Here is a 55,790-nt window from a genome sequence, read left to right on the forward strand (position 1 = left end):
AAAGATGCTGATGCATTTTAACCACCTCGTTTACATCTGAAACGTACCCATCCTTAAGTTGGGAAATATGAATCAATCCACTTTCTTTAATACCTATATCTACAAAGCAACCGAATGCAGTAATATTGTTGACTATCCCAGGGAGAATCATTCCTACCTTAACATCATTAAAAGACTTTACATTCGGGTCGAATTCAAATATTTTTGCTGATTTTCGAGGATCTATACCAGGTTTTTCCAGTTCTTTGAGTATATCTTTCAAATAAATAACTCCAATTTCTTCGGTAATGTATTTTTGTATATCAATCTTGGCAATAGCCTCCTTATTTCCGATTAATTTTTCGGAAGAAAGTCCCAAGTCTGTCGCCATTTTTTCTACTATGGGATAGGCTTCAGGATGAACGGCAGAATTATCCAACGGATTTTTACCTTCATGGATTCGTAAAAAAGCTACTGCTTGTTGATAAACCTTTTCCCCTAATCGAGGAACTTTCAATAAATCTTTACGCTGAGTAAAGGTTCCATTTTCTGAACGATAGGTAACTATGTTTTCTGCCATCTTCTCTCCTACTCCAGAAATATAAGACAACAACGCCTTTCCTGCTGTATTGAGGTTTACACCTACAGAGTTGACACAACGAACAACCACATTGTCCAATTCTTCTTTAAGCTTACTTTGGTTAACATCGTGTTGATACTGCCCTACTCCGATTGCCTTGGGTTCAATTTTCACTAATTCCGCCAAAGGGTCGGCTAAACGTCTTCCGATAGAAACCGCTCCTCGTACTGTAACATCATAATTCGGGAATTCTTCTCGTGCAATTTTAGATGCGGAATATACCGATGCTCCTGCTTCATTCACAACAAACACTTGTACAGGTCGGTCGAACCCTATTTGTTTGATGAACAATTCTGTTTCGCGAGAAGCCGTTCCGTTACCGATGGCAATAGCTTCTATTTTATAAGAATTAACTAATGACTTAATTTTCTTACTTGCAATGTGTAACTCCTTTTGAGGAGGATGCGGGAAAATAGTTTCGTTATAAAGCAAATCACCTTTCTCGTCTAAACAAACAACTTTACACCCGGTTCTAAATCCTGGGTCTATGGCTAAAATACGTTTTTCACCCAAAGGAGAAGCTAATAACAATTGCTTTAAATTTTCAGCAAAAATACTGATTGCTTTTGCATCCGCCTGTTCTTTAGCCTCTTGTAATGTTTCATTGGCAATGGAAGGAGCTAACAATCTTTTGTAACTGTCAGTGATAGTATCTTTGAGAAAATCAGCCACTTCTCCCTTGGAATTAATAATTGTTTTTTCTATAAATTCGAGAGCTTCTTCAGTATCTATTTCTACTTTCAATCGTATGAATCCCTCGTTTTCAGCCCGAAGTATTGCCAACAATCGGTGCGAAGGTGCTTTCATCAAATTCTCTTGCCAGTCGAAATACATATTGAACTTTTGAGCCTCTTGCTCGTCTTCCTTAGTTTTAATGACTTGTGAAACGATGGTAGATTTACGTTGGAACATACGCCGTAAAGTCTTTCGAATAAAAATATGTTCGCTAATCCACTCGGCTATAATATCAGATGCTCCTTGTAAAGCCTCTTTTTCATCGGAAACATCTTTAGTAATATATTTTGAAGCCGCATGTTGTAAATCACTCACTCGTTGAGACATAATAATTTTAGCCAAGGGTTCTAATCCTTTCTCTTTTGCTAAATCAGCTCGTGTTTTCTTCCGTTTCTTATAAGGTAAGTACAAATCTTCCAATTCGGTGATAACAAAACAACTGGCTATTTTATTTTTGAGTTCATCCGTAAGTTTGCCTTGTTGCTCAACGGCACTAAGGATAGTTTCCTTTCGTTTAATAATATTCTCATAATCAGTTTGTGATTTAGCAATTTGCTCAATACTCAGTTCATCCAAATTCTGAGTTTTATCCTTTCGATAACGAGCAATAAAAGGAATGGTACACCCTTCCGCAAGTAGTTGCAAAGTATTTTGAATTTGGTTAGCTTGTAAAGTTGCATTTTGATTTTGAATGTACTGAATGTTTGTCATCGTGATAAAATATGTTTAATGAACTGAAGTATATCATAAAAACGAAAAAGGCTACCCTTTTATGGATAGCCTCGTTCTGAGCCGATAGAGGGATTCGAACCCACGACCCCGAGATTACAAATCACGTGCTCTGGCCAACTGAGCTATATCGGCGATTTTGCGGTTGCAAAGGTAAAACTTTTTTTTAAATCTGCAAATCTTTTTGAAAAAAAATTACAATTGATTTAACTTTACAATAAACTCACCCGCTTTTTGTTCAAACTCTTTTCTAACTTGCTTTAAGTGAACTGCTCTGTTCTCCACTTTCTTATCAGAAATTTTATCCATTACTCCGTCATAAGTACTTATAATTTCTTTGATGAGCTCTGAACCTTTTTGTGATTCGGTATTATCTGTTGCATATTCCCAATGCAAAACTGCATCTATGATATCACCAAAAACATAGTTGACATCCTTCTTTAAATTTCTAATACTTGCCATATCTAATTATATTTGGGGCAAAGATACGATAATATGCCGTAATTACAAAATTCTTTTTCCGTTTATCAAAAGATGGCTAAAACTGCCCATTACATAACTAATTATTTCAAATAATTTTTTAAAATATCTGTCCACAACCAATAACCTCGGGTATTGATATGTAAGTTATCACTTTCAAAACAATCATCCTTAATATTCCCGTTTTCGTCAAAAAGAATCTGAGCAACATCCACAAACTGTACGATACGTTTAGTTTGTGCAAATTGATAAAGAAGTGCATTAGCTTTATCAAACTCTATGGAAAAATGACTACGTGCTTTAGATTTTTTAATTGATAAAATTATGATAGGAGTACCGGGTAAATGTATTTCCACCAAACGGACAAAGGTTTTGATATCATCCAAAAATTGCTCTGCCGTTTGTCCAAAAGTAATGTCGTTATCTCCTTCATAAAGAACAATTTGTGATGGACGATAAGGAGTTACTATCCGATTGAAATAGAAAATTACATCTCGCAATTCAGAGCCTCCAAAACCACGATTCAGTACATTTTTATCGGGAAAATAAATGTGTAGGTTCTTCCAGTTAGTAATAGATGAGCTACCAATAAATAAGATGGGATTGGAACGAGGAGGTTTTCGTTGGTCTTCTTTTTCAAAACTGCGAATAGTTTCTCGCCATATCGCGTCACGATGATAGATACTATCTTTGTACTGTGCATAAAATTGGAAGACAACAAAAAATAAAATAAAGGTAATAATACTTTCTTTCATACAACTAATAACATTCTAAAGATTAGTCCGCAAAGCTACAAAATAAAAAACATACCGAATAACTTTATTAAAATATTTTGTAGTTCAGAAAAAAGATGTACCTTTGCAACTCTAAAAAACGGTCTTTATGAGTTTACAAACAAAAGTAATGGAGGCGTTGAAAGACGCTATGAAATCTAAGGACAGCGTAGCTTTGGAATCGTTACGAGCAATCAAGTCTGCTATTTTATTAGCTAAGACGGAATCGGGAGCTTCTGAGGAGCTATCTGAAAGTCAGGAGCTTGTTTTGCTTCAGAAATTGATAAAACAGCGTAGAGACAGTGCTACCCTGTACGCTTCTCAAGGGCGTAACGATTTAGCCGAACCTGAATTAGCTCAAATTAAGATAATTGAACGTTTTTTACCAGAACTTCCTTCTGAAGAAGAGATTGAAGCTATCATTAAAAAAATCATCTCAGAAACAGGAGCTTCGGGCATGAAAGATATGGGCAAAGTGATGGCAGTTGCCTCGACAGAGTTGGCAGGAAAAGCTGATAACAGAGTCGTATCAACAATTGTGAAGAAATTATTATCATAAAAAATAAAAAGGCTGCGTAGTTCAACTGGATAGAATATCAGATTTCGGCTCTGAGGGTTGGGGGTTCGAATCCCTCCGCGGTCACAAGAAAGTAACTCACTTCCACTCAAAGAGTTACATTAATTTATAAGTGAAGATTTTCGTTTGTAATTGTTTTTTATCGGCAAGGTAAACGGCAAGATAAAAATAATTACAGATATGACTACAAAAACTATTGACGGGTGCAGTTACTCTGAGTTTTGGGTACACCCTAAAAATTGGCAAAAAGCCACAAAAAAGGATTTAGAAAAGGAATGGTACATTCAATGTGCTTTTTTTGACCCTCGTTTTCAAAAAAAGTATCCCAAAGGATTCCCTTACCGAAAGCGAGTGAACAAGCCTAAAACGGTTGAAGAACGTAAGGCTGTTATTTCCTTTCTATTAAAAAAACTGCCTGAGCAACTTGATGAAGGATTTAATCCAATCCTAAAAAAATATCCTTGTGTTCAAAAAGAAGGACTTCATCCTGACTTACCCTTTATTGAAGCGTTCAACAGAGCATTATCACAAAAAAAAGGTAATAAAAGACACCTGTATGATATCAGTTGTGCTATCAATCGCATTGAAAAAGCATCAGAAGCTCTCGAAATGCAAAACATCAAAATAAAAGATTTAAGAAGGGTAGACTTGAAGCGAATGCTTGACTGGTTGCAACTCCCCGATAAATATTATAATAAATTCGTTATCTATGTTTCAGCTTTATATCGTGAACTTATTGAGTACGAATGCTGTGAAAGTAACATAACAAGAGATATTTATCCTAAAAAAGTTGTAAAACCTCAACGTTTAATCCTCGAAAAAGCGGAATTAGAGACTGTTAAAATTTATTTGAAAGAAAATCACCCTATTTTTTTTCGATATATGATGATTTTTCTGTATTCAGGAGCAAGAAGTACAGAGCTTTTTCGGTTACAAAAGAAAAATGTTGATGTAGAACAGCAGGAGTTTACTATTTTTTTAGAAAAAGGAAGCCAATACACCCCCTGCACAAAGGTTATCCTTAACCCCGCTGTGGACTTTTGGAAGGACATAATCAGGGAATGCAAATCAGATGATGATTACCTATTTGGAATAGGATTCAAACCCAATAGGAAGCCTGTTATGTCTGAAACTGTTACTCGATATTGGAAAAGACACGTCAAAAATAAATTAGGTATAGAGGCAGATTTTTACGCTTTAAAACACTATATGTTAGATAGTTTGGATAGTGAAACGGCTATGCTGTTAGCTTCACATACAAATCAAAACACAACCGCTATTTATCAAGTAAACAAAAAGAAAAAAGAACGTGAACAGCTTAAAAAGTTGGATATAAAAATATAAAACTCGGAGGTTATCCGAGTTTTATTACTAATCTATGATTCTTACTATCGTTTGACCGCTTCTGCAACTGTTGATTACGTTTGAACTTGCAGATTTTGCCCAATATTCATACAAACTGCCGTTGTTTTCTATCTCTTTTAGAGCTTCTCTCTCAGTTTTAAACTTTCTAAGAATGTTATAACCGCTTACGATTGCGAACCCTCTTTTTAACTCTGCTACTTTTAATGTTATATTACCTGTGTACATGATTTTTATTTTTTTTATTTGTTAGACTTTGTTTATTTCTATGGTGCAAATATAGAACATATATTTTGAACTACCAAATTTTCATCAAAATATTTGTTTGTCTTTTTTGAAAATAGTTTATAGATAATTGATTACCAATATAAAACTAACAGTATTTGCTTTCAAAATATTTTTTATATATTTGCAAAAAAAACAAAAATGTATAATATGAATGTAAATGTAAAAACGTTGTATTTTTTAATAAAAAATGGGCGTGTTGTTCTTTGTGAAAGTAATCTGAAAGACTTTTTACTATGTCTTCCCAAAGATTTAAAGAACATTCGACAATACGACTATTATTACAGATTTTTTAAAAAAAAGGATTTTTTTCAGTCGGAATTTAACAAGGATTATTATTTTCAGAAAATAGAATACAACCAATAAAAAAGTGATGAAAAGTTTCATCACTCTTTTATTACCTTTTTATCAATTATCACTATTTTGCTGAAAATTTTCATCACTTTTTTCAACTGGTTACATTTCGTTACCATTTGGATTTGCTCTACCCAAAAAACTTCAACCGCCATGCCAAGAACAGCAACAGCAAAATAATGATGAGCCACAACCACGCCCAAAACGAAAAATCCCAACCTTTTACGTGTTTTTCTTTCTGAAATCTCTCTTTTTGGCTGATAGATTTTCCATTTTCGGAAAATTGCACATTTGCCTCGCTTTTGCGTGATTGCGTTTCTTTCTCGTGGATGTTTTGCTTGTCTTGTATCGTACTTTGCACCAAAACTCCTCCTGAAAGGTTAATTTCTTCTACTAAAATTCCGTTTTCTTTTCGGCTGTAAATGAGCGGTTTGGTACTATCCAACGCACGGAGTTCAATACGTTTGTTTTCGGATAGTTTTTGCTTTTGGCTTTCTTTTGCGTACTCTTCAAAAGTATGTCCTAAACTATCTAATTTACGCTGAAATTCAACCTTTAAGCGTTCGGTTTCTTGATTCGTGGTTATCCTCTTACTCTTACAAGCTATCAGCAATAAGCTAACAGCTATCAGCCATACAATCTTTTTCATATCAAAACATATTTCTTTGGCTTCCAATAACGTCTGCGTTTGCATTTTACTTCTACATATCTTTTCTCAACGCTTGAAATAGCGTGATTTTTCGATTTCCTCGCATTTTTTCTCCAAACAAAGGAAAATATCCGTTTAAAAAATAGTTGTAATCGTTTCATATATTTTATTTTTTAGAAGAAAAGGAAAATAAGTGTTGTACTTATTTTCCTTATTGATAAGTTAATTCTTTAAACCATCAGCAGTAGGCTCAATGTGGTCGCCTGTGCTTGGGTCTTTACTGCTCGGATATGGATTTTCCTCACGTCTTCGCCCCAATTCCTGACCGAGCCACATTACAGCTTCTTGAATTTTTGTAATGGCAAGTGAATTTTCTCTTGATGAAGGTAACTCTTTAATTCGTTGAATTAAATCGTCTCCATCCTTTCTCAATTGTTTGATTTTTTGAATTTCTGTCATAATATATTGATTTTAAATGTTTTTATATTCCTCTTTTGCGTCAAATGAAGGACACGCTTTATTCACTCCTTTAAAATCACGATGTCCCAATATTTGAGCATTAGGATATAGTTTTTTTAATTCTTTGAGCAAATAGAGCATACTTTGCTTTTGGCGTTGTGTTCTCGTATCTTTCGGTTTCCCCCCTCCTTCGGATGGGTTGGAGGAGGATACCCCGCCGACATACACAACTCCAATACTACTTTTGTTGTTACCAACCACGTGGGCAGGAACTTCGTCAACGTCTCGACCGAGTTCTATCATTCCATCAAGTCGAATGACATAGTTGTAGCCAATGCCACGCCAACCACGTTGCTTATGCCATCGGTCAATGTCTTGTGCGGTATGTTCTCTGCCCTCAGGCGTTGCCGTGCAGTGGACAACAATGTATTTAATCGTGCGTTTGCTTTTCTTTAGTTTCATTTTTTTTAAGATTAAAAAATTAAAAGATTAAAAGATTAAAAGATTCGAGGCTATTTGCTATTTGCTAACTGCCTTTATCCTTGTTCCTTGCCTCTTGTTCCTTGTTCATATATTCCACAACGGATTTAACAATTTCGCTAATATCATCCCGATTGGTAATAATTTTGCCCACGAGTTGCCCTGCGTTGTCTAATCGTACTTTGTCTTCGGCTTTTTCATAAATCGATTTGATTTCAATTAAACAAAAAGCCACGCCTCCAATTAAGGTAACGAATGGGAACAAGATTATTTTATACTCGTAATACTGCTCGGCATACCACACGGCAGACATCTGCATTGCATCGACCACTGTTAGAGCTATCAACACGTTGTAATACTGAGCGATTTTGGTTATCGTCCTGCGATAGCCGTAGGAAGTTCGGGCAACGTTCATCTGTTTTGCCTTACGGATTCCACTCCACAAGTCGGCTAAAATGGCTATCATTACAAGCATGTAAATGCCGAAAACTATCCAAAAGGTTACAAAAATTTTTTCCATGTTTAAAGTTTAAGGTTTAAGGTTCAATGTTTAAGGTGCTGTTGTTAGAAAATGAACGCCTTGCAACAGAGGCCCTGAGAACATTACACCTATACGGGAACTAAAAAAAGGGTCTTGATGAACATATGTTTCAATTACACCTATAGCTCCGAAAATATCAGTTATTACTAATGTTTCGGGTAGTTTTAGTATGAACCTGCTCCCTGACGAAGTGTCTATTTTAAAAGCGTAGGTTGTCGGAGAACTTTCAACCATCACCCAAAAACTTTGCCCTCCCGCCATTGACGCCTCTCCTTCTTGTTCAAATATTTCAATTTGAGTAGGAAAAATGAACACTTCTATGAACTGAGCCATGTTTGTCGCATCATGGGAAAAGTTAGCAGGAGAGTATCCTCTTAAGTAGAACTCTTCACTCTCAGCGGAAGTGTGCATAAAAAAATGAAAAGGACGCATCTCAAAAGGTTCAGGCTCTATGTAAGGCTCGTTCTGTGGCTGTCTCTTTTTTGAAAGCCCCCACTGCCAAAATTGCGTTGCATTCATTTTTCAATTAACAATTAATAATTAACAATTGCTTATAGCCAATAGCTTATAGCTAATAGCCCAATCATCACACGTTGCTTACTCTTAACAGGATTTCATTTCCTACAACAGTGACCGTTGCCGTGCTTCCTTTTACTCCATTGATAACGTTGGTGCCATCCACTTGAACTAACGTTTTACCGCTTCCTGCTTGGAACGTGATATTTCCTGTACCTGCCTTTTGGTAGGACGCTACAAAACCATCTTCGGAATTGATAGTAACAACGATATTAGCCGTTCCTTGCGTGACAATGGTTTTGCCTTTCTGAGGCACATTGTTAATCAAATCTTCCGTATTGATGTTGCCTGTGATTTTGAGTAAAATGGTATCAAAATCGGGTTTGTCGATGATGTTCGCCCAGTTTCTGACCCATGCTAATATTTTTCCACTTACTAAATATGCTGTATTACTATTTATATTTTCCAAATGACTTTGTGGCATAGATGAATAAACATTGTTGAATGATGCCCCATATAGTTGATAATTAGTTCCATCGTACCACATGCGTACATATCTTGCACTACCTGTTGAATTGGTTTCTACAGTTAATGTAACAGAGCTTACATTTCTACCTCCAAGTTTTATATTTTTAGCACCACTCCCGTCAATATTGAGTGTTGGACTACTCACAACACATCCTTTAGTAAATTCAACCAATAATTCATCTCCTTCTTGAGGAACATAATCTCCAGAAGTAGTTGTTCCTATCTTGTCTTTTATGCTATATATTGTATCTACAGTAACTTTAATCACAGGCTTCGCTCCCAACTGCGATAGGTCGGGTTTATTTTGCACGTCATTCCAATTGACTACGTGCGTGTGGCTTGACGGCGGGAATGTTGCAGGTTTGCCTGTGATGTCGTTCCAAGCGTGGGAGTGGTTTAACAAAGCAAATCGCCCGTTCAGGTCTACCGTGATTTGTTGCCCATCGGAGCGTACGCCCGTTAAAATGCCCGAGTCTTTGTTGAAGTTCAAAGAGTTAAGCATCACGTCCGCTGATGCTTGACCAACAATGTCGGTAAAATTCTTCGCTTTGGTAGAACCATCATTGTATATCAATGTAAAAATCTTATCAACATCGCCTGTAATGGTAAAATCTACGACTCGTTTCTTCTTGTTCTCAGCGATGTCGGTTTTCTCGCTATCGGAAATAAGTCCTTTGCCAGGCTCTTGGGCAACTTTGGTGTTTATGAGGTTCTCTAAATCTTTGGCGTTGCCTGTGTACGTACCTTTGTCGAGTTTGCCCGAGATGTTTACATTTTGCAAACTCTCTATTTTTTGTTTATAGTCGTTCGTAAAGTCGTTGGAGGATAGGGTTTTGCCTGCTTGAGCTTTTACCCACACGTCAAGGTCTCTCAACAGCTCTAAAGCTCGTGCAACACGCTCTTTGGTATTGCCCTCGTTTTGGGTTTCATATTTTATTAAATTTATAATTTGATTTAATTCAGTTACAGTTGCCATTATTCAAAGGTTTTATCAAAAGTTCGGTCAAATATTTGAAAATCGTTAGGGTCGGTACGTAATCTTTTGTCGAATTTATGTTTTGTTACGCTGTAATCATCTTCCAACCATTTGTAAAGTGGTCTGGGTTCTTTTTGATTTTTTGGTGTTAGAAAACTCAATAAATATGCCCCATTGTGGTCGTTATAGTTTTTCCCCTCACTTGACGTTATTTGCATTCCGCAATCATATCCAAGCACTTCGTAAGCTAATCGCCCTAAGTCGCCTTTATCTTTGGTTTCAACTATAGCCACAAACAATCCTTTGGAAACTGCTTTGTAAATTTGATGTAAGTTTTCCTCCGTTGACTTAAATATACGGATATTTATACTGTGCTGAAATCCATTGCCTAAGTCGTCAATAATAGGCTTTGAAGAGGGTTTGAATAATTTTTTAAAACCTCTGAATAGATAGGCTCTTTTGCCCTCTTTTAGTCTGAACTTGCGTATTCTCGTCTTGGTTTCGTTAAATAAGGTAGCATTTCTGTCGATGTCGTCCCAATTTATCAATAAAATATCCCGCTCTATACCTGCACTTGGCGGGGTACAGAAGTCATAAATAACATCTTCGGATATTCCGTACGGACATTTCATTTCTATATTTTAAAATAATTTAAACTTTAATTTACTTTTAGGCATATATTCTTTGCAATCTTGTTCACATTGCGAGAATAACGGATAATTTTCTTTATTTCTTTGAAGAAAAAGCAAACAATCTTCCCACAATCTATTAGCGTCTTGTTGATTTAATCGTTGAATATCTTTTTTTTCTGAATTTGAAACAGCATTGCTATTTGAATTATCTTTCATTACCAATCCCGTTGCGGTGTCTTTTTGATGCGATTTTACCACATAACGAGCGTGAAAAAAGTAACACAAACAGGCTTTCAACCCTTCAAAATAGTAGTTTTTGTTATCGTAAATGTAATATCCTCCATCCAATAACTTAGAATAATCTGTTGAGGCGTTCTCATCGGTTAAATCAACAAAAAAAGGGTCACAAATCTTGGGTTTTAAATCAAATAATTGTGCTTCTCGAACAAATCGCTCTACATCAGCTTCCTTTCGGTGCATCGAAATTTGAAAATACTTCTCTATGTCTTGTTTATTGATGAGCAGGTTCATGAGATTAGTTTTTAATTACGAATTACGATTAATTACGAATTACGGTTTTATACTTTGTACTTTGTACTTTATCCTTTTTACTTTATCCTTTATCCTTGTCCCTTGTTTCTTCACTGTTTTCTATAAACAGCTTAATTTGATACAACCCGTTGGGGCTTAATGGTTTGTGGAAGTTATTGCACAATTCCTCAAACATATCTTCTATTTCGCTACGTTCGTCTTCTGTTTGCAGTTGCATAAAATGTTGTGCCTCTACAAGGCTTTCTCCTGAGGTGTTGCCTAACTTTCCCTCTACCATGTCGATAAGTACGGGCGGAATGTTACCAAATGCTACACGTATGTTACGTGCTATTTTTTTATCGGTATATTCGAACGTCTTATCATTGATGTTGCTTTCGATTTTTTCAAGCAGAAATTCATCTTTAAAACTTTCGCTGGTCAATGTTTTTTCAAAATGCAAAATGGTTTCTGTACTTTCTACTCCAAACGACTTTTTTAATTCCTCTTTGAAGTCGTCACGCTCTCTGTCGCTTTCAAAAGGTTGCGTAAATAGAGCATGTTTGCCGAAAAAACTTTTTTTGAATCCGTTATTGATGAATATAGCACTTTGTCTTTCGCTCTCGCAATCCAAAAGCACGCTATCGGCATAAGGTAGCGGATAGGTGTCGTTATGGTCGAGGTTCAGAAAGTATATTTGTCCCTTGTAGAACTGCCAACCGCCCGCTTTCTCTACCTGTGCTTGAATGACTTTCGGGTCGGGGTTGTAGATGTCGAAAATTTCAAAATCTGCTTTTTTTATGCCCCCTCTTTTTGTCAAATCCCAATTGTCATACACAATAATTTTGCCTTTGTACCCTTCGGAATCTTCTTTACCAAGCCTGCACCATTTGTAAGGCAGTAGTTGTAGGCTCGTTTTTTGATACAAAGCATTGTAATTAACATGAACGAAACAGCCTCTGTGCATGGCTATTGACTGTGCTACTTTTTTAAGTAAACGACTTGGCGTATCGCCCTTGCGGTTTACTTCATAAATGCCTTTGTGAAATCGTATCCCGCTGTTCTTAGCGTTTAATCTTGATTCTTCTTCAAAAATAAATCCTTTGCAAGAAATGAATTTAGCCACTAACCCCGCACAAGTCATCGCTGTTGGACTTGCATTGACCAATCGCTCGACCAATGTCGGGTAGGCGTTATCTATTCCGTTTTGGAAGATGTCCGTTCGCTTTTCGTATCGAGTTTGTCGCTCTTCTATGTTAATGGCTGTGAGTTTCATTCGGAATTAAAAAATTGAAAGATTAATGTTCAATGTTTAATAATTAACAATTAATAATTAATCATTAATCCTTTTTGTCTTTTGCTTACTTGTAACTTGTTTGCTTGGTTCTTTTAGAAGTTCTTGCCAATTGTCGGGGTATTGCTCGAAATTAGCAATCCGTCTCGGATTGAATTTCAGGTATTGCAAGGCTAATTCATCTGTGATTGTGTCGTTATTAAACAATATGCTTGAACCAAAATCCATCTGCAGGAAAGATATATCCTTACGGATTTTAAATTGACTGCTTTGTTTTTTATTCGTTTTATCCATTTTTTTATAATTTAATAAAGTCAAACCGCTTTCATTGAGCTTATCCCAATAGTCTTTCAATTTACTTTGACACGAAGCACACGGATTTGGCACGTTAAACAGAAAGCTATAAAATGCGACAACTTCCGCTTTTCGGGAAGTTATCGCATCATCGTAAGACAATGAAAGTAATTCAGTTAGTTTTTCTTCTGAAAAAGTCATCAGTCTGCTAATTTGTTGTCAAATTTTGCTTTTGTAGTCGCATAGTCCGTCTCGAGCCATTTCATGATAGAATTAGGCTCTTTTGTTCCGTCAGGGGTTGCTATTGAAATCAAAAACGTCCCCTCGTTTTCTGAAACGACCAACCCACCACTGTCGCCACTTGCCTCCATTCCTAAGGTTAGCCCCAGTATTTCAAAGGCGTTCTTCGCTTGAGCCCCTTTTTGCGTTCTTTCTACTATTGCCACTAAATTTGCCCCCGCAAAGATGGAGTCAATCTGCTCATAATCTTCGGCGGAGTTCTTGTAAACTCGAAAATGAAAGGTGTGTTTAAAGCCGTTAATACCCTCATCAATAACAGGTTTTGAATCAAAAGTAAGGTGTTTCTTCATACCTTTAACTTTGTACCCGCTTTTTCCACTCTTGAGTGTAAGCGAGGTTACAGTATTTCCGTTTTTAGTTGTTCCCGCCCAGTCAATGTCCTCTCTGTTGATGAGGACAACCTCTTTTTCTATTCCTGCCGATGGTTGGTCGGCACAATCAAAGAGTAAATCTTTTCCTAATCTTGATAAGCAATCTGCCATTTTTTTTTAGATTAAATAATTAAAAATTAAAAGATTAAAATCAATTACGAATTACGTAATTTGTAACTCGTAATTGTTAATTACTAATATGCCACTACTGCAAACTCTTGATAAGGTCTTTGGTAGTCCGCAAGATACGATGCTTTGATGTGGTTCTTCTCGTCACGTCCTCCGATGTATTCAGCTTCAATGTCAGTGAATGAACTTTCGGAGTCCACCCCTACACGCTCGTTATTGCGGTCAAGCAAGAACGCTCGGTGTGGTCTGTCCCACTTCGTTCCGTTGCTGAAATCTCTTCTCAAAATATGGTCGATATAGCGATGAGTTACCAATCGCACGCCGTCAAATTCCGAGATTTGAAAACCTCCCTCCACTTTGTCGAAGGTCATTTCATTTTTGTAGGTCTCACGCATGTAACGTTTTAGGTTTTGAGCCAATGACCACGTCATCAAGATGTAAGGGTCTGCTCCTTGCCCAAACATACGTCCGTCAGCGTTGTCCAAAAGAAACTCAGCGATTTTCATTCCCTCGTCTGCCGCTAAGTTGCGTTGTGCTGTAAAGTTCGCTCCGTTGTTGGCGGTAATGGTGTATCGTTTCGAAGCGTTGGCAGTTCCGAAAGCGTCCATTTTGGCGAATAGCCCGTCCATCAAGTTGAAGTTCACGGGATTTTCTCCTGCTGTAAGTACGGCCGTTCCGCTTCCGCTACCTACTACGGAGTGGTTTTTGTTTCCAAACAACACGTAACGGAAAAAATCCTTTTGAATTGCTTCCCCGATTAACTCTGTTAAGAAAAGGAAATACTCATCGGTGGTCAAATTTTGTTTTTGGATACCGTTTTTCAACCCCCATTCCAACCAAGAGTTCATCCAGTCTTTGTAACATTCTTCAATATGCACTTTAAACCCTGTCGGATTCCAAAGCACCTCACGGCTTGGAGGAGTTACACTCATTCCCTGAGAGCCACAACCCTCGTCTTTTCGGGTGATTTTTTCTAATCCTCCGATGTATCCTACCTTTTGTTTCCCTTTGATGTTGGGAACAATGTCGAACATCTCTTTGAGAGACGGCATTTGCAATTCCGTTTCTCGTGTCAATTCAGCAAGCGACTGTACTTGCTTTCCTGAATAATTTTGCTTTAAAATTTGTGTGATAGGCATTTTTTATACGTATTACGGATTAAGATTTTAGTTTTTTTCTTTTTTCTCTCAGCTCTTCAAGTGAAGCGAAAACGCTTTTTTCTTGCTTCGTCCCTGCGGGTTGTTTGCCCTCTTCGGTCACTTGATATTGTGACTGTACGCCTTTCGCTAAGGTGTCAAACTTCTCTTTTAACTCGTCAAAGGCTTTGGCTAATATTAGCATCGCCTTTGCATTGTCTTCTTTGTCTTGCTCATACAAGGCTTGAAAGTCTGATTTTGTTTTCTCCTCAGTAGCGGGTGCGGGTTCTTCTTCTTCCTTGATTTCGGAAATAACGCCTCCTGTGGTAACGATAGCTCCCCCGTCAGGCAATAGGTGTTCTCCATCAGGTAATGGATTACCCTCACTATCTTTAACAGGGTCGCCCACCTGTGGCTGTTCTGCTTCGGTTACGACCGTGATAATATCGCCATTTGCAAGGGTCAAATCCACGTCAAAAATGGCTTTACCCTTTAATAATTCACTTACTTTCTTAAAAAAATTCATATCTTTGTTGTTAAAAGTTTGCTTTCGTTGCATATAATGCTCGTACCTTTGGAAGAAATCCACGAAAATTTGCGGATTTTTATCCAAAACCTCGAAAATTTTAGGATTATCATCCAAAAATTCGGTGACTTTAGCCCCTAAATCGTTGGTGTCGTGGAAAAGGCTATCCGTAGCTGCGGGGTCGTCCACAAGGTCAGAGAACGCCCAATCTTGGAGAATTAGTGCGTAAACTTGCTCTTTTTCGCCTTTTTCATTGGTTATTTCCTCTTCTTGCTCATCTGCATAGACTACAATAGAATTTCCGAACTTTTCGGGGTGTTTTTGTGCCATTTCGATAACATAATCGTACATCGATATGCCTCCGTTGGGTACATTCACTTTTTTAGAAATTTCTGAAAGGTGTAAATCGCCATATATTTTGCCGTTGCCTACTCTGAAATTTCTATAATCGCCTATGTATGTGCCTAATGCAGTGGCACACATATTCGGATGTCCGAAACGAGCCTTAATTTCTCCTTTGGCATTTCCCTGTTTTTCCATTTCGGAAAGGAACATGTCGGAAAAGTAAGTGCCGTTTTTATTAACGCCTTTTTGTGCCAACACCACCCCGTGAATGATGCCTTTTTCGGCGTCTATCTGCTCGGTAGTGTTATACGTGGGTAAAGCTTTGAATACGTGTTTTTTCATTTTTGGAAATAAAAAATCTCATTAACTTATGCAAAGTTAATGAGATGATAAACGTAGTGGTGCAAGGATTTTGTTGCAGTGGTTAGAGGTGTGCTAACAAAAAAAGCCCCAAACTCGGCTCAAAGTTTGGGGCGGGTGTTAATTCAAAATAAGTTATAAACTTATTGAGCCTAATTTTTTACTCAAATCTTGTAGGGCAAAATTCAACGTTTTTATTTCTTCTTGTGTAAATTGTGCAGGGCTTCCATTGACGATGTTCCCATTTAATCGCTGATAAAACCAACTTTTTGATTTTTGAAAATAATGCTCAGCAATGTAAGACAAAGGTAAAATGGGTAACACCTCATTGAGACGAACTTTTACAGATAGTTCCTTTGCTTTCTCGAGTGTATCTTCAATGGAGTATTTCATAGCTTCAACAAATTCCTGTTCATTTTCAGAAGCTAACTGACTGATTTGAGCGTTTATTTGCTCTCGTTCCGCCTCTGTTTTTGCCTTTACATATTGCTGTTTTAATGCTTGTATTTTGGTTTTCATAATGCCATTTTTTGTGAGGGGCTTTTTACACCCCTCGTTGTTTTACTTTCCTAATTCTTTAAGTTCTTGTATGATTTCCTGAATTTTGGCATCAAAATAATCTTTTATTTGTTTGCCTCGTGTGCTGATTTCTTTGTAATTATCTAAAAAGAAATTCAACTCTTTTTTCAGTTCTGCCTTTCGCTTTTTCTGTTCTCTTGTTAGCATATTTTCTTATTTTGAATTAACACTGCAAATATAATAATCTTTTTATTATTACGCAAGTTTTTTTTCTAAATTTTTTTACTCATTTTTTTTATAGTTTCACGTACAAGGGTTTCGCTAATTCTGTACTTATCAGCAAGTATAGAATAGCGTAACATCTTGGGTTGAGTCATTGCCTTGTAATCTTCATAAATTTGTAAATCTCGCAACAAAGCATAAGACACACGTCCGCCTTTTTTATAGGCGATTCGCAAAGTGTTCTCTATTGGTTTTAATATGTCATACATTACTTTCATTAGGCTTTGAAAGATTAAAAGATTGAAAAATTAAATGATTAAAAGATTTATGTTTAATTACGAATTACCATAATTACGAATTACGTAATTCGTAATTGTTAATTATTAATTGTTAATTGTCCCATTTTTCGCATTGTTTTTCGTCTTGTCGTAGCAAAGTAGAGAGCGGACAACCACACAACTCACATAGCATTCCTTGTACATCTTGCAGGGTGTAATCAGGCATTAAACGTTGATATGTACCTTTTTTTGAGTGTGGACATTTTGCACATATTTCAGCTCTACTTATCGCTTTACGTTCTGTTTCTTTGTCAGGAAAAAGGTAGTTTGTCCATCCTTTGACAATTGCGTGAAATTTAAAACTCATTGTGTTTAATTACGAATTTCAGATTACGAATTACGGTAGTTTAATTACGAATTTCAAATTTCAAATTACGTAATTATCGTAATTCGTAATTTTTAATTATTAATTGTTAATTATTAATTGTTCATTCATAAGGCGTTACGTTTTTTGTTTTTCTATTTTCTGCAACGCCTTGTATAGTTCCTTGCATTGTTCCCCGAGAAGCTCCCTCAAAAGTTCCTGCTCCTGCTCCTAATTTAACGCCTTCGGCCAGTATTGGAGCGACTGTTTCAGCAAATTCTACGGGGTCAAAGTCTATATCTACGTTGTTTGACTGTACTATGGATTTGCCAATCAGACCTCCTGAGCGTGCAAAATGGGTATGTGTTGTTAAAGGCACTCCGCCTGTTCTTTGGTTGAGCATGGACAGAGCCATAATTTCTTTGCTGGCTCGTTTGTTCAATACGTAAATGTTTTCATCGCCCTCTGCTTCTACTACGTGGTTACCGTATTGGTCGTATAGGTCGATACCTCCCGCTTCGTGTGAACGTCCTTTGAGTGTAATTCCTCTTTTGGCTTTTTTGCCTGATTTTACAGACATGATTTTTTGAACGTTTGCCATGCCCGTAGCAATTGCAACTCCCGCCATGATAGTACCAAATGGAGGGGAGTAAGTAGCGATTGCTTTTGTTGCTCCTAAGTAGGTGTTTATCATAGCTTCGGCTACCGCCATAGCTTTGCTCATTGCTGTATGTTCTTCAAAAATACCCTTAGCATTTCCAAGCACAGCCGACAAGTTTTCCATTTTAGCATCGAATAACGCTTCGTCAAGTTCTCGCATTTTTTCCTTATGCTCTCTTTCCATGACCGCTACCCTTTTCAGATATAGGTCAGTGCTTATCAGTCCCTTAGCGTGTTGCTCGTCAAGTGCTTCCTTTTCCTGCTCGAACTTGGCTTGAAGTTGCACTTTTTGAATTTCTTGCACGTAGGCGTTTTCTTCTTCCAACTGTTGGATTTGCTCCTGCAATTCGAGAGCTTTCCTATTTTTTTTCTCTTCTTGCTGTGCTTTTTCAAGGGCTATTTTTTCTTGATATAGCGTTTCTTCAAGGTTTTGATGTAAGGTTTTTTTGTTTTCATTATGTTCGGTTTCGAGTTGCAGTTTTTGTATGTTAAAATCCTGCTCTTTTTGATAATCCCAATCTCCTGCTTCAAGTCGCAATTGTTTTTCTTTTTCGAGGGCATCTACTTTCATCTGATAGATGGTGTCTAATCGGGTTTGTTCTTCGGCGACAAGCTCGGCGGTTAGTTGGGTTTCTTTGTTTATCTTAGAGGTGTTTAGCAACTCATACATGTTTACTTCTGAGGTCAAACTTTCTGTGACTAACTCGGCACGTGTACGCAGATAGTTTTGTTCGGTCTCTAATTTCTCACGGTTATAGTCGTTTATGCTTATTAATCCTGCTTTTCTCTCTTTCTCCAATACAGCAAGGCGGTCGTCTTTGGCTTTTTCTTCGAGTTTTAAACGTTCGTCCAATGATTTCGCAACCCCTGAACCTGAGGCGAGGTAATCGTCTATCAATTTTTTTTCTTCCTCTAAACTCTTTCGCAGTTGCTCTTTGCGTTTTTGTTGGGCTTCTTTGTTAATACTGTTAATTTTGTTTTGCGTGGTAGTGATTTTTTTTATTCGTTCGGCTCTTTCGTCTTCCAATTCTGCGAGTTTATCTTGTAACTCTTGTTTACCTGCATCGTCTGTATCGTTGGCTTGTTGTTTTAGGGTAATCAAATCCACTTCCAATCCGTTACGTTTTTCTGCTAAAGCGTTGATTTGATTTTGCAATTCAATAGCTTTAAGTCCCGCTTGTCGTCTTTCTGATTCGGATTTAGTAGTGTCTTCAAGAATTTGTTGCTGTTCTTTGTACATTCTATTTAGTTCGCTTGTTTGTCGCTTGTAGTCGATGTTAAACTCTCGCAATTCCTGTTCAAGGTCGGCTATTTTTTTGCCTCGTTCCCAAGCGTCTTTCATTTTATCACCGAAGCCATCGAAAGCACCTGCAATTTGTTTTCCTGCTTCCACGCCTGATTTTGCCAAATTTTTAACACTGTCAAAACTTTCTTTTACAGGTTCTGAAAACTCGTCCCACGCCCCTCCTAAATCTCCTTCAAGTACTTTGCCTAATGCTTTTACTGAGGCTATAACTTGATTTATAGGAAAAAGGACTACGTTTTTGATGACATTTCCGAAGTCTTTTATTACAGATGTATTTGAAAAGACTTTGAGTAACGCCTTCCCTACATCTTGCATCACCCCCCAAAGTGTAGCAAAGATTTCTTTTAGCGGGGTTAAAACTCGTGTTACTTTGTTTACCCCCTCTTGGGTGGAAGTTAGATAAGCAATTAAAGAACCTAACAGCACTACGATAGCACCGATACCTGTGGCGATGAACGCCCCACGCAAAATCGTCAATGATTTTGATAATAAAGTGTTAGACGTAGTTGCTGTACGACTACCCACAGACCATGCTTTGAGAGAATTAAACGATGTTACCAATAGAGGTGAGAGACTTCCAAAAGGGCCGAGCAAGGCAGTAGTAGCCTGTTGCAGGTTAAAACTTTCGTTGATAGCTTTTTTTACCTCTTCCTTATAGTTTCCTACTTCGACCTGCATATTTCCCATAGATTTATGCAGTTCTTTGTACTCTTTGTCCTGCTCTTGGATAAGTTTTAACAGTCTGCCCCCTATCTCGGAGTTTTCCCGCTCTTCTTTGGTAAGTTCTTTGTAAAGCTGTTTGTTGTGAGATAGTGCTGCACTGATTTGGTTTAGAGACCCGTCATGTTGAGCAATTGCCTCTCGTGACCTTTCCATTTTGTCGGAATAGGCTTGAATGACTTTAGAATAAGAGCGGTACTCTCCTTGCATGGTTTTTATTTTTGCTTCATGCTCTACCAATGTTCGGGTGCTTTGCTCGAATTTCTGACGGTTGATTTCAATATGGTCACGCAAGGCTTGTGCTTGTTTACTTGTACCTCTCCCTGTATTTTCAAGTATGGCAAGGTCTTGGGTGTACTGCTCTATGTTTTTTGATGACTCCGATTGAGTGTCTTTCAAAGATTTGATTTCCTTTGAAAGTTCAAGAATGGATTTCTTGCTTTCTTGTGCTTTTTTTAGTAATTCATCTATATTGATGTCTAAATCAACGATATTTATTGTTTGTGCCATATTTTTTTTGTATCTTTGTGATATAAAAATTTGATGTTATGAAAAAGCGACATTGGTTATTACTCTTTACCGTATTTTGGTTTTCACTGCTATACTTTATTGATTTTGAGACTTGGATAGTACTTTCGTTGCCTATTATGGTAATATTATTTATTTTTTTCTTCATTCTTTGGCTATCCTTTATGCTTTGGTGGATTTTTAGGATAGATGTTTTTAAGTAATTTGAATTATTTTTTCATCGGGGCTTATTCTAAGCATTTCCACCGTAGCAAATTCTCCTGCGGTATAGGTTACTGATATAGGCATGAATAGGCTTCCTAACTGCTTGACGTAGATTGTGCTATACAGGTCGAACTGTGCAAAGTCAATAGGCGACAGATTGAAAGTTGCTGTTACGCTTGACATTCGATTAGTGAGCGTTTCTATGTCTGCATAGTATAGCTCTTTTAGCGACTGCCATTGCAAACCTCCGAAATCGGCTATCTTTGTGAATGCTATAACAAAATGCTCATTGGCAAGTTCCAAAGTACACGGTAGTGTGTTAAAACCGAGATAGTATTGGAAAAAGTGAAAACGATTGTTTTGCTCCTTGTAATTTACAGTTACTTTGCCGTCTTTATCCTCTTTGGGTTCTTTAACCCAAAATTCGTAGGTGTCTAATGTTAGATTTCTAAATTTAATATTGTTCCGTATAGGGCTAAAAAATTTAGAGGTTATGGTTTTCTCATTATTCATTTGGTCGTTGGGTATCTTCCACGTGTAATCGTTACTATCTTGCTGAGCACTTTGTTCGTTGTATTTAGAGAATTTTAAGTGATTATGTCTTGCAAAATCTCCCCATTTGAACCATTCGATTTTTGTTTCTACATACTTGTCACTCCAATCAACAACGGGGGCATTTACTCGTTCGTTGAGCGTGTAAAATCGGTATCGATAAGGGTCTTGTTTATCTTGAATTGGGGTTAAACAAAACAACTGCATTACTTCTTTTAACCACTCATGGACTTTTATATTAGCGAAATGGTCGCCAATGGTGATGGTGTTTTCATTCAGAATAGAAATTGTTAATTTTAGGTCTGTTATTGCTTTTGCTATATTTGGTCTATCCGCTGTGAAATAAATTAAATCCCCTTGACGTAAATCAACGTGAGCCTCAAAGGTAAAGGGTTTATTGAGGTCTCTAACATGGCTGTCTATGTTTTCAAAATGAGGAACAAAGTCTTCTGTATGATAAGTTTTTACAACCTCTTCATTTTTTTTCATAAATAAGTTGATGTGTTGATTTCTCGTTATATCTATCAAATCTCTTTCTCCAATAGGAAAGGAGGCAAACCCACTACCTGATAAGGTTACTTTGTACTTTCCATCTTGTGGTGTCACAAAATAATAATAGAAGTTATAAGAGGGTCTGTAAGGGGTGTCTACACTTTCCTTTCTAAAATAACTAACAATTCCCATTCCTTGTTGGTCATCGTCATTTGCTTTACTTGGAGGCATTTTATCATAGAATAACATGGTAGGTCTGTCGGCTTCTACATACTTGTGCCAAAAACTATCATCACTGACTTTCATAGCGTCAGAAACTGTAAAGAAAATCTCGTTCCATGTTTCAGATTCAAAGAATGCTCCTGAGAGTTGTTTCCCCGAGAGTTGTTCAATCTTCCTGCGTATCCAATCTCCTTTGATTGAAGGTACACTGTAATCGAAATTGTATCGTCCCTCTACGATGGTTTTACCTCCGTAGTCAGCAATAGCGTACAGATAGTCTTTGTCTTCTACATGAGTAGACATAATGCTCTCTGCGTCCTTTTTATGAGACAGCTCGTGCATTGGTAAATCCTTAAGAAGAAAACCCTCTATACTTCGATACAAATCAATATTACCACTCATGAAAATAATATTAATATCATTATCTATGCAGTTGATAAATCCCGAAGCATCGTTCTCGATAGGCACTCCATCAACGTAGTAATCTACTCGAAACTTGCGATAAGGCATATTGGACTGACTTCCCGCAACCCCTGCTAACTCAAAAATTTCCATGTTGCGTTGTGTCTTGGGAAGTTTTATGTTGTCAGAGGCGTTGAAAGCTCGTGTTTTTAAATCGGTCATTGGGTTAGCTTTCCATGAAAAAGATACTTTTTCATTGTCATAGGTGTCTACTCTCACTCCATTAACATATAATTCTGTTACTGCCATAGGTCTTTTTGCGTTTTAACGTTATGCAACTGATAAGTAAATTCAAAAGTGTAAACCCCTACTTTGTTTTGAATATTTTTTACACTGCCCTCTTGTACAATTATTTTCTGCCATTTTGATTCGGTTGAAAATCGTTCTGCGAGATACAAATACACTTCCTGACTTGTTAGTAGGGTTTTGACTTCCTCTATTTCCTCAGCGGGTATGGGCAGTATGCTCTCCAATCGATAGCTTTTCTCTTGGGCGAATCCTAAATGCTTAAATGTGTTAAGGCTTTCAGATTGATTCCCTACCAACTTTCGTATTGTGCCGAGTGATTTTGTCTTACTATGTTCTTCTGTAATGCTATTGAACAGCCAGTAAGAGTACCCTCCGAAAGAGTTTAGCCATTTGACATACGTTCCGCATTCGTCTATTAATCGGCTTACAAAGGTTCTGTCAATAAAACAAGATTGCTCATTGGAAGCGGTTATGTTTACATTGATAGGTGCAGTCTCCTGTTGCATGTCAATTACTGCATTGTTGTTTAATTCTCTTGGTATGTTAATGCTGTGCTTCATTTCTAAACAATCGTAAAATATTTGCGTATCTTAACAGGTTTATCTTCATATGCTTTATAGAACGCCTCTGCTTTGTGCGTTCCTAACTGTACTTGCGATTGGTCTTCATAGAGGGGTATTTTTTTAAAATATCGGTCGTCGCCTACAAAAACCTCTTCTCTGACGTGTCCATCGGGGTAGGTTATTGTCATGTCAATACGTTGTACGTGAGGATAGCTGTAAAAAGGTCTTACAGTTACTACCTTGTCTCTTGAAAGAGCAAGTGTTTCATTTACTGAAATGGCACGAGGCACACCCGTTTCATCTGTCAGAGATATGTAGTCTACTGTGTCCTCTAAGTCCATTTCTTCTATTTCAAAGTAAAATGTTTTGTAGTAGGAATATTCATCTTTTGTTTCTACAAATACTCTAATTTCATAAGTACCTTCTTCTTCGGGCTTATGACTGCTCCCGAGAGAATTATTTCCATAGTAAGGAGACATATCAACGTCACTGTACCACCCTCCTATATCTCTGTTTTCTTCGGTGGAGTTTGGGGGGAGTATTTCTATTCTCCAACGTTTGACTACATCTCTGTTTTCAAAAAAAGGTTTGACTTTTATTATATTTCTTCCTGATGTTTTTTTAAACTTGAATTTTGGTTCTGTCAGATATTCATTTATTCCAAGTTGTTCGTATTTGACTGTAGTTCCCGCAGGGTCTCCTGATGGTTGCCCTGCATTGATTACGGAAAATTGCTTTGTTTCTTTCCTGCCGTCACTATCCGTAAATGTGACTATATAAACTCCGTTAGCGGACGCCTCGTTAGTGATTGTGAAATTTAGCTCTGAGTTTGCTTCAATAGTTTGTCCGTTGGGGGTTTGCACCTGAATGTGAACAATAGAGGAGAAATCCTCACGAAAATTACAGCCGTTAGTGTTTAGTATCCTTTCAATACCGCCACTGCTGTACTGCATTGTGGACATCGGGTATCCTAAAAAAATAGGCATTCCCTTTGCTTTCCCTATGCGATGTTCTCCATTGTGCATTGGCTCTACACTCTCTCCTGATTGGTACACGGCATTAACAACCGTGTGATAAAAAGTATGCACGGTGTCCATGTCTTGAATTTCTATTTTTAATTGTCCTAATCGGTTGCTATTGTTCTGTCTATAAACAGTTGATTCCGTGTAGTCAAAGTCATCATCTTCGGTATCGAACAAAGAAAACAGCATAGCTGATATGTTTACATATGCTTTTCCCTCGAACGTAAAGTATTTAAACTGAGCTGTTTTAGTTTCGCCTCTTTGGGTTGCCGTGAAAGTAACCCGAATCCAAAGAGCTTGTAGTTCAGACAGAAGTAGAGCATACTCTGAATGTCTCGCCAATACACGGGGTAAGTGATTAATTTCCATTTGCTGTTCTTTTTATTAGTTCTAAAATTTCACTCTGTAGATTTACCACATGTAGAGAGCCTACACGGTCAATAATCTTCTGAATGCGGTCAGGGGTTACCACGCTATCTATTAAATCCGTGCCTCCTTGTTGATAATATTTTGTCCCCTCCTGTTTAATCTTTCGAGCGATGATAAAAGCAAGGCTTGATATTTTCATTTTGTCTTCAACAGGTTTAATTCCTTTCTGTTTTATCCACTCTTCAATAGCTTGAATTGGAGGCATTGTTCCCGATTTTCGCCCTGCTTGAAGCTGATAAGTGTAGGCTTGACCTATTATACTACCTCTCGTTGCTTGTGTTTTTACCTCAAGGGATTCTATCCATTTGCCTGAGGCTTTCATTCCAAGACTTACGTGTTTGGCTATCAAATCTTCTTTTATTTTTTCAAGCTCCTCTCTGATAATTTGCTCCATAAATTACAATTTTTCGACAGAGAAATAGATGATAATTCCATCACAGTTTTCATCCCAAGCATTAATCACTTCGGTTATTTGCCATTTTTTAATAGAATATCCCTCGCAGGTAAGAGCGTCAATAAACTGTTCTGCTTGTTGCTTACAAGGTTTTATGTGTGCTTCGTATCGTCCTTTTGCAGGGTCGTTGTCACATTGCGAATCATACACTTCATCAAGGTCTGATTTCTTTAAAAGCATGATTCTGCTTTTGAAAAAATGCCCTGTAATGTTGTTAAACTCTGAATGTACAATATCCTCTTCTACTGCATCTAAGTACAGTGAAAACGGCTTTTCGGTTTCATCTAAATTATGAAACTCATTTTTTCCATAAGAAAAATACCATCCGTTGTCTTTTGCTATTTGTTCAAAAAAGGCTTTCATTTTTTTTAGTGATTTAGCTTTTTAGTTATAAGTTTTTCATATTTCTTTTTTACGCTGTCCCTTGTGGTTCGATACCAAATGGCTACATGTACTTTAATGTAAGGCAGTTCTTCTATTTTGTCGTAATCCAATATTACACCGTTAGCAAGTGTGTCTATAATAGGCAAATCTTCAAATTTCTGTAATTCCAATGAACCCGCCTCTTCCAAAAGATAATCATCTTCATCTGATTCAACAGCGTAATGAACTCGCTCCATGTTATAAATCATTTCCATTTGTTTAACTATGAAGTTTACACAACCGTAAAAGGTTACAATAGGCAAACGTTCAATCTGTTTTTTGTTCAGCTTGTACGCAATTTCAAGACATCGGCTAATACTGTGAAAACTTCTATCAACAATGAGTCTTTTCAGTTCTGAGACCTCTCGGTATTTTAACTCCGTTAGTGACTCTTTCACTCCATATGTTTTGTTGCCTTTTTTTAAATTAGCAATAGGATTTACATGTTGCAACCAAATGACATAGTCTTTTATGACTGCCTCTTCGAGCGTAAGGAACTTTGATATAGCGTAATTTGTTATCTTCATTATCCAATTTTTAAACTGCAATAACGTTGCGGTTGTTTGTTTTTCAGTTTCATTATTGCAAAATACCGCATTGCATCTATGCTGTGATTATACTCGTCTATTGGGGTGTTTAGTTGCTTTCCTGTTCGGTCAGTATCCCAACAATAATTACGTAATTCCTTAATAGTATTGGTGCTATGCTTGGTTATATAAAAAGAGTTTTCTTGCAGAACACTTAATCCGAAATTTACGCTATCTTTCCCTTTGTCGGCAGGTTTAATGCTAAACCCAAAGGATTTTATCTCGTCAATGCTCTTTGGCTCTGAACTATCAGCATAAATAGGCAATTTCTTTGACACTCCTAAGGTTTGCATTCGCTTTGAAATATCGGTATTCGTCAAACCTTTTTCGTAAATCAACTCATTGAAAATTATTTTTCCGTTCCATTTGTAGGCTTCTATCAGTGTGGTAGGGTCATTGGTATATCCAAAGTCCATTCCGCACCCCAATAGTTCCGCTTCATCAGGTATTTTGTCAATGGTTTGCCAATCGGATAAAATAACACCCTCCAACATTCCGAGCTGTCCAAGTCCATACACTTTCCACCAATTCTCCCAATATTTAGATGTTTTGGCTTTTTCCTTTGCTTTTTCGATTTCTGCAATAATGGTCTGCGGAAGTGCCTCGTTATCCTTATAGGTTAGAATAATCCAATCTACATCTTCATCATTAGTTAAATGCTCGTTCGCCCAAAATTCGGAGGAGGGATTAAAATCAATCCAAATATCCTCACTGGTTCGGATTTGGAGTTGGTTAAAAGCCTCCCATTTAACGTTGTTTGCTTCATTAACATATAACACATTACGTCTTGCTCCTCGCAATTTGTCCTCTTGGTCTGCTGAAAAAAACTCAATATAAGACCCATTTTGAAAAGTGTAGGTTAATAGAGACTTGTTGTAACTCTTTTCCCGCCAACGCCCCGTAAGTTTCATTATCTTGATAAAATCTTTCAATGCACCACGTCTCAAATGGGGTATGCTTTCTGACACGATGGATATTTCTTTATTAGGCTCTTTGATAGCTCTATCAATCAGAATAGGGATTATACCGAATGTTTTTCCTTTTCGCCCCCCGATGTTTTAATCAGGGGGCTATACTCCTGCGGACGTACCGCCTTGTATCACTTTTTTGCGTTTGGTTAATGCTCTTAATTTACGTATAGCATTAGTGTAATAAAACCCGTTACTTTCCTTTATATTCCCACTTGTACCCATAAGCAGTTTTATATCTTTTTTCTTTTTTACAACACTTTATAATTCCAAAAGTGTTAAAATCGGTTTCTCTTTGAATTTGCTTTATACTTTGCCATTCTTTAATCAAGTTCCCTTTTAAGTCTTTTTGAAGAACTGAAATACTTTGAGGATTTTCTCCACAGCAACTAATCTATGTACAATTTTATAGTAATATTTCCCTTCTTTGCTTAATTTTACTTGCAAGTACCCATTCCCTTTTATTTGTTGCTTTAAAATCCGCTCTTTTCTATTGTTGCTGTTAGTGGATTTCCCATTTCCTAAACTTTTTACTCGTCCCTTGTTGCTGACTAAATAAAGTTCTTCAAATCCCTCTATTTCTTTCCATATCTCCATAATAATATATTTTTTTGTCAATCTCCAAATAAAGGCTGTTCAATAAACACATCTAATTTATCACTTGCATAATCGCCCTCAATTTTTGATATTTCACTCTGCAAATCTTTGATATTCTTTCGCATCGCCGATTTCTCAAACGGAAGCAATGGGCGTTTTATTTTTTTTGGTTCGCCTTTGATGATTTTAATGTCCTCGCACTCTCCCAATTCTAATTCTTTTTGAACTTGCTCTATCTGTTGTTGTAAAATCATCAGCCTGTCGAACTTTGTTTTTAAGCCTTGTTTTACGGCTTCTTTTTCAAGTTCGATGCTTATTCTTTCTTTTTCGGCATTTGCTTTTTTTTGATAGGCTTCGTACTGTTCTTTGGCTTGTTTCCAGTCTTTACTAAACGTCTGTTCTGTTTTACTAAACTTTTCTAAATACCTACTGAACATTTCCCCAAACGACAAAAGAGGAGACTTTTTAAGTTCCTCTAAAATCCATTGTTGTCTATATTTGGGTTTGTTGGTCACTACCTATCTAACTGCAAGTCATTTATATTTACTTCTCCGTTGGCTCTTTTGGTTTCCCTTTTGTTTCTTACCTCTCTTGCTCTTATTATTTCTTCGGTCAAGGGTAAGCAATTCCACATTTGTTTTAAAGAGTAATATACTACGGAGTACCGATAACTTTTTTCATTTTTGTTCAGCGGGGTAACGCCATGTAAAATCTTTTGCCCGTCAAATAACACGGCGGTATTGTCGGCACATTCAAAAGCAATGTCAAATTCAGGACAAGCCAAATACCCTCCTTGCATATTCTTTTTGAAAACAATCATATTAGAAAGCACATCAGAAATATTACCAGCGTCAAAATGATACTTCAAGGGGTTGTTTTTATTGACAATTCCAGAAGTAAAAGGCGTGTGTGGTATTTTCCACTCGTCAAGGTTGTTTTCTTTTACAAGGTCTTTATGTTTGTTGTATATTTCAGGAAAATATTCTTCGTAAAGCCCCGCTATATATTCCCCAAAATCACAAATCACAGAATGCTCTAAAGGGTGCTCTACTGCCATCGATGTAGAACTACAAAAATCCTTTCTAATGGTATTTCTTGGGCTGTATCCAAAAATGCGACTTTGCGTTTTTAGTCCTGTGGTTCGTTCGCTTTTTTCGTAGCGAATGTTTTTACACGCTTGGCGTAGGTATTTTGTTTTCTCCTTATCTAAGTTGATGTAAAGAATTTTCGGTTCTCCGTTTTCCGTGATTAAACAAGGTTCAGTTATTAAGGTTTTGTAATCTGTTTCTTTTGCACTTCTTTTGATGTACTCTTTAAAATCAACAGGCTTTCTCTGTATTTCTATTATTTTCATATCATTTGTTTTGTTGATAAAATTCAATTAGCTTTAAAACAGTAGTGGAGTTGTCGTCTGTTATGTCAAAATCAGCTCCTATATCAGCTAAATCATCAAGGGTTCTTTTGTGTAACTCGTTTTCATAAATAAGCACTATTTGGCGGAGATTGTTGTTTAGGTAACTTTCAGCGGTATTTGTGAATTTAGACAAATCTACCTCTTCCTCATCCTCCTCTGAATAACTTTCTTTGCTGATGTTAGGTGTCATATTTACGCTTTTAGTGTGGATTTCTTCTACCTCTATCTCCTCCACCTCCAGCCACTCAGTGAGTACTTCCTCCGCAAAGGGGTTATGCTTTTGGTTATACACTTCCACAAGTATTTTAATGGCTTCTTGTCGGTCTTTTGCCAATATTTCAAAGGCTTTTAGTTTGTTGGGTACTTCTATACCATCGGCGACAAGTTCGGTTAAAATCTGCTTCCGTGTGTGTCCGTCTATACAATAATACTTTCCGTTATCGTTCCAAACGGCAAAGGGCAACGCAAATCCGTGTTTTAAAATACTATCTTTCAAATACCCTATATTGATAGGTACTTTTACATTATCAGGCTGTAATTCGTGTAAATCATTGAGCCAATCAATCTCTATAAGATTACCTATTTTATTTTTCAATTTCATTTTCTACGATGTTTTGGAATTTATCAAACGAATTACACACGAAGTAACTAAATCCGAGTTGTTGGACTTGTTTTTGAAAATCCTTTTGCTTGTCGGTTTGTTTGCCTTTGCCGTGCTTCATTTCGATGAAAATGGTTTTGTTGGGTGCAATCACGATTAAGTCAGACACTCCTGCGAGTACCCCCTCTTGTTGTAGCCGTTTTGCCTCAAGAGTGTTGCGACTTCCGCCGTTAGGTACAGCAAAAATCAAATACTGCGGATATTGGTACTTGAACCATCGCACACAAGCGGATTGTAATTTACTTTCGTGTTGTTTCATACTGCAAATATACAAAAAATATTTAAAGTATTACTTTAACTTACATTATTTATTTCATTGATTTAAAATAAAATAATGTGTTAGTTTTACGTGTTAAAACAATGTGTTACTTTTAAGGTTGAAAGATTACTTTTTACTTTATCCTTTATCCTTTTCACTCGGTTCTTTGTCCTCATACCTTTTCCCGAGCGTCCACGAGTAGTAATTGATGTAGTCTTTGTTTCCTTTGTGATACTGTTCTAAGTTCTCGTAAAACCATTCCATTATTAGCCCTTTGGGTTGGTCGGTGGATAAGTCGTGCCATATTTCGTTAAGGTTGAAAGTTATTTCACAGCTGAATGATACAGCTTCTGCGGGGTTGTCTCCGATGAAAAAATCGAAGTCTAAATCCTGTTTTTCTGCGAAAGCCTCCACCAATGCGATAGAGGCTTTTTCAAAGTTTTTTAATGTTTTTTCCATCGCATAAACGTTTTAAATTTTTATATAACCTGTTTCCTTTGCATATTGGACAATCTCCGTGATTTTGACAAGACTTATCAAATCTTATTCTCTTAAGTTGCACCGCAATATCATACGACACAAAAATATCTTTTAGTGCTTCCATATTATTTAATTTTATCAAACCATTTTAAATTGAGTTTATTATTCCTAAAATACAAGCAGTTAAAATAGTTAATGCTCCTAATAAACATAAAATACTAAAAATATTTACCTTTACCCTTTCCCACTTTTTTAAATCTTCAAATTCTTTGTTATCTCCATAAGAATTACCCGCAGCAATTCCAAAACCAATGAATAAAATAGTACCTATAAGAAATAAAATCATACCTAATTGTTCCATTTTTATTGTTTTATAAGGTTATACAAAAAATTAATTAACTCCTCTGATTGGTCTTTGAGGTAGGGTTTAGATAAATCCCATCTTCCATAATCATTAAGATGTAGTAAATTTTTAAAAGGTTTCATTCTTAATGTTTTATGAATAAGTTCAATATTAAATATTTTATTCATTAGACTCCACTCCAAAACATCATTTAGCATAATGTCGTGTCCAATAACATCAAATAAATCTTTTATTTGATGTTCTATATAATTACGTGAAAGAGGTTCTCCAATTGGACTAACTTGTATAATATCATTCCATAGACAGCTGATTTTAACAACCTCGCCCCCTTTTAATACATTATCGTGTTTTTCATTTTTCATCAATAAACACCCCTCTCTCAACTCCATTAGTCTTGGAATGTCTTTTCTGATTTGTTTTTCTACTTCGGAAAGCATATATGCTTTCCCTACGTTTTCTGCTGGTGTCATATTTTTATTATTTTAAATATTATTACAATAACAATTAAACTCTGCATCTAATTCAAAATCAAATTCAGGCATTTGCTTTCTTAACTCGTGTTTGTCTGTTGCTTTTTCAAAGGGTAATTCAGCTATTTTTACCAAATCTTCAATGGTTGTGTTACCTCGCACATCAAACATCGGACACTTTTCATTGGCGTATTTTTGCTCCATTTTTTCCCACCAATGAGCCACTTTTTCATTTTCAGAAATCAAGGTTAAACGCTTTCTTTTGCTTTTTAAAAAACACAAATCGCAGTTACCTTGATAGTCTTTCAGTTGTAAGTCAAACGGCTGTTTTTCCCACCACTCACGGACAAATTTTTCTGTGATATTCATTTCCACAAGTGGATAAATCACGCCTTTTTTATGGCCTTGTCGGTGCGGTTCATCAGCACGAATACCTAACGCTGTTATGTATTCCCCTTTGAAAACTTCCTTTGCGAATTTATGTATCGGAACTTCTTTAAGCTCCCTTGTACAATGGCGATATAATTTGCTCGGAAGTCCGTATTTTTTGATTGCGTTTTCAAAGGGTTGTCCGTTTCGACTGGCAGTTTCAAAATCTACTATTTTGTAACTTGTTCCAATACCTTTATCTTGCGAAATATCCGCTTCTAACCAAACCAAATTCAAGTTAAAATACTTGTCGCATTGATTGACAAAATCTAAAGTCTCAGAGCGTTCTTTTCCTGTGTTCGCAAAGACAAAAAGTAAGTTATCATTTTTGTATCGTTCCTTACAAAAAACAGCCATAAAAGCCGAAGTCCGACCGCCTGAAAAGGTGATGAGTATATTTTTCATTTCTTTAATTTTATCTGATTTTCACATTTTCCGTTCTCAGGCTTAAAGTCTGCATACCAAACTAAATCCTTGCCTTTATCTAACCAACGTAAGCAGTTTTCTTTTAAAGGGCAGTCTTTATTGATACATCTCGATATATCGTTTGCTAATCTCATTTTTTACTTTTTACTTTACGCTTGTTACTTGTTTATTTTCAATCTCTTTGCTATTTCTTCTACAACGGGAACGCTCACGGCGTTGCCCAACATTTTATATCGTTGCGTTTTGGCTATCTCCTTGATTTTGCCATCATAGTTTCCGTATTTCGTCCAATCATCAGGGAAACCTTGCAATCGTTCACATTCAATCTCTGTAAGTCTGCGAATGCCCGAAACAAAATTGTTTTCTTGAAACGCATTACTCGATATTGTTGGGCAAACCTCCAAATCATTGCCTTTGTTCTTTCCTCGTGGGAGTTGTTTAACAAATACATCTGTATTGCCTCCACCTCCTGTGGCTTGGGTTAGGGTATTGCAAAAGCTTCTTTCATTTCTGTTTATTACCTTGCCTTTGCTATCCCTTGTGTAAGATAATATCACAGGCTGACCGCTCCCGTCTTGCCTTGCTCGTGCTGGAATAGTGGGGCAAACCTCTGATTTCACTTCTCGAAAGCCTTTGCCGTCGTTATGGGTTCGGAATGTGCCTACTTTGATTGTGGTCATATCCGAATGCAACCCACCCGAATTTCCACCACCAGTTAAACAACCCGCTATCTTGGGAACTTCGATAAAAGTGTCATCGGCTTTCATCACTCCGCTGGCTTTGAGTGTTGTACTATATTGGGCTTGTATTTTCCTTCCTTTTCTTTGCGGTCTAAATACTTCGTCATTTTCTCCGATAGGAAATATTGGCTCGAAACTTCTTCCGTTGGCTGCAAGATGTCCGACAAGGTATATCCGCTCTCTATTTTGGGGCAAAAACCAGCGAGTATTAAGCAATTGCCATTCAAGTCGATAACCCCCAATGTTGGCAAACGCTTGGAGAATTGCCCAAAAGTCTGCACCAGCATTTGAGGAGAAAGTTCCCTTAACATTTTCCCAGACAAATACACTTGGTCGGATGTCAGCAATGAGCCTAATTGCTTCTGTGATAAGGCTACTTTTTTGCCCTTCAAGTCCTTGTCGTTTTCCTGCCAAGCTGAAATCTTGGCAAGGCGACCCGAAAGTGATAAGGTCAATTCCTGTAAAATTTCCATTGGGAATATCTGTAACTGAACCGATGTGTTTTGCATTTGGAAAATTGTATTTGTAGTTGGCGATTGCGTGTTTGTCTATCTCTGAAAAATAATGCTCTGTAAATTCATATCCTGCTTGTTCAAAGCCTTTGGCAAAGCCTCCAATTCCGCTGAATAATTCTATGATTTTCATCTTTGTAACGCCGTTATTTGCATTTGATAGTTTCCTAAATCAGCTTGTCTTGCCTTGTTTAAAATATCCATCAGTATAGGCATGTCATTTGCAGGAGTAGTTGTAAAAAAATCAAACGCATAATCGTAAGCCTTTGAAATTGTGTTGTAAATATCTAACATTGGGACTTCGCCCTCTTTGAGGTTAGGTAACTCTTGCTTGTCTGCTTTGGCAAAACCTACATAAATTTCGTTACTTATTTTTTCGCACTCTTGCAAGGCTCGATTTAAGTGAAATTTTAACTCTTTCTTGTACTGATTTGTGCCTTGCAGATTATCGATACACTCAATCATTATTGGAGCTAAAAACCCCATAACAGAGTAATAGGCTTCCTGTGGTAATTTCTGTTTTGTCGTCATTGATTTTGTTGCTTTTTATTTTGATATTCAGTTAGTTTGTCAGTTAAAGAAGTGTTTTGGTTAATCAGATTTTCATAGAAATATGCTAACGTAACTTCCTTTTTTACTGAAATCTCAACCCCCTCGTTTGTCGGGATATTTTTTAAGAAATTTTGATAAGTAGATTTGTATTTGTCAGGTTCGGATTCTGCTCTTTCTTTGAGAATTGGTTTTGCCCGTTCTCGTAACAGCTCCTTGTCTTGCTCTGTCAGTGACTTCACAAAATCGACCATCAGCCCACGTTTCCACAGTTCGTCATAAATCCACTTGTTCACTACGGGCAGTTTGCCATTTGCTTTAAAATCCTCGAACGATTGCAGGATACTTGTAAGTGTTAGGATTTCTTTTTCTTCCTCAGTAAGCTCCTGTTTTTTTTCAGGCAAAGGGTCGATGTTGTTTGCTCGTCTTTTTTCAGCTTTCCATTCGGTATATTTTCCTAAAATTTCGGCTACATACTCCGTTGAAAAAAACTGATAATGCTCTGATTTTGTTGGGTATGCAAGTTGCCTTTCGAGTTTAAACGCATATGCAATTTCTTCCAACGAAAGTCCTCCGAATTTGCCAAAAATCAAGTCTTTCAAGTCATTTTTTGCAACATCATGAACTCCGTCTTTGATACCCGCCAAAACAGCGGATTGTGCTAAAATAAGTGCCAATGTTTCAATGGTTTGCGTATTTCTTTGCTCCCTTAAAGCCGTTTGTGAAAAAGTGTTTTTGACGAACGAAATTTCGTTAGTCTGCCCAGCCTGTAAGACTTCTTGCAACCTCACTTGCGGGAGTTCTGCCAAACTTTGGCTCTGTGTTATTGTTAATTGCTCGTTGTTCATTGCTATTTGTTACTTGGTTTTTGTAATTTGTTCCTTGCTCATTATGAAGCCACGAAGCCTCAAATCCTTTCCATTGTTTCTGCACTATGAGGGCTAATACCTCGTTGGGACTTCTTCCTGATTTTTCAACCTCTCGGAGGAAGTTTTTAAACGCCAATTCCGAATTGACCGCCTTTTTTGCCTTGCGGATTTTGAGCCACTCGGTGGATAGTTCAGGGTCAAAACCTGCGTCTATCATCGCTTGACTGAAATTGAAAACCTTTTTTGCCGCAACTTTTTTGGAAAGCTCTTTTTCGGTTTTTAGGTCAGTTTCTAAACTTTCTTTTTCTGAATTTTCCAAAATTTCGCCCTCGTCAGATGTATATGTTTTTTGTTTCTTTTTTTCTAAAAAAGAAATATTATTTACTTTACTTTCCTTTGTTGAATTTTCACCCAACAAAAAGGGCGTTTTGTTGCTTTCTTTTTCAACGGTCGTTGAAGCGGTCGTTGAACGGTCGTTCGCCTTTCTGTTTTCAGCTGATTTTTTACCTGCTTCACTGCGTTGTTTTCGTAGATTATCTAATGGCTTCATTCTTCGTAATAGACTTTCGGAGTAGAACCGCTTACCGTCTTCGGTAAATTGAAATAGACCAAAATTTTCTACCACTGCTTTAATTTTATCAGAGCCTACACGCAAATCAAAGGCTATAACATTATAATCTTTGATGAGAGTGTACTCTCCACTTTCTAAGAGCTTTTCGATAATCATAAAATAAATTCCATATCCCTCAGCACCCATATTCACCCGTACGGAGAGAAGTTTCTCATCGTTACGAGCATTTCCGTCGTGACTGAAATAGAAATTATTTTTACTCATATTTATTTTTTATTGTTTTTACCTCCCCCTCCTATGAGGAACTCTTCGGGGCGTCCCCAAAATACCAACGTCAGCCATAGAGCGAGGGAGGTGGGTTATTTTAAATATCTGTATTGGTCTAAAATCTCGCCTGTACCAAAGTTGGCTGTCAAGCCCCAATGACCACCGCTATATTCCACACGAGGATATTGCGTATATTCATCGTACCATTTATTATAACTTTCAGCTTCCATTATGCGGTCATATAAATAATAATCAGCGGGATACATTTCTTCGCAAAAATCTCTTCCTTTTTGTTTTATCTCTTCAAATTCTGCTTCTGACAACTCGGGGTCGCAAACGCCGTAATAGTCCTCCAATAAATCTACAATGTCTTCGTGGTTAAAATCTTCACTTTCAACATCGGTTTTGCTATCGATACGAACGTACCAACAAAAGGGACGTTGGTCTATTGTTCCGAAATAGATAATTTGCTGTCCGTCTCCGATGATTTTAGGACACACCACAGGAGTAAAGGTGTATTGGTTGCCCCAAAATGAAACCGTTCGCTCCTGCGTTATCATTTCGATAAATTCATCTATGGTTTTTCCGTTGATTTTCATATCTTTTGGAGTTTACTTCAATAACTCGGGGTTTTTGTGAATGTTTCCGATGATTTCGATGTCTTCTTCTTTGCAGCAATCTAAATCAGCTAAAAAATACTCTCCTGTTTTTGTTTTAAAAACAAAAGCATAATCATCAAAAACTATTTTCCCTTTCTCTTTTATATCATGTCCCCAGTAACTGTATAAGTCAAAGACAATCACATCCCCCTCGTAAATCTCTTTCCCGTTTTTGTCGTGCAAACCTGTGAATTGCATTAGCTCATCATTGTCATTGTAGTGATGAAAAAACGATTGTACGCATTCTAAATCAAGCTCTCCCTGATAGTACATTCTTTGGGACTTGCTGTCCCACGCTCTGAATTTTATTTCTCGTTCCATCGTTATTTTTTTTCAACTGTTAAACTCTCTATCCACAGCACGGCTTCACTATGACTTTTAAACCGCTTTCTATAGCGTTTGCCATTAATTACCTTTTCGGCTCTCCAACAATTGTGATACCTGGTGTATCGCAAGTTTTTATCCTGCCCTTTGCTTGAATTGTCCCAATAAATTCCCATTTCTAATCGAAGTTTAAAGTTAATTGCTGTTGGCTCTTGATTTTTGACACTTGACAACTTGGTTCTTGACGCTTGATTTTTGGTTTCTCTCCAAAATGGATTGAATTTTCAATATTTTTTATTTCAATCATCGGAACACCATAAATCCTGTGCCTCTTGATTTGATATACTTTCCAACCCTCAAAGGTTAGCGGGTTGCCCCACACAATTTCACCATCTAATCCGTTAAGTGCTAAATTCACAACGGACATTTTTACGCACAAATGGTCAATATCACTTCCACAGAAGAATAAATTAGGGTTTATTTTTGCAACTGAAAGCAAGAACCTACCACTTCCGCAACATGGGTCGCAAACTGTCTGCCCGTCTTGCAAGGTTGCTGAGTTGTTTATTTGAGCCATTAAATCAGATACGCATTGAGGAGTAAAATATTGGTCATTTCGCCCCTTGCCATCGTTGGAGGAGGACACCTTCGCCATAAATAAATCTCCTAACGCATCATAATAATTAGGTTCTCCTGTTGCCTCATCGGTGGTTGCCTCTCCTAAAAGTTTTATCGCCTGACAAAACAAATCTATGTTTTCACTTGAAAAGTCTTTAAACAACTTGTCTTTGTAGGTTATTTTATCCTGAATTTCGATAGGGAAATTTTCGTTTGTCTCGTCCGAAATTGCGGTACAGAAAATGATAAAATCAAGCATTCTTTCAAAGACCATTCGGCTATCAAGGTTGTACGTTGTCAGCCTATCAAATACTTTTTCTAATTCTTTCTCTTTTGCGTTCATTGCTCTTTTGATTTAGGATTTAGGTTTAGTTCCGTACGCTAACTAAATACTAAATCAGTTTGCTACAAGTCGGGAATCGAACCCGATACAGCCCTGATGCTCTTGTATCCGTTATAAAACTCAACTAACTATATTTCTCTCATTTTCAAGGTACTTCACCCAAAAGGAACGTTCTATAATAGCTTCCACATTGAGCTTTTTAGCCGATAGTAATTTCATCGTAAATTGCTCCTCCGTTCCGTACTGCTGATAAAAGGCTTCACATAATGCCTTTGCTTCTTCGGCATCGGACGCTTTGACAATGAACTCTTTTTTGTGAGAAACTTGGTCATCTTCAAGTTCAATGGTTATTTCAACATCAATTTTGTAATGAAAGGCTTCCTTGTCGTTAGGTTCTGCTTTGGAAAATGAAACCAAATCAACGTAAGGCAAGGATTTAACACTCACAATGTGAAACACTCCATCATAATTTTGCTCGATGTAGTCAATTGCAATATCCTGTGCCTGAGTTACGGACTTCGCCCCTAAATAGAAGTTTTTGTTTTTGTTCATCGTTTCGGCAGTAACTACCCAAAGTGAGCCTGTTCCATTGGCAAACGTTCCCATTCGTTGTATGTTGGAAACCTCCACTTCTTGAATGTCGCCACTTTGCAGGAAAAAGTTAATTTCTGAAAGTTCATCACTTCCTAAGAGAGTGCCTTTATCCATAATGAGTTCTTTGCGTTCGATATTAACGGCTTCGCCTGTGTCCTCATCGACAAATTCTTCCTGCCAAGTGCGGAGCAGTCTTTTGGCTAAAAACTTTCCTCTCATCTGCGAAATATCCGATGTCGTGATGGTTTCTTCTTCAAATCGTGGAGTTAGATTTTTTCTTTCTGTGTTCATTTTAATATCCTGTTTTTGCTATTCGTAATTCTTCTTTTGCCATTGAAATAAGTGTTCGCAAGGCTTCGATTTGATGATAGCACGTGCGGTTAATGCGTTCGAGCCAATCTACTACGTATTGTTCCTCTTCAGCGATGGACTTCACAAGTGCATTTTGTGCCGTTGCCGATAAGCAATTCTCTTTGGCCATTTTGATGATGGTTTCGCCAATTTGCGAGGTTACTTTATTGTTGTACAACCTTTTGGCATCTGCCAACATCTGGCCACTTCGAGCCATATATACCGACAAGACTTTAATACGTTCGGTGTATTCATCGGGGTTGTCCGATGTATGAATTTCCAAATACGATTGGATTTCTTGGGCTTCTTGTTTTAATTTTTCAATCATTTTTGTTTTTCATTGCAATTATGTAGTTAAACATTCCCAATAGTAAATTATATGTAGCTCTATCATAATCTTTTTCTACGAGGTAATAAGTCGAAAGGCACATACATAGAGCGAATGTTATAAAAGCGATTATTGAAACGTATTTTCTCATTTTAAATTAGGTTTAAATGGTTTTTAAATTGAGAAGTAGGCAGGATTCGAACTCACGCCTCCCCCGTCGGGGTGTTCTTGCCAATAAACTACTTGCTTTGTTTTGTAAGGCGTATGCGATACGCCTCTACATTGGCGATTTTTTGTTACATTAAAAAGGCAAATCTGAAAAATCTTCTTGCTGATTTACAGGTGCTTGTCCGTTGTTGTCAAACATCTGCGTTTGTTGTGGCTGTTGGGGGTTTTGATAGACAGGTGGCTGTTGTGGCTGTTGTTGCGGAGCTTGGTAACTTGGAGCTTGTCCACTTGGATTTTGATACCCTTGATTAGCCACATTGGTAACCTGCACCACTTCTATTTTCCACGCATCAAGCGTGTTGAAATATTTGATTTCTCCTTGTGGGCTTATCCATTCACGACCTCGCAAATTGAAATGTACATTTACCTTTTGCCCCAATTGTAGGTTATCAAGCAAAGCACATTTGTCTTGCGTAAATTGAATAATGATGTGTTGAGGATACATTTCCTCCGTTGTGATAACCAAATCCCGTTTCTGAAAGCCATTTTGACCTAAAACTTCCGTTTGTCCTATAAATTTTACTCTTCCTTGTATGTCCATTTGTTTTGATTTTAATATTCTTCGGGGTCAGTTGGAAATCCTTTTACCCAATTTGGTTTGTAAATTGTTCTTTGACGTTCATCAAAGAAATTGTAACTTTCATTCCATCGATTATCTTTAGCACATTGGCTGATTTTATGAACTAAATATTTAAACTTCCTTATTCCGTAGACTATTAGTGAATAATCTATCTTGATAAGGCTGTAATTCATCGACTTATCGTAAGCAATGATGTAGCATTCAGGAATGCCGTCATACCCCTCTGCCATTGTGTACATCGCCAATTGCAGATAATAATCCATACTGATAATATCTCTTTCAAATCGGTCAGGATTAGCGTCTTTGGTATATTTCAAATCAATTATCAACCCCTCCGCCGAACAATCTTTGAAACCTACGAATTTCCACCCTCCGAACTCCCACTCTACCTTTTGTTGAAAATCAGTACAAGTGTTTATCATTGTACTTATAAGTTCCGATTTCATCAGATTATCAGTAATCGCCCGTGCTTGGTCGTAAGTTTCTTGCGAAATACATTTCTTTCCTGATAAACGGGCTTCGATGTAAGGTTTTAGATTTTCATACAATTCCATTGCTTTTCCCTTAGCGTAATGCTTGGCAAAAGCAGTTTCTATGTCCACCCCTTTGATAATCTCTTCACAAAACCCTACTTGTTTTTCCGTTGTTGGTGTTGTGGATAGGATTACAAACTCTTTGTTGAATTTTTGAGGTTCTGTTATTAGCAAATCACAAAGACTTCCAAATAACATACTTTCAGTCGGCTCAGCTTTCTCTTCAAGTTTGTAACGCACGAAGTTTAAAGGCGATTCTGCAAACTTTTTCAAAGAGGAGTACGATAGTACTACCTCTTTTTTTTGCATTTTTACGATGAAATCAAAAAACCTTTTTTGCTCATCGGTATATTGTTCTTCCATTTCTTGCGGATTGTCCATTTCTTGGGCTACCGCTTCATTATATTCAAAGGCTAAATCTTTACTCATAGATTGGCTCGATTTGTGGGGTTAATTCTGCTTTTCTTCGTTCTTTTATAGCAATAAAATCGCTGTCAGTCTGCAAGTTTCGGTATCTACTCCAAACTACTTTCAAATCATCAATCGTTTGCACAATTTCCATTTCATTGATAGCTATTTGCTTTTCCGAAACACCGCTGTTACACCATTCTGCTATGGCTTTGCCCGTTTCTTCAGTAATCAAAAAAGGCGGTTTGCCCTCAAAAAGATTAGTTCGGTCTTTGCTTGGAGAAGCTAAATGTGTATCTCTGTCAATTTCCAACGAAACGGTAAGTTCGTATTCCCAACCATCCCGCTGTTGGTCTTTCATACCTACTTTTTTTACCTTTTTGTCTTCGGTCATTGCGGTTTCGGTCTTTGACCTCGTGCAGGTTATCACGTGAACAGGTGCTTGCAGAACCTTGTTTACAAATCGGTCGTGGCGGGGTGTGGTCTCGCTCCAAGCACTCCACGTGTTACCTTTGAAACGTGTTTTCGCTAACACTTCATTGTCTTGTAACAATGTAGTCCATTCGTGCGTGGTGCTGTCGATGATAATGCACTCCATACCTGCATTAACGCATATATCTATTGCTTGTTCGTATTTTTCAGGCTGAAATGGTGGAGTGAGTTCTATAGTATTGAAGTCTCCTAAGTGTGAATAAAGTGAAGCTGAGCCATTTTCAGTATCAATTACTGCGACTTTTTCCCAAGCTCCCACAAGCCCCTTTGCCATTAGTAGAGCTGAGTAGGTTTTACCTGCACCACTTGGAGCTGACAAGTTCAATTTCAATTTCACTTGCTTTCTCGTTGCTTTTTTTAGTTGTAAGTTCATTGTCTTTTTTTTTAGTTAATTATACCATGTTAGGTCATTCTTCTCTTTTGTATACTTATGGTTGAATAACGGGGCTTTTGCTTCTGCCTCTATCTCTTTCAACCATTCTTCCTTAGCCTCATAGTAAACGTTATCGTAAAAGTCTCTGAAAAAACGTGCTATCTCTTTTTTCTGAGCCTCTGAAAGTTCGATTTCTTCGGGAATAACCTCAGAATAAAACCCGTATTTAATCTTCGAAAGGTCTATCATATCTTCATCTTCAATGATGTATTTTTCTTCGTAAAAAGCGTCAAACACGAAAAAAGGCGTTTTAACCTCTGTGCTTACATTACCCGTAAACACATCGAAATCAAATTTTATATTCTCTCTAATGAGTTGAAAAAAGTTGTCGGGAAGTACCATAACATTCTGATTTTAAGGGTTAAATAAAGTAAGGTTCATTCGTGTAAATCGGAGTGTCATTCAAACTCCTACGATATGCATATGTCAGAGGCATTGTAGCCCTGCGTAACATCGCTACTATTCGTTCTTCATTATCGTGACTTAACGCCTCGTTGAAGTTTTGTTTTTCGTCAAAGTTGCACTCTACTGAGAATTTGGAAGTTTCTAAGGTTTTTTCTACTTTTGCAGTCATAATTATTAGTATTAAATTTTACTTGAAAGTCTATCGTTGGGAAGCGGTAGGCTTTTTTTGTTTATAGGCTTCATCTTGGGCTAAAAAATTGTTTATATACCCTGAAATATCAACTTGTTTTCTCTTTTTTGAAGGCTTACCCGCTTCCACACGGGTAAGTTCCTCGTTTGTGTGAATGATTTCGTCTGTAATATTCCTTATCAGACCTTGAAGACTTAACTTAAAAACCTCCAATCGTTGGAGCTTACTTTTAAGTCTTCGTTTTTCTTTGTCTTTATTCATGTTTTTAAAGTTTAAAGGATAAAGGGCAAAGTCGTAATTCGTAATTTGTTGTAATTCGTAATTAATTATCCTCTTCTTTCTCAAAAATTTCTTCTTCCGTTAAGCCTGTATGTTCCTTTATGAGATTAACCACAGGTAACATCGTTAAATAAGGGCTATTCTTCTTTATAAGAAGATACGCAGCTTGTGTATCCGACCCACGCAGGTCGGCAAGTTTCTTACGAAACTCTATATCAAACTGTAACTTTTCTTTAATTTTTTTTTGAAGTCTCAACATCTTTATATATATTTGCTATGTGATTTATTTACGTTGCAAAGATACAGAGTATACTCTATAAAAACAAATTTTTAACGATTATTTTCGTTAAAATAAATCTATTTATAACCATTCTAAATAACAAAGCTATGGAAACGTCTGTTAAAGAAAGAGTTAAGGATTTTTTAGCACACTTAAAGATAGGTCAAAATAAATTTGAAGAGAAAGTTGGTTTCTCAAATGGGTATATCAACAATGTTAAATCACTTGGCTCAGATAAGTTGAATATGATAGCAACAGAGTATCCTCAATTAAATTTAGAATGGCTTATTACGGGTCGTGGTCGAATGATAAAATCAGATATAGAAAACCAAGAGCCTAATGTTATCATTCATCACGGAGAGCGAAAAACTCGTGATGCTGTGTTAGACATTCAAGAGTTACCTCTTTACGATTTAGAAGCTACTGCGGGTTTGGTAGAGCTTTTTAAAAGTGGTAAGGCAGCGAACGTTTTAGACACTATAAAAATACCCCGTCTGCCTCATTGTGACGGAGCAATATCCGTAACGGGGGATAGTATGTATCCTTTGTTAAAGTCAGGCGATATTATAATGTACAAGGAAGTTCCAGTAAATAGCCAAAGCATATTTTTCGGGGAAATGTATCTGCTCGGAGTAATGATTGACGAGTTTGAGGAAATGATAACCGTAAAATATGTTCAGAAATCGGACAAAGGCGAAGAATATGTAAAACTTGCAAGTTTAAACCAATATCATAGCCCAAAAGATGTGCCTATTAAAAACATCACGGCTATGGCAATTGTAAAAGCAAGTATAAGATTTAACACAATGTCGTAACAAGAAATAAAATGAACAAACTCTTTTTAGACGACCGCAATATTCTGATAATCATTTTAGTCAATGCCGTTCTTATATTTCTTGGAGGGTTTGATTTAAGCAGAGGCTGGGCAAAGTTTGTTGATTATGCAGATAATATTGTGACAATTCTGTTCGTTATAGAATTGTATATCAAATTAAAAAGTTACGGAATAAAGAGTTTTTTCTCATCATATTGGAATATTTTTGATTTTGTACTTGTAGCACTATCAATTCCTTCCTTTGTCTTATCGTTCTTTGATGTAAAAAGTACTGCACTCAGTTTTATTTTGGTTTTTAGGGTAATGCGAGTGTTTAAGTCTTTTCGTTTTTTACGTTTTATTCCAGGTATAAGCCGAATTATAGCAGGAATTAAACGAGCAGTTAAGGCTTCAATAATTGTCTTATTAGCGTTTATTGTGTACGTTTTCATTGTTGGAATAGTGTCTTTTAATTTATTTCAAAACAAGTCTCCTGAGCATTTTGGCAACCCTCTGAAAGCAATGTATTCTACATTTAAAACGTTCACGGTGGAGGGTTGGTATGAAATCCCTGAAGCCATAATTGCAGGTGAAGGCACCACAAGTTCATTTTGGGTGTTACTCTATTTTGTAGCCATTTTACTATCGGGAGGTATTTTAGGGCTTTCATTGGTAAACTCAATATTCGTAGATGCAATGGTTAGTGATAATAACGATGATATAAGCAAAAAAATAGATAATTTAGAAATAAAATTAAACCAACTAATTAAAAGTAGAAATGATGGAACTTGATTTAAAAACCAAATTAGAGCAACTTTACAACAGAGTAGAGAGCTTAAAAGAGCAAATAAATACCGAAGAGGCTACTAAAAACGCTTTTATAATGCCGTTTTTGCAGATATTAGGTTACGATATATTTAATCCTACGGAAGTTGTACCTGAATATATTGCTGATATTGGCACAAAAAAAGGCGAAAAAGTAGATTATGTAATTAAAAAAGATGGTGAGCCTATTGTTATTATTGAGTGTAAACATTGGAGGGAGAATGCGGACGCTCATAACTCGCAGTTACACCGCTATTTTCACGTAACCAATGCCCGTTTTGGAGTAATGACAAACGGAATTATTTACAACTTCTTTACCGACTTGGAGAAACCCAATATAATGGACGACAAAGCGTTTTTAAGCATTGATTTATCAAATCTTAAAGAAAATTCAGTAAAAGAGTTGTCGAAGTTTGCAAAAGCTACTTTTAGTGTTGACAATATACTTGAATCTGCCGAAGCATTAAAATACATCAGAGCTTTGCGTTATGAGTTCGACAAGGAAGTGAAAGAACCTACAGACGAATTTGTTAGAATGTTGGTAAAGCGTGTTTTTGATAAGCCTTTAAATGCTAATCGCTTGGAGTTGTTTAAAGAATATTTCAAAAAAGCGGTCTCTTCATATATGAATGAAACCATAAATTCTCGATTGAAAACGGCTCTTAATATGAATGAGGCAAAACAAACCGAAGAAGAAAATAAAGAGGAAATTCAGGAAGAAGTTGATGAGAATAAAGTTGTCACTACCGTTGAAGAATTAGAGGGCTATCAAATTGTAAAAGCAATTTTACGTGAAAAAATCACATCAGACCGCATTGCCTATCGGGACACACAAAGCTACTTCGGAATACTGCTTGATGACAATAACAGAAAGCCCATTTGTCGTCTATTTTTAAATGGAGGGAAAAAATATATTGAATTGTTTGATAAAGGTAAAGATAGTTCCGAAAAGGTACTTATTGAATGTTTAGATGAAATTTACAATCATAAAGAAAGATTATTAAACACCATTGATATTTACTGATATGAAACTAAAAAAAATAATTTTAATACTTACCGTAGCTCTAATGACTCTTTCCTGTAAAAAAGACGATGATGGTTTAGTACATTTTCCTTTTGGCTCATTCAAGGAGGTTAAAGAGGCTACCCTACCTGATTGGTTAGTGGGTAAGTGGCAAAGTGTGAATTACGCTCATGTTACCGAAGAATTTAAGAAAAATATCAAAAGAGATAAGTTTTTATATATTTCAATTTCTGAGGATAGAGTTATAATGGTGGATATTGGACTCTACAATCCAAGTGATAGTAATGATAGTTTCATATACAGAGAAGCAATTAAAATAGCTCCCAATACCATAAAATACAGAGTGGGTTTAGTAAGAAAAAACAGCAAAGAATGCGGTTGCAATGATTTTCACACATACAAAAAAGTACAATAACACGCTGTTTTACAACATAATACAAAAATACTTGTCGGCAAGGTAAAACGTTAAAAAAAATAGTTTTATGTAAGATTTTGCGTTTTATAACTTACTAAAAAACAATTGTTTACAAAATTGAAAATATAAAAAGTTAAGATTTCGGCTCTGAGGGTTGGGGGTTCGAATCCCTCCGCGGTCACAAGAAACATATTTTTAACTCAATAAATTGGTAGTTACTAGTTTATTGATTTTTTTTGTAAGGAATATGTAGGATTTTTAATAGTAAAATATACAAAATTAATTTTTTATCATTGATATCATATTTATTACTGACGCAATGCATACTGATTATAGTCATTAAACCTTATTTTATTCATATCAAGCATTGAAAAAAGCACCTTTTGAATTTCTTTTTCTTCAAATGGAAGAAGTAAAAGTAAGTCATTAAGATTTCGGCTCCCTTGGTGGAGTACTTTTATTATTTGCTCCTCAACTTGCTTATAATCAATTGATTTTTGATTATTCTGTGTTTTGCAAACTGAACAAATCCCACAAGTGGCAGTATCTTTTTCTCCAAAATAACGCAACAACTGTACGCTTTTACATTCACTGTTATTTATAATATACTCAAAAACAGACTTTTGTAAATTTATTTTTGTTTGGTTGTATTCCTTTATATTTTTTGCAACGAAAGCAATGGTTCGATTATCTTCACGAGGCATATTGAAAGTGATTTCTATATCACTTGTATCATCTTGGTAAGTAATGATACCATCTTCTTGTAGGACAGATAATTGCTGTCTAATATTCTCTGTATCCTTATGAATTTTGTTTGCAATTTTTTCTATTCTGACGGAAATTGCCTGTGTGTGAATCCCTGGATAATTACGCAATAGATAAAACACTATATCCTTAAACATCTGTTTATGTTGTAAATATTGAATAATCTCATAATTCGATGCGACAAAAAATATAGTTGCTTTTTTTTGAAAATTTTGACTAAGAGAAATGACAGAAAGTCGGTCTAAAAGTTGCAGACCATTGTAAGTTTTTTGTATTTGTAAATTGTATTTTTTACAAAAATCAGCCAGCTGAAAACTCCGAGTAATCCCTACTCCTTCTCCATAAGCTATTAAGAAATAAGAATTTAGCTTCGCATATAGCAACTTAAGATCTTCAGAGGTTACTAAATTAGAAATAAATTGTTTTTTGGTAGTTTCTATATCCAAATCATTAAACAATAAAAGAGCAAGTGATTTTTGACCATCTCGACCCGCTCTCCCTGCTTCTTGAAAGTAGTCTTCCAGCGTAGGGGGAATTTCCCAGTGTATAACAGTCCGCACGTCAGGTTTATCAATCCCCATACCGAAAGCATTGGTAGCTACCATCACCTGAACATCATCCATTAACCACATACTCAGTTTTTTATTTTTCTCTTCGGAAGATAATCCTCCATGAAAAAAAGTAGCTGAAATACCAATATCTTGCAAATATTCAGCCATTCGGACAGTTCCATTACGACTGCGAATATAAACAATTGAAGTACCCGTATTTTTTTTCAAAACACGTTCCAATTGTAACCATTTATTGTCTGTTTTATGGGTAATATAGGCAATATTCGGACGTTTCAATGAAGTAGCTATAATTTCTGCCTTTGGGATACCTAATTGCTGTAAAATATCCTGTTGTACATTTGGAGTCGCCGATGCGGTCAAAGCTAAAATTGGCACTTGGGAAAAATTCTCTTTCAGCCATTTACACTCCAAGTAGGCAGGACGAAAATCTTTCCCCCAATGCGATACACAATGAGCTTCATCAATAGCTATTAAATTAATTTTCATTAACTTAATAAAATAACGAACCATTTCTTGCTGCAATCGTTCGGGAGACAAATACAGAAATTTATAATCTCCCAAAACAGCATTGTTCAGTAATCGTTCTAAATCATCCTGAACCATACTTCCCGCTAAGGAAATTGCTCTAATACCTCGATTTTTAAGGTTCTCAACTTGGTCTGAAATTAACGCAATAAGGGGAGATACTACCAGACAAATACCCTCATTAACCAATGCGGGGACCTGAAAGGTGATTGATTTTCCACCTCCTGTAGGCATCAGCGCCAACACATCATTCCCTTGCAGAACGGACTCAATAATAGCATCTTGCGGATGACGAAATGAATCATATCCCCAATGTTTTTTTAGTATGTGAAAAACCGATGCATCCATTAGTTGTAGGAACTAAAAAGGAAGTATATTATCTTATTTCATTTTTTCAATAATCAGCGAAGCTAACTCCAAACTGATTCTATCTTGTGCCTCTTGGGTTGCAGCTCCAATATGGGGAGTTAAAGAAATATCAGGATGCATCAAAATTTGGATAGATGGAGTTGGTTCATTCTCAAATACATCCAAACCTGCAAAACTCACTTTTCCTGATTCCAATGCGTTAAACAAAGCAACTTCACTGATAACACCTCCTCGTGCTAAATTTAAAATAGCAACACCTTCTTTCATCATCTCAATTTCCTTTTCATCGATGATATATTCCTTCTGAGCTGGTGTATGTACCGTAATAAAGTCCGAGTTTTTCAATACTTCTTCTTTGCTTACCATATCAATTTGGAAAGAAACCGACGTACCGTCGAAGAAGGAAAGTTCAATATTAGTATTCTTAACAAATAAATCACAAGCTAAAACTCGCATTCCCAGAGCAATCCCCATTTTTGCCACTGCTTTACCGATGCGACCAAAACCTATAATTCCTAAGGTTTTACCTCTCAATTCAGAGCCTTTCGCATAGTTCTTTTTCAGTTGATTGAACTGAGTATCACCATCTAAAGGCATGTTTCTGTTGGCATCATGTAAAAACCGTATTCCTGAAAGTAGGTGAGCAAATACCAACTCCGCCACCGCATTTGAAGAGGCTTCAGGTGTGTTTATGACGTGAATATTACGTTTTTCTGCTTCTTCTACGTCAATGTTGTCCATCCCTACACCACCTCGCCCAATGAGTTTCAATGACGGACACGCTTCAATTAATTCTTTACGTACCTCAGTGGATGAACGCACCAAAAGTATCGGAATCTGATGCTCATTAATATAGTTGACAAGCTGATTCTGAGCTACTTTTATTGTAAGTACCTCAAAACCATGAGCCTCTAATTGACGTTTTCCTAACTCGGAAATACCATCATTTGCAAGTATTTTCATTCGTTTTAAGTATATCTTAATTTCCCGACAAAGATACAAAAAACCTTGATTTTATACTCCTATCTCAACATTTTATAACAAAAAAAACTTTGATAAAGCACTTTACACCTTATCAAAGTTTTTATATCAGAAGTTGAAAATCCTACCAGAACACTACGTACAAAGTAGCCGTAATCAATAAAATAGCATATGCTGCTGTATTAAACGTTGCATTAGTTGCAAAGGTTTCCTGCGTAAGAGGAATACCTTTCTCGTCATCGTCACCTTTTCCTGTTACTAATGACACTCCCATAATCACTACAATAGTGACTAATAAGGTGTAAAGCATTTGATCCATAAAAGGTAATTCCACACCAGGCAAAAACTTAAGCCCCAAAGCTACTGGAATTGAAAGCAAAACACCAACTACAGCTCCTGTCGGATTGGTTTTTTTCCAAAATAATCCCATTAAAAATACTGCCAAAATTCCTGGGCTTACCAAACCTGTCCACTCTTGAATGTATTGGAACATCTGTGGCAAAGCTCCCAAAAATTGAGCAAAATAAGTCGCTACAGCTAAAGCCACTAATACAGTAATACGCCCCACTGTAACTAATTTAGAATCTGACGCTTTTGGATTAATAAACGGTTTATAAATATCCATTGTAAAGATTGTTGAAGTAGAGTTCAGCATGGAAGCTAATGAAGAAACAATCGCAGCAGATAGGGCGGCAATCACCAATCCTTTCAATCCTGCTGGGACAAACTGGTTAATCAGCCAAGGGTAAGAACGATCAAAATCGATACTACCATCTGCTTTAGTAAATGCCTCTTTTACTCCTTCAATAGCTACCGTTCCTGCAGGTTCGTAGTACATCACGTAAGCGATAATTCCAGGTATTACAACAATCAAAGGCACTATCAATTTCAAAAATCCTGCAAAAGCAATCCCTTTTTGAGCTTCAGCTAATGATTTTGCAGCCAAAGCACGTTGAATAATATACTGATTGAATCCCCAATAGTACAAGTTTGCTACCCAAAGTCCACCAATAAGTACAGCAATGCCCGGTAAATTATTAAATTGAGGATTATCCTTATCAAGAATCATCTTAAACTTATCTCCTGCTACGTCATAGATATGCTGTAATCCATGGAGAGCTCCTCCTTGTGGAGTTACATTGTCCAACGCTATATAGGTTGTAATTAACCCTCCAACAACAAGCAATACCACCTGAATCACATCCGTCCAAGCAACCGCTGAAAGTCCTCCCCAAACAGAATAAGCCGCTGAAAACAAAGCTAATCCAATCATAAACAACATCAGATTTTCACCCGTAGCACCACCCAAAACAGTATCTAATGCTTTAGCTCCTAAAAACAAAACTGATGTTAGGTTTACGAAAACAAACAAAGCTATCCAGAAAACAGCCAAAATGGTCTTCAAAGAAGTGTTGAACCGTTTTTCAATGAATTGAGGAATGGTATAAAGACCTTGTTTAATGAAAACAGGCAAGAAAAATTTACCAACGATTATAAGAGTAATAGCGGCCATCCATTCGTAGGAAGCTATGGCAAGTCCAATAGCAAAGCCGGAACCTGACATCCCGATAAATTGTTCCGCAGAAATGTTTGCTGCAATTAGCGATGAACCTATTGCCCACCACGGTAAAGTTTTTCCAGCCAAAAAATAATCTTCGGCAGTTTTTTGAGTGTCTTTCTTGCCTCTGGAAACAAAAAGACCCACCGACAAAATGACAACCGCGTATATCACAAATACGACGATGTCCAGCGTTGTAAATGAATTCATATTGTTTTATTTTTTATAAAATCGGTTAGTTTATTTTTGAATAAATTAAGATTTTTGAGGTGCTAAGATACGAAATAAAACATTACGAATACGTTTTTTTAAGATATTTTTTTGATTACAAAAAGCGATTATGCCAACTTTCTTCCATAGGAATTTCCCAATCGGTTTCATATTCAGATTTTGTATTTACTAAATTATTGAAAACGATTGTTTTAGCAGATACAGCCTTTTCTTTTACCATTTTTTTGAAATCGGCTAATTTTTTATAAGCTATATGTTCTCCTTGACGATAACTTACGTTCATCCGATCGAATAAATCTACTTGATAATTCCTTTCCAATTCTTGAATAAAACGTGCTAAATCATCCAACGAACAGCCTGAAACAGGGTGAATTTCTTGATTTACACCTATAACAATGAAACGGTTGTAACGAATTTCAAACGAGGTAGTTAGTCCAATTCCGTGAGCTGACCACTGATCTAAATAGACCTTTATTTTTTGTTCTAAATCTACTAATTCCTCTGGAGTGAAACTACGGTTACTTTGGTATATCCAAATCCGAGAGGTTTCTGGCAATTCGTTAAAAGGTATGTACATTATTGTTTATTATTTTGTGATTATTTTTAAAAATCAAATTTTGTGAGACTACCTCACTTTGTAAATCTATTGTAAATACATAGATCTGCAAACTGAGGTAGGCTAATGAAACGAATTTTATGAATTCATTCCTAAAAATATAACAACGAAATTGAACTACAACAACGATTTAATTTCGTTTACGATTTGTAGCTCTTCATTGGTTGGAATGACCAATATTTTTACTTTACTACTATCTTTCTGTATTTCAACAGTTTGTTTGGGTCTATTTCGAGTTTTGTTTTTCTCTTCGTCTATTTCAATACCCAAAAACTCTAAATTTTGACATACTAACAAACGAATTAAATCGTCATTTTCGCCCAAACCTGCTGTGAAAGTAATACTGTCAAGTCCATTGAGGACTGCGGCATAAGCACCTATAAATTTCTTGATACGATAGGCGTATAATTCGTAGCACAAAACGGCATTAGGGTCGTTTGCGAAATATTTATCGGATACGTCACGAGCGTCTGAACTTCCCGTAAGTCCCAACATCCCGCTTTTTTTATTCAAGACGGTATTGATTTCATCAGTAGTCATTTGCAGTTGATTCGCTAAATAAAAAATGACTCCTGCATCAATTGTTCCACAACGGGTTCCCATCACTAATCCATCAAGTGGCGTAAGTCCCATCGTAGTATCCATACATCGACCTTCCTCATTTACTGCTGCCATACTGGAACCATTACCCAAGTGAATCGTTATATTCTTTATATTGTTATTTTTCAAATAATTACGAGCTTGAGAGTCTACATATTTATGACTTGTCCCATGGAAGCCATACACACGAACTCCATGTTTCTCATAGTACTCATTTGGAATGGCATAACGGAACGCCTTAGCAGGTAGTGTTTGATGAAAAGCAGTATCGAAAATAGCAACATGTTGTGCTTTTTTAAACATTTTCTCAGCACTGCGAATACCTTCCAAACATGCTGGGTTATGAAGAGGTGAAAGGGGAATTAATTTCTCTATTTGCTGCTTCACTTCTTCGGTTACAATGGTTGGCTGTACAAATTTTTCACCTCCATGTACCACACGATGCCCAATCACTTGAATAGCATCCGCATCAGAAATAACACCAATTTCGGCATCTGAAAGCACATCTGTTACCTGTTTCATTGCCTCCTCATGGTTGCGAATTGGCACTTGTTTCTTAGTTTCGTATTCTTTCCCGTCTTTAAATGCTACATATTTTATTAAACTGCCTTCGATCCCAATACGGTCAACAAGTCCTTTGGCAATTGAATCACCTGTTTCTGAATTTATCAGTTGATATTTTAACGATGAACTTCCTGAGTTAATTATTAATATTTCCATTTTTGTATATTGATAAAATTATTCTTCCATAACGGATTGAATAGCTGTAATTAGCACTGTGTTGTAAATATCTGGAATCGTAGCTCCACGACTTAAATCATTTACGGGCTTTTTCAATCCTTGCAACATCGGGCCAATAGCTAAAGCTCCTGTTTCGCGTTGCACCGCTTTGTAAGTATTGTTTCCTGTATTCAAATCTGGGAAAATCAACACATTTGCCTGACCTGCTACCTTTGAATTTGGCATTTTACTTTTTCCAACCTTTGGATCAACAGCTGCATCGTACTGAATAGGGCCTTCGACCAAAAGGTCTGGACATTGGGATTTGACGATTTCTGTAGCAGTACGAACCTTATCCACATCGGCACCTGTACCTGAACTTCCTGAAGAATAGGACAACAACGCTACTCTCGGTTCAATACCAAAGGCCTTAGCCGATTCTGCTGAGGAAATTGCTATCTCTGCCAATTGCTCTGCGGTTGGATTAGGAACAATTGCACAATCTCCATAAACTAAAACTCTGTCATTCAACAACATAAAAAACACAGATGAAACTGTATTGACATTAGGTTTGGTTTTCACGAACTGCAATGACGGACGAATAGTGTGTGCCGTAGTGTTCACCGCTCCTGAAACCATTCCGTCAGCATCTCCCACAAAAACCATCATCGTTCCGAAGTAGGATACGTCCAGCATCAAATCTCTGGCCTGTGAAAGCTCCAACCCTTTTGACTTTCGAATGTCGTAAAGTTTCTGCACATATTCCTCGTACTTAGGGCTTTCAACGGGGTTTACGATAAAAATACGCCGTTCATCCCATTTTAAACCTAATTCATTAACACGTGACATGATTTTTTCAGCATCACCCAAAACAGTCAGATACACCAATTCATCAACTGCTAATTGAGAAGCTGCTGTTAGAATTCTATCGTCTGTTCCTTCAGGTAAAACAATATGTCTCTGTGCTTTACGTGCTTTCTGAACCATATTGTATTGGAACATACGTGGTGTAATAGCATCCGATTTGAATGATGAAATACGAGCATTCAAACTACTCACATCAGCATATTTTTCAAATAATTGAATTGATAATTTTATTTTCTCTGCACTTTCAGGATATATCTTAGATTTGATATTTCCAATACGAGTAGCCGTTTCAAAAGTACCTGATTTTGAAAGCATTATTGGAATAATCTTTTGTGTTCCATCCAAAATTTTGATTATTGAACGCTCAGGAACAATGCCTCCAGAAAGTACCAAACCAGCAATGCGAGGGTAGTTGGACGATATGTGAGCTGTTAAACTACCAACAATCAAATCCGATCTATCGGCTGGGATTACCGCCAAACAACTTTCTGAAACGTGATTCAAGAAATTATGCAATTGCATTGCTCCGATGATTGTTTTTTTAGTAATCATGTTGACATCGTCCCCTTTGTAAAGGAATTTAGCTCCCAACTCATCAGCAATTTCTTTCAACGTAGGACGACTCAAATCTTCCTCTCGTGGAATAAACGTAAAATGAATGTCTTTAAATTCCTTTTCGAGTCTTTGTTTCACGCTGTCATTATAATTCTTAACTTTGTTAACAAACACTCCCAAAATTTGTACCTCTTGTTCCAAAAGGGTGTTTACCTCAATTTGAATTTGATTTACAAGTTCATCCTCTGACAAAAAGCTGTCTTTTAAAACTACCAATGCAGGAATATTTAAGTTTTGAGCCAACGAAGCATTAAACTTAATATCGAAAACATTACTGTCTTCTAATAAATCTGTCCCCTCAACTAACACAAAATCAAACTTATTTTCCAATGCTTTGTAACGCTTGATGATCGTATCGTACACCTCTCCGATTTTTCCTTTATTTTGGAGATTTGTCACCTCGCTACGTGTATAGACATAAGCATCTTCATAGTCCATATCTAACTGAAAATGAGAAAGTACAGTTGTAATATGATTATCTTTTTGAGTTTTGCTCTCCAAAATAGGTTTAAAGTATCCCACTTTGGCCGTATTTCGCATAATCATCTGCATCACTCCTAAGGTTACCAACGATTTACCACTGTAGGCATCAGAAGTGATGATATAAACCGATTTGTTCATAAATTGTTATTTTGTTGTTTGGAATTATTTTTTGTCTTTTGGGTATAAATCTAACCATTCATCATGAATATGTCCCAATCCTTGAAGGTGATGAACATACTGCTGAAAAAGTTATGCAAAGGTACGGATTTTCATGGAAAGAACAATACTTAAATTTTCGATATTTTTCCGTTCTCTTTTCATTTTAAGATTCGGTACGATTTCTTGAACGCTCTGCCCTCTTATTTTTGTTTTGAAAATAAAACTAAACGGCAAAATTAAGCAAAAAGCTGTAATATACACATTATAAGGGGCTTTATTTTTTATCAGAGAAATGTTGGAAAGTAAGGCATAGGATAATTTGACGGGTAAAAACAAAGTTAGATTTCTAATCGTTACCTAATGGTAATTTTAAATATTTTAATTAAAAGACTATATTTAAGTGTTTTGCACTTGTTTTCATAGCGTGTGGTAACTCAATAGAAATTAATTTTGGGTCATGTTTTCCAAAAATGATGATTAAATATGTCCGAAATTGATGTAAAAAAGGCAATTTCAAAGGCTTTAAAATGATTTTCAAGTTTCTTTGAAATCAAAACATTTTGGTAAATCATTGATAAACAAGCTTTACAGGTCAAATTATGGTCGCCAATGAATTGGTGATGACAATCTTTGCAAAATATTTTTGCTTTCCATAAGATTTTTCCCGTTTTTCACTATCTTCGTGCTTTGACAATCAGGGCGATACAGTATAATTCTTATTTGCATTCAACAAAATAACTACATTTCCCTGATTATCATTTTTTTATATCATCATACTTTTTACAATACGACCAAA

Annotated in this window: 66 protein-coding genes and 2 tRNA genes (1 of these 68 running past the window's edge); 7 read left to right on the forward strand and 61 right to left on the reverse strand. The window is 36.6% G+C overall.

Annotated features, from left to right (window positions below; all coding sequences use genetic code 11):
• The 4 genes from ACF3OB_RS01010 to ACF3OB_RS01025 all read right to left on the reverse strand — a co-directional run.
• Window positions 1–2,065, reverse strand: the 5' portion of a protein-coding gene (locus ACF3OB_RS01010; protein WP_392447958.1) for a Tex family protein. It extends 62 nt beyond the left edge of the window; 2,065 of the gene's 2,127 nt are visible here — the first part of the coding sequence; the start codon lies at window positions 2,063–2,065; its stop codon lies beyond the left edge, outside the window.
• A 79-nt stretch (window positions 2,066–2,144) separates the two neighbouring features.
• Window positions 2,145–2,218, reverse strand: a tRNA-Thr gene (locus ACF3OB_RS01015).
• A gap of 60 nt (window positions 2,219–2,278) precedes the next feature.
• Window positions 2,279–2,545 (reverse strand): hypothetical protein, encoded by a 267-nt coding sequence (locus tag ACF3OB_RS01020; RefSeq protein ID WP_042009014.1) that lies wholly within the window; start codon window positions 2,543–2,545, stop codon window positions 2,279–2,281.
• A gap of 101 nt (window positions 2,546–2,646) precedes the next feature.
• Window positions 2,647–3,318, reverse strand: coding sequence for a GDSL-type esterase/lipase family protein (locus ACF3OB_RS01025; protein ID WP_052458234.1), 672 nt, complete (start codon window positions 3,316–3,318; stop codon window positions 2,647–2,649).
• Between the two features lie 127 nt (window positions 3,319–3,445).
• On the opposite strand from ACF3OB_RS01025, the gene ACF3OB_RS01030 reads away from it, so the two are divergent.
• The 3 genes from ACF3OB_RS01030 to ACF3OB_RS01040 all read left to right on the forward strand — a co-directional run bounded on the left by ACF3OB_RS01030 (window position 3,446) and on the right by ACF3OB_RS01040 (window position 5,257).
• Window positions 3,446–3,895 (forward strand): GatB/YqeY domain-containing protein, encoded by a 450-nt coding sequence (locus ACF3OB_RS01030; RefSeq protein ID WP_392447960.1) that lies wholly within the window; start codon window positions 3,446–3,448, stop codon window positions 3,893–3,895.
• 10 nt (window positions 3,896–3,905) lie between these two features.
• Window positions 3,906–3,979 (forward strand) — tRNA-Arg (locus ACF3OB_RS01035).
• Between the two features lie 114 nt (window positions 3,980–4,093).
• Window positions 4,094–5,257, forward strand: coding sequence for a tyrosine-type recombinase/integrase (locus tag ACF3OB_RS01040; RefSeq protein WP_392447962.1), 1,164 nt, complete (start codon window positions 4,094–4,096; stop codon window positions 5,255–5,257).
• Between the two features lie 27 nt (window positions 5,258–5,284).
• Here ACF3OB_RS01040 and ACF3OB_RS01045 read toward each other — a convergent pair whose 3' ends face one another.
• The 51 genes from ACF3OB_RS01045 to ACF3OB_RS01295 form a co-directional block, all read right to left on the reverse strand.
• Window positions 5,285–5,503: a hypothetical protein gene (locus ACF3OB_RS01045; protein WP_172920015.1), complete on the reverse strand. Its 219-nt coding sequence runs from the start codon at window positions 5,501–5,503 to the stop codon at window positions 5,285–5,287.
• 541 nt (window positions 5,504–6,044) lie between these two features.
• The gene (locus ACF3OB_RS01050; protein WP_392447965.1) at window positions 6,045–6,563 is read right to left on the reverse strand and encodes a hypothetical protein; all 519 of its coding nucleotides are present in this window, start codon (window positions 6,561–6,563) and stop codon (window positions 6,045–6,047) included.
• Window positions 6,564–6,785: 222 nt separating this feature from the next.
• Entirely contained in the window at window positions 6,786–7,022 is a 237-nt protein-coding gene (locus ACF3OB_RS01055) for a hypothetical protein (protein ID WP_212895656.1), read from the reverse strand.
• 12 nt (window positions 7,023–7,034) lie between these two features.
• On the reverse strand, window positions 7,035–7,484 hold the full coding sequence (locus tag ACF3OB_RS01060) for an N-acetylmuramoyl-L-alanine amidase (protein WP_212895425.1): 450 nt from the start codon (window positions 7,482–7,484) through the stop codon (window positions 7,035–7,037).
• 64 nt (window positions 7,485–7,548) lie between these two features.
• Window positions 7,549–8,022, reverse strand: a complete 474-nt coding sequence (locus ACF3OB_RS01065; RefSeq protein WP_212895424.1) for a hypothetical protein — start codon at window positions 8,020–8,022, stop codon at window positions 7,549–7,551.
• 30 nt (window positions 8,023–8,052) lie between these two features.
• A complete protein-coding gene (locus ACF3OB_RS01070; RefSeq protein WP_392447968.1) occupies window positions 8,053–8,562 on the reverse strand; it encodes a hypothetical protein in 510 nt (169 codons plus the stop codon).
• A gap of 67 nt (window positions 8,563–8,629) precedes the next feature.
• On the reverse strand, window positions 8,630–10,063 hold the full coding sequence (locus tag ACF3OB_RS01075) for a hypothetical protein (RefSeq protein ID WP_392447970.1): 1,434 nt from the start codon (window positions 10,061–10,063) through the stop codon (window positions 8,630–8,632).
• The gene (locus ACF3OB_RS01080; RefSeq protein ID WP_172918073.1) at window positions 10,063–10,695 is read right to left on the reverse strand and encodes a hypothetical protein; all 633 of its coding nucleotides are present in this window, start codon (window positions 10,693–10,695) and stop codon (window positions 10,063–10,065) included. Before ACF3OB_RS01080 ends, ACF3OB_RS01075 begins: the two co-directional genes overlap by 1 nt.
• Before the next feature lie 9 nt (window positions 10,696–10,704).
• Window positions 10,705–11,226: a hypothetical protein gene (locus tag ACF3OB_RS01085; protein WP_392447972.1), complete on the reverse strand. Its 522-nt coding sequence runs from the start codon at window positions 11,224–11,226 to the stop codon at window positions 10,705–10,707.
• An 82-nt stretch (window positions 11,227–11,308) separates the two neighbouring features.
• The gene (locus tag ACF3OB_RS01090) at window positions 11,309–12,499 is read right to left on the reverse strand and encodes a hypothetical protein (protein WP_392447975.1); all 1,191 of its coding nucleotides are present in this window, start codon (window positions 12,497–12,499) and stop codon (window positions 11,309–11,311) included.
• A 57-nt stretch (window positions 12,500–12,556) separates the two neighbouring features.
• Complete coding sequence (locus ACF3OB_RS01095) at window positions 12,557–13,012, reverse strand: hypothetical protein (RefSeq protein WP_392447977.1); 456 nt, start codon at window positions 13,010–13,012, stop codon at window positions 12,557–12,559.
• Entirely contained in the window at window positions 13,012–13,593 is a 582-nt protein-coding gene (locus ACF3OB_RS01100) for a hypothetical protein (protein ID WP_392447978.1), read from the reverse strand. The genes ACF3OB_RS01095 and ACF3OB_RS01100 overlap by 1 nt, the downstream gene beginning before the upstream one ends.
• Before the next feature lie 83 nt (window positions 13,594–13,676).
• Window positions 13,677–14,750: a hypothetical protein gene (locus ACF3OB_RS01105; RefSeq protein ID WP_392447980.1), complete on the reverse strand. Its 1,074-nt coding sequence runs from the start codon at window positions 14,748–14,750 to the stop codon at window positions 13,677–13,679.
• A 19-nt stretch (window positions 14,751–14,769) separates the two neighbouring features.
• Complete coding sequence (locus ACF3OB_RS01110; protein ID WP_392447982.1) at window positions 14,770–15,960, reverse strand: hypothetical protein; 1,191 nt, start codon at window positions 15,958–15,960, stop codon at window positions 14,770–14,772.
• Window positions 15,961–16,113: 153 nt separating this feature from the next.
• Window positions 16,114–16,497 carry a DUF5053 domain-containing protein gene (locus ACF3OB_RS01115; protein WP_172918080.1) on the reverse strand — a complete coding sequence of 128 codons (384 nt, stop codon included), beginning with the start codon at window positions 16,495–16,497 and terminating at the stop codon, window positions 16,114–16,116.
• A gap of 42 nt (window positions 16,498–16,539) precedes the next feature.
• Entirely contained in the window at window positions 16,540–16,704 is a 165-nt protein-coding gene (locus tag ACF3OB_RS01120; RefSeq protein ID WP_172918081.1) for a hypothetical protein, read from the reverse strand.
• Window positions 16,705–16,769: 65 nt separating this feature from the next.
• Complete coding sequence (locus tag ACF3OB_RS01125) at window positions 16,770–16,988, reverse strand: hypothetical protein (protein WP_392447984.1); 219 nt, start codon at window positions 16,986–16,988, stop codon at window positions 16,770–16,772.
• Window positions 16,989–17,109: 121 nt separating this feature from the next.
• The gene (locus ACF3OB_RS01130) at window positions 17,110–17,364 is read right to left on the reverse strand and encodes a hypothetical protein (protein ID WP_212895411.1); all 255 of its coding nucleotides are present in this window, start codon (window positions 17,362–17,364) and stop codon (window positions 17,110–17,112) included.
• Between the two features lie 121 nt (window positions 17,365–17,485).
• Window positions 17,486–20,557: a hypothetical protein gene (locus ACF3OB_RS01135; protein WP_392447987.1), complete on the reverse strand. Its 3,072-nt coding sequence runs from the start codon at window positions 20,555–20,557 to the stop codon at window positions 17,486–17,488.
• A gap of 213 nt (window positions 20,558–20,770) precedes the next feature.
• Window positions 20,771–22,756: a hypothetical protein gene (locus ACF3OB_RS01140; protein ID WP_392447989.1), complete on the reverse strand. Its 1,986-nt coding sequence runs from the start codon at window positions 22,754–22,756 to the stop codon at window positions 20,771–20,773.
• Entirely contained in the window at window positions 22,747–23,316 is a 570-nt protein-coding gene (locus ACF3OB_RS01145) for a hypothetical protein (RefSeq protein ID WP_392447991.1), read from the reverse strand. The genes ACF3OB_RS01140 and ACF3OB_RS01145 overlap by 10 nt, the downstream gene beginning before the upstream one ends.
• A 2-nt stretch (window positions 23,317–23,318) precedes the next feature.
• Window positions 23,319–24,710, reverse strand: coding sequence for a hypothetical protein (locus ACF3OB_RS01150; RefSeq protein WP_392447993.1), 1,392 nt, complete (start codon window positions 24,708–24,710; stop codon window positions 23,319–23,321).
• Window positions 24,700–25,164, reverse strand: coding sequence for a hypothetical protein (locus ACF3OB_RS01155; protein WP_212895405.1), 465 nt, complete (start codon window positions 25,162–25,164; stop codon window positions 24,700–24,702). Before ACF3OB_RS01155 ends, ACF3OB_RS01150 begins: the two co-directional genes overlap by 11 nt.
• Before the next feature lie 3 nt (window positions 25,165–25,167).
• Window positions 25,168–25,587, reverse strand: coding sequence for a hypothetical protein (locus tag ACF3OB_RS01160; protein WP_212895404.1), 420 nt, complete (start codon window positions 25,585–25,587; stop codon window positions 25,168–25,170).
• A gap of 5 nt (window positions 25,588–25,592) precedes the next feature.
• Window positions 25,593–26,174: a hypothetical protein gene (locus ACF3OB_RS01165; RefSeq protein ID WP_392447994.1), complete on the reverse strand. Its 582-nt coding sequence runs from the start codon at window positions 26,172–26,174 to the stop codon at window positions 25,593–25,595.
• Window positions 26,174–27,289: a PBSX family phage terminase large subunit gene (locus ACF3OB_RS01170; protein WP_255318325.1), complete on the reverse strand. Its 1,116-nt coding sequence runs from the start codon at window positions 27,287–27,289 to the stop codon at window positions 26,174–26,176. The genes ACF3OB_RS01165 and ACF3OB_RS01170 overlap by 1 nt, the downstream gene beginning before the upstream one ends.
• 252 nt (window positions 27,290–27,541) lie before the next feature.
• Window positions 27,542–27,799, reverse strand: a complete 258-nt coding sequence (locus tag ACF3OB_RS01175) for an NUMOD4 domain-containing protein (RefSeq protein WP_392447996.1) — start codon at window positions 27,797–27,799, stop codon at window positions 27,542–27,544.
• Between the two features lie 17 nt (window positions 27,800–27,816).
• Complete coding sequence (locus ACF3OB_RS01180; protein WP_392447998.1) at window positions 27,817–28,314, reverse strand: hypothetical protein; 498 nt, start codon at window positions 28,312–28,314, stop codon at window positions 27,817–27,819.
• The gene (locus tag ACF3OB_RS01185; RefSeq protein ID WP_392448000.1) at window positions 28,314–29,153 is read right to left on the reverse strand and encodes a hypothetical protein; all 840 of its coding nucleotides are present in this window, start codon (window positions 29,151–29,153) and stop codon (window positions 28,314–28,316) included. Before ACF3OB_RS01185 ends, ACF3OB_RS01180 begins: the two co-directional genes overlap by 1 nt.
• Window position 29,154: 1 nt before the next feature.
• Window positions 29,155–29,814 (reverse strand): ParB N-terminal domain-containing protein, encoded by a 660-nt coding sequence (locus tag ACF3OB_RS01190; RefSeq protein ID WP_392448001.1) that lies wholly within the window; start codon window positions 29,812–29,814, stop codon window positions 29,155–29,157.
• Window positions 29,798–30,133 carry a VRR-NUC domain-containing protein gene (locus tag ACF3OB_RS01195; protein ID WP_212895397.1) on the reverse strand — a complete coding sequence of 112 codons (336 nt, stop codon included), beginning with the start codon at window positions 30,131–30,133 and terminating at the stop codon, window positions 29,798–29,800. Before ACF3OB_RS01195 ends, ACF3OB_RS01190 begins: the two co-directional genes overlap by 17 nt.
• Window positions 30,134–30,271: 138 nt before the next feature.
• Window positions 30,272–30,592 (reverse strand): hypothetical protein, encoded by a 321-nt coding sequence (locus ACF3OB_RS01200; RefSeq protein ID WP_392448003.1) that lies wholly within the window; start codon window positions 30,590–30,592, stop codon window positions 30,272–30,274.
• Between the two features lie 169 nt (window positions 30,593–30,761).
• Window positions 30,762–30,974: a hypothetical protein gene (locus ACF3OB_RS01205; protein ID WP_392448005.1), complete on the reverse strand. Its 213-nt coding sequence runs from the start codon at window positions 30,972–30,974 to the stop codon at window positions 30,762–30,764.
• Between the two features lie 2 nt (window positions 30,975–30,976).
• Window positions 30,977–31,447, reverse strand: coding sequence for a hypothetical protein (locus tag ACF3OB_RS01210; RefSeq protein ID WP_392448006.1), 471 nt, complete (start codon window positions 31,445–31,447; stop codon window positions 30,977–30,979).
• A 12-nt stretch (window positions 31,448–31,459) separates the two neighbouring features.
• Window positions 31,460–32,281 carry a phosphoadenosine phosphosulfate reductase family protein gene (locus ACF3OB_RS01215; RefSeq protein WP_392448007.1) on the reverse strand — a complete coding sequence of 274 codons (822 nt, stop codon included), beginning with the start codon at window positions 32,279–32,281 and terminating at the stop codon, window positions 31,460–31,462.
• A 179-nt stretch (window positions 32,282–32,460) separates the two neighbouring features.
• Window positions 32,461–33,687: a DNA cytosine methyltransferase gene (locus ACF3OB_RS01220; protein ID WP_392448008.1), complete on the reverse strand. Its 1,227-nt coding sequence runs from the start codon at window positions 33,685–33,687 to the stop codon at window positions 32,461–32,463.
• On the reverse strand, window positions 33,684–34,085 hold the full coding sequence (locus ACF3OB_RS01225; protein ID WP_392448010.1) for a hypothetical protein: 402 nt from the start codon (window positions 34,083–34,085) through the stop codon (window positions 33,684–33,686). The genes ACF3OB_RS01220 and ACF3OB_RS01225 overlap by 4 nt, the downstream gene beginning before the upstream one ends.
• Window positions 34,082–34,912, reverse strand: coding sequence for a hypothetical protein (locus tag ACF3OB_RS01230; protein WP_392448011.1), 831 nt, complete (start codon window positions 34,910–34,912; stop codon window positions 34,082–34,084). Before ACF3OB_RS01230 ends, ACF3OB_RS01225 begins: the two co-directional genes overlap by 4 nt.
• A complete protein-coding gene (locus tag ACF3OB_RS01235) occupies window positions 34,857–35,807 on the reverse strand; it encodes a Lin1244/Lin1753 domain-containing protein (RefSeq protein WP_392448013.1) in 951 nt (316 codons plus the stop codon). The genes ACF3OB_RS01230 and ACF3OB_RS01235 overlap by 56 nt, the downstream gene beginning before the upstream one ends.
• Window positions 35,808–35,902: 95 nt before the next feature.
• Window positions 35,903–36,409 (reverse strand): hypothetical protein, encoded by a 507-nt coding sequence (locus tag ACF3OB_RS01240; protein ID WP_392448015.1) that lies wholly within the window; start codon window positions 36,407–36,409, stop codon window positions 35,903–35,905.
• Window positions 36,410–36,421: 12 nt separating this feature from the next.
• A complete protein-coding gene (locus ACF3OB_RS01245) occupies window positions 36,422–36,790 on the reverse strand; it encodes a YopX family protein (RefSeq protein WP_392448017.1) in 369 nt (122 codons plus the stop codon).
• Window positions 36,791–36,971: 181 nt separating this feature from the next.
• Window positions 36,972–37,754: an N-6 DNA methylase gene (locus ACF3OB_RS01250; RefSeq protein ID WP_392448019.1), complete on the reverse strand. Its 783-nt coding sequence runs from the start codon at window positions 37,752–37,754 to the stop codon at window positions 36,972–36,974.
• A gap of 120 nt (window positions 37,755–37,874) precedes the next feature.
• Window positions 37,875–38,639: a hypothetical protein gene (locus ACF3OB_RS01255; protein WP_392448021.1), complete on the reverse strand. Its 765-nt coding sequence runs from the start codon at window positions 38,637–38,639 to the stop codon at window positions 37,875–37,877.
• Window position 38,640: 1 nt separating this feature from the next.
• Window positions 38,641–39,027 (reverse strand): hypothetical protein, encoded by a 387-nt coding sequence (locus tag ACF3OB_RS01260; RefSeq protein WP_255318342.1) that lies wholly within the window; start codon window positions 39,025–39,027, stop codon window positions 38,641–38,643.
• 301 nt (window positions 39,028–39,328) lie between these two features.
• Window positions 39,329–39,796, reverse strand: a complete 468-nt coding sequence (locus tag ACF3OB_RS01265) for a DUF3127 domain-containing protein (RefSeq protein ID WP_392448024.1) — start codon at window positions 39,794–39,796, stop codon at window positions 39,329–39,331.
• 11 nt (window positions 39,797–39,807) lie between these two features.
• Window positions 39,808–40,797 (reverse strand): PD-(D/E)XK nuclease-like domain-containing protein, encoded by a 990-nt coding sequence (locus ACF3OB_RS01270; protein WP_392448026.1) that lies wholly within the window; start codon window positions 40,795–40,797, stop codon window positions 39,808–39,810.
• Window positions 40,790–41,641 (reverse strand): AAA family ATPase, encoded by an 852-nt coding sequence (locus ACF3OB_RS01275; RefSeq protein ID WP_392448028.1) that lies wholly within the window; start codon window positions 41,639–41,641, stop codon window positions 40,790–40,792. The genes ACF3OB_RS01270 and ACF3OB_RS01275 overlap by 8 nt, the downstream gene beginning before the upstream one ends.
• 15 nt (window positions 41,642–41,656) lie before the next feature.
• Window positions 41,657–42,043: a hypothetical protein gene (locus ACF3OB_RS01280; protein ID WP_392448030.1), complete on the reverse strand. Its 387-nt coding sequence runs from the start codon at window positions 42,041–42,043 to the stop codon at window positions 41,657–41,659.
• A gap of 19 nt (window positions 42,044–42,062) precedes the next feature.
• Window positions 42,063–42,275 carry a hypothetical protein gene (locus tag ACF3OB_RS01285; protein ID WP_392448031.1) on the reverse strand — a complete coding sequence of 71 codons (213 nt, stop codon included), beginning with the start codon at window positions 42,273–42,275 and terminating at the stop codon, window positions 42,063–42,065.
• 30 nt (window positions 42,276–42,305) lie between these two features.
• Window positions 42,306–42,557 carry a hypothetical protein gene (locus ACF3OB_RS01290; protein WP_392448034.1) on the reverse strand — a complete coding sequence of 84 codons (252 nt, stop codon included), beginning with the start codon at window positions 42,555–42,557 and terminating at the stop codon, window positions 42,306–42,308.
• A 61-nt stretch (window positions 42,558–42,618) separates the two neighbouring features.
• Window positions 42,619–42,834 carry a hypothetical protein gene (locus tag ACF3OB_RS01295; protein ID WP_172918089.1) on the reverse strand — a complete coding sequence of 72 codons (216 nt, stop codon included), beginning with the start codon at window positions 42,832–42,834 and terminating at the stop codon, window positions 42,619–42,621.
• Window positions 42,835–42,962: 128 nt separating this feature from the next.
• On the opposite strand from ACF3OB_RS01295, the gene ACF3OB_RS01300 reads away from it, so the two are divergent.
• From ACF3OB_RS01300 to ACF3OB_RS01315, 4 genes are read left to right on the forward strand one after another with little or no spacing between them, the layout of a single operon-like run.
• Complete coding sequence (locus ACF3OB_RS01300) at window positions 42,963–43,670, forward strand: helix-turn-helix transcriptional regulator (RefSeq protein ID WP_392448036.1); 708 nt, start codon at window positions 42,963–42,965, stop codon at window positions 43,668–43,670.
• Between the two features lie 11 nt (window positions 43,671–43,681).
• Window positions 43,682–44,461 carry an ion transporter gene (locus ACF3OB_RS01305; protein ID WP_392448038.1) on the forward strand — a complete coding sequence of 260 codons (780 nt, stop codon included), beginning with the start codon at window positions 43,682–43,684 and terminating at the stop codon, window positions 44,459–44,461.
• The gene (locus tag ACF3OB_RS01310) at window positions 44,451–45,518 is read left to right on the forward strand and encodes a type I restriction endonuclease (protein WP_392448736.1); all 1,068 of its coding nucleotides are present in this window, start codon (window positions 44,451–44,453) and stop codon (window positions 45,516–45,518) included. Before ACF3OB_RS01305 ends, ACF3OB_RS01310 begins: the two co-directional genes overlap by 11 nt.
• A gap of 1 nt (window position 45,519) precedes the next feature.
• Window positions 45,520–45,933 (forward strand): hypothetical protein, encoded by a 414-nt coding sequence (locus ACF3OB_RS01315; protein WP_392448040.1) that lies wholly within the window; start codon window positions 45,520–45,522, stop codon window positions 45,931–45,933.
• A gap of 308 nt (window positions 45,934–46,241) precedes the next feature.
• Here ACF3OB_RS01315 and ACF3OB_RS01320 read toward each other — a convergent pair whose 3' ends face one another.
• From ACF3OB_RS01320 to pta, 6 genes are all read right to left on the reverse strand, one after another.
• Window positions 46,242–48,143, reverse strand: a complete 1,902-nt coding sequence (locus ACF3OB_RS01320) for an ATP-dependent DNA helicase RecQ (RefSeq protein WP_392448041.1) — start codon at window positions 48,141–48,143, stop codon at window positions 46,242–46,244.
• A 33-nt stretch (window positions 48,144–48,176) separates the two neighbouring features.
• Window positions 48,177–49,127, reverse strand: coding sequence for a D-2-hydroxyacid dehydrogenase (locus ACF3OB_RS01325; protein ID WP_042009008.1), 951 nt, complete (start codon window positions 49,125–49,127; stop codon window positions 48,177–48,179).
• 142 nt (window positions 49,128–49,269) lie between these two features.
• Window positions 49,270–50,913, reverse strand: coding sequence for a sodium/sugar symporter (locus ACF3OB_RS01330; protein WP_042009006.1), 1,644 nt, complete (start codon window positions 50,911–50,913; stop codon window positions 49,270–49,272).
• A 115-nt stretch (window positions 50,914–51,028) separates the two neighbouring features.
• Window positions 51,029–51,511, reverse strand: a complete 483-nt coding sequence (locus ACF3OB_RS01335) for a hypothetical protein (protein ID WP_042009004.1) — start codon at window positions 51,509–51,511, stop codon at window positions 51,029–51,031.
• Window positions 51,512–51,667: 156 nt separating this feature from the next.
• On the reverse strand, window positions 51,668–52,870 hold the full coding sequence (locus ACF3OB_RS01340; protein ID WP_042009002.1) for an acetate/propionate family kinase: 1,203 nt from the start codon (window positions 52,868–52,870) through the stop codon (window positions 51,668–51,670).
• Window positions 52,871–52,888: 18 nt separating this feature from the next.
• Window positions 52,889–54,973: a phosphate acetyltransferase gene (pta, locus tag ACF3OB_RS01345; RefSeq protein WP_042344339.1), complete on the reverse strand. Its 2,085-nt coding sequence runs from the start codon at window positions 54,971–54,973 to the stop codon at window positions 52,889–52,891.
• Window positions 54,974–55,790: the final 817 nt, after the last annotated feature.

The sequence above is a fragment of the Capnocytophaga canis genome (genome assembly GCF_043187445.1).
Lineage (GTDB): Bacteria > Bacteroidota > Bacteroidia > Flavobacteriales > Flavobacteriaceae > Capnocytophaga > Capnocytophaga canis.

Bases quoted from the DNA above. Each gene is read 5' to 3' on its own strand.
- ACF3OB_RS01020 (WP_042009014.1), bottom strand. From the start codon at position 2,545: ATGGCAAGTATTAGAAATTTAAAGAAGGATGTCAACTATGTTTTTGGT.
- ACF3OB_RS01025 (WP_052458234.1), bottom strand. From the start codon at position 3,318: ATGAAAGAAAGTATTATTACCTTTATTTTATTTTTTGTTGTCTTCCAA.
- ACF3OB_RS01030 (WP_392447960.1), top strand. From the start codon at position 3,446: ATGAGTTTACAAACAAAAGTAATGGAGGCGTTGAAAGACGCTATGAAA.
- ACF3OB_RS01040 (WP_392447962.1), top strand. From the start codon at position 4,094: ATGACTACAAAAACTATTGACGGGTGCAGTTACTCTGAGTTTTGGGTA.
- ACF3OB_RS01045 (WP_172920015.1), bottom strand. From the start codon at position 5,503: ATGTACACAGGTAATATAACATTAAAAGTAGCAGAGTTAAAAAGAGGG.
- ACF3OB_RS01050 (WP_392447965.1), bottom strand. From the start codon at position 6,563: ATGAAAAAGATTGTATGGCTGATAGCTGTTAGCTTATTGCTGATAGCT.
- ACF3OB_RS01055 (WP_212895656.1), bottom strand. From the start codon at position 7,022: ATGACAGAAATTCAAAAAATCAAACAATTGAGAAAGGATGGAGACGAT.
- ACF3OB_RS01060 (WP_212895425.1), bottom strand. From the start codon at position 7,484: ATGAAACTAAAGAAAAGCAAACGCACGATTAAATACATTGTTGTCCAC.
- ACF3OB_RS01065 (WP_212895424.1), bottom strand. From the start codon at position 8,022: ATGGAAAAAATTTTTGTAACCTTTTGGATAGTTTTCGGCATTTACATG.
- ACF3OB_RS01070 (WP_392447968.1), bottom strand. From the start codon at position 8,562: ATGAATGCAACGCAATTTTGGCAGTGGGGGCTTTCAAAAAAGAGACAG.
- ACF3OB_RS01075 (WP_392447970.1), bottom strand. From the start codon at position 10,063: ATGGCAACTGTAACTGAATTAAATCAAATTATAAATTTAATAAAATAT.
- ACF3OB_RS01080 (WP_172918073.1), bottom strand. From the start codon at position 10,695: ATGAAATGTCCGTACGGAATATCCGAAGATGTTATTTATGACTTCTGT.
- ACF3OB_RS01085 (WP_392447972.1), bottom strand. From the start codon at position 11,226: ATGAACCTGCTCATCAATAAACAAGACATAGAGAAGTATTTTCAAATT.
- ACF3OB_RS01090 (WP_392447975.1), bottom strand. From the start codon at position 12,499: ATGAAACTCACAGCCATTAACATAGAAGAGCGACAAACTCGATACGAA.
- ACF3OB_RS01095 (WP_392447977.1), bottom strand. From the start codon at position 13,012: ATGACTTTTTCAGAAGAAAAACTAACTGAATTACTTTCATTGTCTTAC.
- ACF3OB_RS01100 (WP_392447978.1), bottom strand. From the start codon at position 13,593: ATGGCAGATTGCTTATCAAGATTAGGAAAAGATTTACTCTTTGATTGT.
- ACF3OB_RS01105 (WP_392447980.1), bottom strand. From the start codon at position 14,750: ATGCCTATCACACAAATTTTAAAGCAAAATTATTCAGGAAAGCAAGTA.
- ACF3OB_RS01110 (WP_392447982.1), bottom strand. From the start codon at position 15,960: ATGAAAAAACACGTATTCAAAGCTTTACCCACGTATAACACTACCGAG.
- ACF3OB_RS01115 (WP_172918080.1), bottom strand. From the start codon at position 16,497: ATGAAAACCAAAATACAAGCATTAAAACAGCAATATGTAAAGGCAAAA.
- ACF3OB_RS01120 (WP_172918081.1), bottom strand. From the start codon at position 16,704: ATGCTAACAAGAGAACAGAAAAAGCGAAAGGCAGAACTGAAAAAAGAG.
- ACF3OB_RS01125 (WP_392447984.1), bottom strand. From the start codon at position 16,988: ATGTATGACATATTAAAACCAATAGAGAACACTTTGCGAATCGCCTAT.
- ACF3OB_RS01130 (WP_212895411.1), bottom strand. From the start codon at position 17,364: ATGAGTTTTAAATTTCACGCAATTGTCAAAGGATGGACAAACTACCTT.
- ACF3OB_RS01135 (WP_392447987.1), bottom strand. From the start codon at position 20,557: ATGGCACAAACAATAAATATCGTTGATTTAGACATCAATATAGATGAA.
- ACF3OB_RS01140 (WP_392447989.1), bottom strand. From the start codon at position 22,756: ATGGCAGTAACAGAATTATATGTTAATGGAGTGAGAGTAGACACCTAT.
- ACF3OB_RS01145 (WP_392447991.1), bottom strand. From the start codon at position 23,316: ATGAAGCACAGCATTAACATACCAAGAGAATTAAACAACAATGCAGTA.
- ACF3OB_RS01150 (WP_392447993.1), bottom strand. From the start codon at position 24,710: ATGGAAATTAATCACTTACCCCGTGTATTGGCGAGACATTCAGAGTAT.
- ACF3OB_RS01155 (WP_212895405.1), bottom strand. From the start codon at position 25,164: ATGGAGCAAATTATCAGAGAGGAGCTTGAAAAAATAAAAGAAGATTTG.
- ACF3OB_RS01160 (WP_212895404.1), bottom strand. From the start codon at position 25,587: ATGAAAGCCTTTTTTGAACAAATAGCAAAAGACAACGGATGGTATTTT.
- ACF3OB_RS01165 (WP_392447994.1), bottom strand. From the start codon at position 26,174: ATGAAGATAACAAATTACGCTATATCAAAGTTCCTTACGCTCGAAGAG.
- ACF3OB_RS01175 (WP_392447996.1), bottom strand. From the start codon at position 27,799: ATGGAGATATGGAAAGAAATAGAGGGATTTGAAGAACTTTATTTAGTC.
- ACF3OB_RS01185 (WP_392448000.1), bottom strand. From the start codon at position 29,153: ATGAAAATAATAGAAATACAGAGAAAGCCTGTTGATTTTAAAGAGTAC.
- ACF3OB_RS01190 (WP_392448001.1), bottom strand. From the start codon at position 29,814: ATGAAATTGAAAAATAAAATAGGTAATCTTATAGAGATTGATTGGCTC.
- ACF3OB_RS01195 (WP_212895397.1), bottom strand. From the start codon at position 30,133: ATGAAACAACACGAAAGTAAATTACAATCCGCTTGTGTGCGATGGTTC.
- ACF3OB_RS01200 (WP_392448003.1), bottom strand. From the start codon at position 30,592: ATGGAAAAAACATTAAAAAACTTTGAAAAAGCCTCTATCGCATTGGTG.
- ACF3OB_RS01205 (WP_392448005.1), bottom strand. From the start codon at position 30,974: ATGGAACAATTAGGTATGATTTTATTTCTTATAGGTACTATTTTATTC.
- ACF3OB_RS01210 (WP_392448006.1), bottom strand. From the start codon at position 31,447: ATGACACCAGCAGAAAACGTAGGGAAAGCATATATGCTTTCCGAAGTA.
- ACF3OB_RS01215 (WP_392448007.1), bottom strand. From the start codon at position 32,281: ATGAAAAATATACTCATCACCTTTTCAGGCGGTCGGACTTCGGCTTTT.
- ACF3OB_RS01220 (WP_392448008.1), bottom strand. From the start codon at position 33,687: ATGAAAATCATAGAATTATTCAGCGGAATTGGAGGCTTTGCCAAAGGC.
- ACF3OB_RS01225 (WP_392448010.1), bottom strand. From the start codon at position 34,085: ATGACGACAAAACAGAAATTACCACAGGAAGCCTATTACTCTGTTATG.
- ACF3OB_RS01235 (WP_392448013.1), bottom strand. From the start codon at position 35,807: ATGAGTAAAAATAATTTCTATTTCAGTCACGACGGAAATGCTCGTAAC.
- ACF3OB_RS01240 (WP_392448015.1), bottom strand. From the start codon at position 36,409: ATGAAAATCAACGGAAAAACCATAGATGAATTTATCGAAATGATAACG.
- ACF3OB_RS01245 (WP_392448017.1), bottom strand. From the start codon at position 36,790: ATGGAACGAGAAATAAAATTCAGAGCGTGGGACAGCAAGTCCCAAAGA.
- ACF3OB_RS01250 (WP_392448019.1), bottom strand. From the start codon at position 37,754: ATGAACGCAAAAGAGAAAGAATTAGAAAAAGTATTTGATAGGCTGACA.
- ACF3OB_RS01255 (WP_392448021.1), bottom strand. From the start codon at position 38,639: ATGAACACAGAAAGAAAAAATCTAACTCCACGATTTGAAGAAGAAACC.
- ACF3OB_RS01260 (WP_255318342.1), bottom strand. From the start codon at position 39,027: ATGATTGAAAAATTAAAACAAGAAGCCCAAGAAATCCAATCGTATTTG.
- ACF3OB_RS01265 (WP_392448024.1), bottom strand. From the start codon at position 39,796: ATGGACATACAAGGAAGAGTAAAATTTATAGGACAAACGGAAGTTTTA.
- ACF3OB_RS01270 (WP_392448026.1), bottom strand. From the start codon at position 40,797: ATGAGTAAAGATTTAGCCTTTGAATATAATGAAGCGGTAGCCCAAGAA.
- ACF3OB_RS01275 (WP_392448028.1), bottom strand. From the start codon at position 41,641: ATGAACTTACAACTAAAAAAAGCAACGAGAAAGCAAGTGAAATTGAAA.
- ACF3OB_RS01280 (WP_392448030.1), bottom strand. From the start codon at position 42,043: ATGGTACTTCCCGACAACTTTTTTCAACTCATTAGAGAGAATATAAAA.
- ACF3OB_RS01285 (WP_392448031.1), bottom strand. From the start codon at position 42,275: ATGACTGCAAAAGTAGAAAAAACCTTAGAAACTTCCAAATTCTCAGTA.
- ACF3OB_RS01290 (WP_392448034.1), bottom strand. From the start codon at position 42,557: ATGAATAAAGACAAAGAAAAACGAAGACTTAAAAGTAAGCTCCAACGA.
- ACF3OB_RS01295 (WP_172918089.1), bottom strand. From the start codon at position 42,834: ATGTTGAGACTTCAAAAAAAAATTAAAGAAAAGTTACAGTTTGATATA.
- ACF3OB_RS01300 (WP_392448036.1), top strand. From the start codon at position 42,963: ATGGAAACGTCTGTTAAAGAAAGAGTTAAGGATTTTTTAGCACACTTA.
- ACF3OB_RS01305 (WP_392448038.1), top strand. From the start codon at position 43,682: ATGAACAAACTCTTTTTAGACGACCGCAATATTCTGATAATCATTTTA.
- ACF3OB_RS01310 (WP_392448736.1), top strand. From the start codon at position 44,451: ATGGAACTTGATTTAAAAACCAAATTAGAGCAACTTTACAACAGAGTA.
- ACF3OB_RS01315 (WP_392448040.1), top strand. From the start codon at position 45,520: ATGAAACTAAAAAAAATAATTTTAATACTTACCGTAGCTCTAATGACT.
- ACF3OB_RS01320 (WP_392448041.1), bottom strand. From the start codon at position 48,143: ATGGATGCATCGGTTTTTCACATACTAAAAAAACATTGGGGATATGAT.
- ACF3OB_RS01325 (WP_042009008.1), bottom strand. From the start codon at position 49,127: ATGAAAATACTTGCAAATGATGGTATTTCCGAGTTAGGAAAACGTCAA.
- ACF3OB_RS01330 (WP_042009006.1), bottom strand. From the start codon at position 50,913: ATGAATTCATTTACAACGCTGGACATCGTCGTATTTGTGATATACGCG.
- ACF3OB_RS01335 (WP_042009004.1), bottom strand. From the start codon at position 51,511: ATGTACATACCTTTTAACGAATTGCCAGAAACCTCTCGGATTTGGATA.
- ACF3OB_RS01340 (WP_042009002.1), bottom strand. From the start codon at position 52,870: ATGGAAATATTAATAATTAACTCAGGAAGTTCATCGTTAAAATATCAA.
- pta (WP_042344339.1), bottom strand. From the start codon at position 54,973: ATGAACAAATCGGTTTATATCATCACTTCTGATGCCTACAGTGGTAAA.